This is a genomic window from Halochromatium salexigens (genome assembly GCF_016653295.1).
Taxonomy (GTDB): domain Bacteria; phylum Pseudomonadota; class Gammaproteobacteria; order Chromatiales; family Chromatiaceae; genus Lamprobacter; species Lamprobacter salexigens.
Genome location: NZ_NHSF01000013.1, coordinates 1 through 46,341, shown reverse-complemented (window position 1 = coordinate 46,341; position 46,341 = coordinate 1). Strand labels below are relative to the sequence as shown.

Below are 46,341 nucleotides of genomic sequence, written 5' to 3'. Positions count from 1 at the left end.
TGCCGATGATCTGCAGCTCCGGCGCCAGGCAGCCCTCGCCGGCGAGATGAAACAGCGCCGGGATCAGCTTGCGTCGGGTCAGGTCGCCACTGGCACCGAAGATCACCAGGACGCTGGGCTCGGCCTGGGGCAGCTCGGCGCGTGGGAGCTCGACACGGGTGGTGAGATCGATATCGGCCGGCATCGGGGGTCCTCGGGGTCGGGGTTGGGAATCTGATCCGTTTGTCCCTTTGAGACCCGAGCGGCGCGCGTTTTCTTGCAGTGCTCGCGCCCGCCTCAGCGCCTGGCCCCGGCATCAGCGAGCAGCAGGCGCGCGTTGGTGACCGCCGGATCTTGGTTGTCATCGGGACCGTTCATGTAGAGCACTGATGCGGCCAGGTAGCGCCGACGCCAGTGCTCGGGCATGGCCGCGGCATTGCGGAACGCCGCCTCGGTGAACTTGTAGTCATGAGCGCCCTGATTGCGCTCGACCGTGTAATGCCGCGCACGGCGCATGAACGCCTGCTCGCAGCCGCCGGCCTCGAGATAGCCCAGCGCCTTGGGCACGGCCTCGCGGCGCGATGCGGACAGAGCGGCAAAGACCGCCTCGAGCGCTTCGGCGGAATCGGCGGCGGCGCCGGCCATGGGTGACGCCGGCTCCAGGCGGCTGAGCTGCGGCGCATCGCCGTCACCACCGATCAGATCACGGAATAGCGGCAGGAAGCTGGCCGCCTGCAGGAGCAGCAGCGTGCGGGTGTCGCTGTCAGCTGCCCGTCTGGCGCCCAAGAAGAGCGCATCACTGGTGGTGTTGGCATGCACCGCGAGGATTCCCGGATCGCGCAGCATCAGCTCGCCGGCGGCTGCGAACACGACAGTCCAGAGCCTGGTCTCGGGGACTCCCAGAGCGAGTGTCGCCGCGAGCGCGCCGCCGGCGTCATCGGCCGAGCCTTCGCGCAGCACCGCGAGCAGGTCGTGCGATAGCGCCGCGTTGTTGGCGTCGGTCGCCTCGGCGTCAGGCGTCATTGGCCGCTCAAACCGCTTGATCCGCTCTTGGTTGTTGCGCCAGGGCGCATCAGCCGCGAGCGCCGTGGTCGCCGGATTGGGCTCGCCCCGGTGATTCTGCAGCGCCAGTACCAGCGAGCGCAGCATTGGCTCGGCCCGCGCGCGCGACACCATTGGCAGCAGCCGCGCGCAGTTCGCCACCGTGATCGCCTTGTGACCAATCGCGCGAAAATCGCGCGCCCCGTAGCGCCAAAGCCCCTCCAGGACCTGCTCCGGCGCGCGCTGCTGTAGCAAGATTAGGAGCGCGTCGTCAGCGGCCTCAGCGTCCCATTGGTCAAGTGCCTGGTGCAGCGCCCGTTCCGGATGCTGTCGTACCGAGCGGCCGATCCGGCTGGACTCGCGCGCTGCAGAGGCGCCGGGCAACACCCAGCCGCCTCGGGACTGTTCCTGGGCTTGAGCGCCCTTGAAGGCGTCAGCCGCCCAGAGGATCGGTAGCCAGGCCTCCTCGGAGGGGCTGTGTCTGGTCGTTCTGTCGACCGCATGCAGGACCATGAAAGCGTGATATTTGAAGCCAACGTGCGGATAGGGTCGGACCTGGCGCGCTGCGGCGTCAGCAAGGGCACCCAGCAGCTCGGGATAGGTCAGCCCAGCCACGATCCGTGTCACCAGCGCTTCGAGTAAGGTCTCGCGCTCAGTCTCGATCAGCAGGTCGAGCAGTTCAGGCGCCGTCCCCTCCTCGGGGCGCGCGACCGTGAGCGCCGGCGGCCACCCAGGCATCGCCGCGGCCGCTGCAAGCAAAAAGCGGCGGCGCGTGATGGGTAGCGATTGCCCCGTATCGCCAGCCGCCCTGCGGGTCTCATCCAACGCGGCTCTCGGCTGCATCATCACGTCGCCGCTAGCCATCCTGGCGCACGCCTTCGATCGACAGGATGATCTCGACCACCTGCGAAGCGGGACCCAGGTCATAGTCGATGCCGAACTCCTTCAACGCAAAGCGGGTCGAGCCCTGAAAGCCGCGACGGAAGCCGCCCCAGGGGTCGGGTCCGGCACCGATCTGCTCCACCTCGAGAGTGATCGGCTGAGTGACACCATGGAAGCTGAAGTCGCCCGTCACGGTGCCAGTGCCATCCTCGTCGAGATCGACGGCGGTGCTCTTGAAGGTTGCCTGCGGATAGCGCTCGACATCCAGGAAGTCGTCTCCGCGCAGGTGCTTGTCACGCTCGGCATGATTGGAGTCCAGGCTTGCGGTCTCGATCTCAACCTCGATGCTGGCGTTGTCGGGGTCCTCGGGGTCATAGCTGAAGGCGCCGCCGAAGTCGTTGAAGCGCCCGTAGAGCCAGCTGTAGCCAAGATGCTGGATGCGGAACTGGACGAACGCATGCCCGCCCTCGGTATCGATCACGTACGCCTCGACCTCGGCGGCGGCGATCGCGGGCAGCCACAGCGCCGCGGTCAGGCTCAGGGCGGTCAGGGTCTTTGGCATGGGCATGGGCATGGTCAGTCTCCGGTGGGTCATGGGTTAGGCGAATCATTGGTTGGCGAGGACAGGCGTGGTCGCAACCGATCGGTTTGGCGGTGCATCAGCGCGCCTTGGACGCTGATCCTCGTCCCAGCATGCGCAGCAGGGTGCGATCCCGATCGATCAGGTGATGCTTGAGCGCGGCCAGGGCGTGGATACCAGCTAGGGACACCAGCGAGATGGCCAGGATCAGGTGGACCTCGCCGGCGACGTCGGCCTGATCCGGCAGGTCGGTGATCAGGGCCGGCACGCTGAACAGACCAAAGACATCGATCGGACGCCCATCGGCGGTCGAGATCAGATAGCCGCTCAGCATCACCGCGAACAGCAACGCGTAGAGCAGCGCATGGGTGACACGGGCAATCCGCCGTTCCCACAGCGAGTGCGTTGCCAAGGGCGCCGGCCGCGGGCCGAGCAAACGCCAGCCCAGACGCAGCGTCACGGTGAGGAACAGCAGTACGCCGACACCTTTGTGGATCGCCGGGGCGCGGCGGTACCAGTCGTCGTAATAGGTCAGCTCGACCATCCACAGCCCGAGACCGAAGAGACCGACCACGACAAGCGCGACCAGCCAATGCAAGATCACGGCAACGAGGCCGTAGGTGTCGTGGCGATTGCGCAGCATGGCTTAGGTCAGTGTGCACTCTCGGTCAGCAGGCGACGTTGATGGCGAAAGAAGGCCGCCACGGGGACGGTCCTAACGGGTGATCTGCAGCGAACCTTCGCAGCCATCCACCTCATCCCTCATGACGCCACCCCAAAACGACGTGATCACCATGCAAGAGACCCACGACAGTGCCGTTTCATTTCTCAGCCGTTTCCGCGGAAGCTTTACCTCCACACTGCGCTGGCACCAGCTCGATCAGTTGTGGACCAGCCTGCGCCGTGATGCCGCGGCCGGCTGGTATCTCTATGACCTCGATGAGGCGCCACCGGCTGAGCCAGCCGAGGCGGCTGCGGTCGAATCATTCATCACTAACCTCGATGCGCTACTGCATCGTGAGCACCGGGAGGACTATTGCGGCATCGTCTATGCTGACGATCTCGAGACCCCGACCTTCATCAAGGTCTACCACCCGCGACGGCTCGGTGTCGTCTGTGGCTTCAGCGATCAGCCACCCGTGCCAGGCTGGATCATCAGCTTGATGCCGCCGCTCGATCTCCACGCGGCGCTCGACGCTCCGTCCCCACGGCCGACCTGGCTGGGGCGATTACTGGGCTCAAGCCTCACCGGGTGAGATCAATGCGAACCTTAAAACGATGGCAACTCGCCACAGGGTTGTTGCTCGTAGCCAGCCTGGGCGCGGGGAGCAGCATCGCTGCCAGCACCTGCGAGGCACCGGTTGCGGTACAGGTGCTCGGCTCCGGCGGTCCGGAGGCCCAGCAGGAGCGCGCCAGCGCGGGCTATCTGCTGTGGCTGGAGGGCAAGGCGCGGGTGCTGGTCGACCTCGGTGGCGGCAGTTTCGCGCGCTATGGGGCCAGCAGTGCGCGCTTCGCGGACCTCGATCTGATCGCACTCACGCATCTGCACGCCGACCATGCGACCGACCTGCCGGCGCTGCTGAAGAGCGGCTATTTCAGCCCGCGCAGCCGGGCGTTGCCGATTGCCGGCCCAACCGGCGGCGGGGACTACCCGGATCTCGAGAGCTATCTGCAGGGGTTACTTGCTGCGCAGACCGGGGCGTTCGGCTACCTCGCCGGTTATCTCGATGGCAGCGATGGGCTGGTCAGGCTGGAGCGCCACACGCTGGAGGCGGACAGCCAGGAGCCGATCCCCGTGTTGGAGACGGATGACTATCGGGTCAGTGCCATCGGCGTCACCCATGGCCCGGTCCCGGCGCTGGCCTATCGCATCGACGTGGGTGATCAGCGCATCGTCTTCAGCGGGGATCTGAATGGCGATGATCCCTGGTTTGTCGACTTTGCGCGCGATGCCGATCTATTGATCATGGACCATGCCGTGCCCGAGCAGGCGGGAGCGATCGCCGCACGGCTGCATGCCCTGCCCTCGGAGATCGCTGAGATCGCCAAGACGGCCGGGGTCAAGCATCTGGTGCTGAGCCATCTGATGCGCCGCTCGGAGCGGGCCTTGGATGACAGTCTGGCGCGGATTCGCGCTGTCTATCCGGGCGCGCTGAGCGTCGCCTCGGATCTGGACTGCTTCGGGCTCGAGCCGCGGGGCCGGTGATGCGAGGACAGGGCTCAGTCCCGTGTCCAGAATGGCGTCTAGGTTGCCGAAAGCAGTCTCGACGAACAGCCTTGTTAAACCTCCAAGCGCGGTCCCTGATCGGCGACAAAGGCGCAGCCGCCCTGCCCAATGCGGATCTCGCCGGCCGTTTCGGTCAATCCCTCGGCGTCGACCCAGGCGTCCATCTGCTCGAGCAGGCGCTGCAGGCGCAGTCCAAGCTCGGTGCGGCGGGCGTACGCAAAGCCGGTGACGCGCCAACTCAGCAGGGCGTGCGGTCGACCGGCATGCCCGAGCCCGGCCATGCGCTGGACCAGCTGCTCGACCAGTGCCTCGTCACCGAGTCGCTCGCGCAGCGCATTCACCACCGAGCGATCATCCCAGTCGGCCGCCGTCGTCGGCAGCTGATGACGGAGCTCTGCGCCGATGAATCGGTACAGTGGCTCGCCAACCACCTGGCCGGTGAGCAGATCCTCGCGGGCCATCTGCCGATAGTCCGGGGTTGGGTCGGAGCCGGTGCGTCGCGCCAGCTGCTCGAGGGCCATCGCTTCGGCGCGATGGCCACTGGGCGCGAACCCGCAGAGCAGATGATCCAGGGCATCATGGACCAAGACCGAGGTCGGAATGGTGCCGCTGGCATCGCTGGTCGCGGCGATGATCTCGGGGTCATCCAGGTTGGCATCGAGCTTCCAGCCACGAGCCCCAAAGCCATCGGGCCAAGTCGCGCGATAGCTCGCCGGGATGCTGACGCAGCGGCCTCGTAACCGCAGGGAGGAGCCCGGCAGAAGCCTCAATTCGCGGAATGGGTAAGAGTCGGTGGTCGCCATCATGGCCAGTGGGACCGTTCACTCCCGTGTGATATTTCAGTGCAACCGATGCAACGCCGTCATCATGGCCCCTTTAACCTCGCGAAACCGGGGGGATTGCACTCAAGGGCGCCCGCTCGTCGAATCCGATGGCGACATCCATGAGTCGGGCTGAAAGAGCCAGTCGCCTCAGCGGGTCTTAGCCAATGACGGGATGATGGGAGGCAAGCGCACTGCTCGCCCTGCCACCCCGTCCTGATCAAGCCTGATCAAGCCGTTTCACTCAGCAAGACCTTTCAGCAGGAGATCACTCATGAACAACGCAATGACCCGTGCGCTTCGCACCGCTGTGCCGCCGCTGATCGGCCTCCTCGGCGTCCTCGCTGGGGGCGTCGCCCAGGCGGAGACCATCACCGGCAAGATCAACGGCCATGGCTGCGCCCACGGCGGCCATACCTGCCCGGCCAACAAGCTCGACCCGCATCTTGCTTTTGAGCCGACGTTCGTGTTGCAGCAGCCCGATGGTGAGTACTTCTTCCTTTCTAATCTGCCGCGTGATGTCAAGGTCCGCCATGTGCTTGAAGAGGCGCGTGCGACCGGAACCGTCGACGACAAGTACAACACCATGGTCGTCGACGCCTTCATGGTGAAAACGGCTGATGGCTTCGAGACCGTTTGGACCCAGCAGGCGCATGAAGACATGCACGAATACGTCTACGAGGATGGCTGGTTCCAGTTCAGCGGCGAGGTGCAATAGCCGCTTGCACGCCGAGACCCGGTCAGCGGAAATGGCCGGGCATCGGAGTCCAGCCACGCGCTGCGGGAGTGCCTGCAGCGCCCGATTGGTACCCGCAGCAGCGCCTCGCTGCAAGGATTCCTAGATGCTGTCTCCAACCGACGCGTTCGATTCTGCCCCACCTATGGCACTGAGCCGCCGCCGGCTGCTTGCGTGCCTCGCAGCGCTGCCTCTCTTGGCTGTGACAGTACCCTCTGCCGCCGTCGGCCGCGGACTGCAGCGGTTGCATCCGAGGCCGAGCGCCCCGGCGCTGCGGCTCACCGCGCTCGATGGGGAGACCTACGATCTCAGCGCCCAGCGGGGGCGCGTCGTCGTGGTCAACTTCTGGTCCGTCTACTGCCGCGCCTGCAAGGCCGAGATGCCGGCCTTGGATGCCCTCGCGCGCCAGCATCCCGAGGTCGCTGTCTGGGGGGTGGCCGCAGGCGACAGCCCGGAAACGGTGGCCACCTTCGCCGAAACGGTCGCTGTCGGCTTTCCCTTGCTGCCCGACCCGCGGATGCACGCGGCATCGGCCTGGTCGGTACCGGTGCTGCCGGTGACCGATGTGATCGATCCGCAGGGCCGGATCGCGCTACGGATGATCGGCGAGGCGCACTGGGATCAGCCGCCACTGCGCGATCAGGTGCTGGCGTTGGTGGCGGGTTAACGAATCGAGAAGTCTTCCCGCTGCCATTCCAGCCGTTCACCACAGCGGCGGCGTAACCGCACCCACGGCGACGTTGCGTTGAGGCCAATCAACCTCGAGCCACTGACGCGACGACTCGCTTCGTGACCACCACCCGATCACCAGAGGCTAAGATGCAAAAGCGATCGCTTCCCCTCATCACACTGCTCTCCTCCTCGCTGCTCTTGGCGTCAGCTGCGCAAGCCGAGACCGCGACCGACGCGCCCCTGCCGAGCTATCAACAGGCACTGGACGCCTTTCAGGCGGAACGCGCCAAGACCGGCGGACCCAAGCTCGATGCGGCCGATCGGGCCATCATGCAACGCGCCGCGGAGGATCTGGCGACTGCAATGCCAGAGCCAGGACTGGCGGTCGGCGCTCAGGCGCCCGACTTCAGCCTGCCGAACGCCTTCGGTGAGCACGTGCGGCTCGCCGATCTGCTCGCCGAAGGGCCGGTGGTGCTGACCTTCTACCGCGGTGCCTGGTGTCCCTACTGCAATCTGCAGCTGCGTGCCTTGCAGCAATCCCTGCCCGAGATCGAGGCCCGCGGCGCGCAGCTCGTCGCGGTCACGCCGCAATTGCCGGACAAATCCCGTGAGCAGGTCGAGGACGACGGCTATGCGTTCGAGGTGTTGAGCGACCTGGATGATCGGGTGATGCAAGCCTATGACCTCTACTTCGAGGTCCCTGCCGATCTGGATGCCGTCTACCGTGAGCGTCTCGGCTTGGATCTGACCGAGTACAACGGCCCCGATCGGCGGGTGTTGCCGGTGCCGGCAACCTTCGTGATCGATGGTGACGGCGTGATTCGCGCTGCGTTTGCCGACGTCGATTATCGCCAGCGTATGGAGCCGGCCGCGATCATTGCGGCGTTGGATCAGGTCGGCGATTAGCGGCGGAGGCGAGCGCTCCATCCCGTCGCAGATGGGAGTAATGGGAGCCAGATCGCGCGGCATTGAGGTGCAACTCCGGACGACTTACGGGCAGACACACCAGACCGGCAACGACCTTGTTGTCTGTCAGCCCAGTGGGGTTGAATGCAGCAGCGCATTCAGCCACTGCTCGGCCTCGCGCCAGGAGCATCGATCAGCCGTAGTCATCGCTGCGAAGACCCTCTACAAGGAGGGACGTCTAGGCGTGAACACGCGTTGGTGGTCGTCGGCGGCTGCGATTCCTGCGGTCGGGCTATCGGCTGCCGGAGCGAACCGCCCTCGCTGGCCGTCGGCTCAGCCGTCCTTGGCCGCGCTCGATTAGGATACGTCATCGGTCCAATGGCAATCCGACCTCAGCCGCGAAGGCCAGACCAACAATGCAGGCCAGGCCTTCATGCTCGAATCAGCACCTGCCGCGGCCCGCTGCAACGCCTGCGGCAGAGCAGCCTCGATCTCACCCGGCGGGACTCCCAACCCCTCTATCAGCAACTCCCTCAGCTCCTGCGGCAGTGCGGCGCGCCCTTCGGTATCCCAAACGACCAGTAGATCGCTGCCCCCGCAGGTGAGCGCAGCGCCGTTGACTCTGCTCGCCCAACCGGTACTGTCGGGAAATCGCAGGCGCAAATTGCCGGCGTCCAACAACCGCTCGGAGATGATCAGGCCCTGCTCGAAGCCGATCTCGCGGGCCTTCTCTGCTACCGTGTCGAAGTGCTCGGCGAGGGCTTGACGCCCGGCAGGTACCGGCCAGTCGTGTAGCCGCCATCCCATCACCGAAAGCACCAGCGCAGCGGCGATGAGCGCCGTGGCGATATAGGCGCGCACCCGCACGCGCGTCAGGGCGGAGGTCGCCATGGTGCCGAAGACATAGATTGGTGCCACCAGCACCAGAGGCAACATCCAGCGTGCCTTGAAGTGGGAGGCTCCGAGCAGCAGCAAAACCGCCAGCAACAGCAGCAGCGCGCCTAGATAGCGGCGCAGGGGAAAACCCAGGTCCGAGTCCTGCGGCATGGCAATGGCGCGCAGGAAGTCGAGCCGGAACACCAGCAGCATGATCACCCACCAGGGGGCCAGAAAGTCCACCATGGCCACCAACGTACTGCCGAGCCCCGACACCAGCCAAGTGCGCTGGCCAAAATCGAGCTTATGCGGAAGAGCGGCAATCAGCCCCGGGTCGCCCATCAGCCAAACCAGATGTGGTGCCACCAGCGCCGACGCAACCAGCAGTGTCAGCAGCAGCCGCGGATCGAACAACAGCGCGCGCCCGCGCCGCACCGTGAGCAGCGTCAACAGCACGGCGCCGGCGAACAGCACATAGTTGTACTTCGACAGAAGCCCCAGCCCCAGCAGCACGCCGAGCAGCAGGTAGCCGGCCGTGCTCGGGCGCGCGTACCAGCGCAGCAGCGCATAAAAGCTGGCGGCGGCCACGGTCGTCACCATCACCGAATGGCTGAGGTCGCGCTGCGCCTCCCAAGCCAACTGCGCGATCAGCAGCAGCGACAGCGTCGCTAGGATCGCGCGCATCGGTTCATGCAGCAGCCGACGGGCGGCTAAGAACGTAAAGAGATAGGTGGTGAAGAGCAGCGCGTTCTTCAGCACGCTGAGCGCGGCGAGATCCAGGCCCAGCACGCGGAATGCGACCGCCTGCAGCCAAACGTAGAGCGGCGGCTGGTTGTTATAGCCGATAAGCCACCACTGGCCGACGACGGCAAGCTCGCTTTCATCGAGCTCCAGCGCCGCCGCTCCGGTGGCGCGAATCAGCGCCTGCAGCGAAAAGTATAAGAACAGTCCGAAGATCAGCCAACGCTCGGCGGACGCCAGCGGCTGCTCGTGCAACGCAACGCGGACCGCAGGGGCGCTTGCCGTCGGCGCTCCGGACTCGCCGTTGGCGCAAATCGGATCACCCTCGCGGCGACGATGCGCGCGCTCCGGAGGGGGTATTTCTCGGGAATCCACAACCACTTGATCGACCTGAGAGGAATTGAACAATATCGCAGCGCCGGCGTCGGCCTGCAGTTATGACGAGCGACGAAAGCCCGGCTTGGATAGATAGCGAATAACGGCAAGGGAGGAGTCTTGCCCCGGCATCGACGCGACTCGGCCGAGGGCCCCGTTGCCCGCGTGCTCCAAGGCCACATCGTTGCGGAACGCGCGATGTTACAACGCAAGTGTGCCGGGTTCTAGGCAGACCTCGCGAAGGATAGGAAATCCAACCGCCCATGCGCGCCCGGCCAACGAGCCTTGGTAACTTTCACCCTATTAAGAGCAGCGAACCACCATGAACCCAAAGGATCTCGAGCGCGCCCGCAACGCCTGGACCTGGAGATCTTCGCCCAGCTGACGGGATCGAGGCCGATCATGCGGTACGCATCTCTTCGCCTGCCGAATCCGGCAGCCGCGGCTGGGGCTTCGCCTCGCCGGATAGCGACTACGATGTGCGCTTCCTCTGAGGGCTCGTCTTCAGTCAGCGCCGACCAAGCAGAAGTGTTCGGCCCGCAGCTGTTCAGCGCCGGGGCTCAGACTGCAGTCGAATCTGAACGCTGTAGCCATCGCTTGGGAGGCGGAGGCTGAGGTGTTGATCGAGACGCTCGCCGAGGACCCGGCTGTGTACTGGCAAACGCGCGCTGAGCTGGTCTGGAACTGAATCTCGTCGAGTCGTGCGCCATCCCGACGCACCCTTGAAGATCAAGCGACCCGATGCGGTCCGCAGCGGCGCTCGATGAACAGACTGTTGCCCGCTTGCTGCTTGGCCATGTGCTTTGCATCGGCGGCCATGGTCGCGACATCGTGGAAGGAGTCACAGCAGTCTGGATCGGGTCGCACCGCGCCCAGCGAGAGACTGAGAAAGGGAAAGAACACCCGAGTGCCCTGGCGATCCTCACCCCAGAGGCCGCCGTTCTCACGGTCGGTTGCGTTGTAGAAGCTCGGCGCCTGCGCCTCAAAGGTCGCGAGGATGCGCCGGCACCGCATCTCCCAGTCGTCATCCTCGAACAGGATCACGAAATCATCGCCACCGACATGGCCGACGAAATCGCCCAGCGTGCCACATTCGCTCAGTAAGAGCGTCGCCACCGCGACGATCACCTCGTCCCCCTTGCTGTAGCCATAGGCGTCGTTGAACGGCTTGAAGTGGTCCAGATCCACGTAGACGACCACGAACGCACGCCCCTTGCGCAACATCTCGTTGATTCGCTGATTGATCGGGACGTTGCCCGGCAGGCCGCTCAACGGATTGGCATGGCGCGCCGTTTGCAGTTGCAAGGCGGTGATCTCGCGCAGCAGATCGACCATATAGCCGACCCCTAGGTAGCGACCGTTGCGCGTGATCAGGAAGTCGGTCTGGGCATGGCTCTGGTTGTCGTCAGTGAGCTTCTGACTGACCTCATTGATGGGGGTGTCGTGCTCGACCATCACCGGCCTGGCATCCATGAATAACCGGATCGGTTTGCGGCCGTGTAGATCGCGTCCGTAGCGGCTGAGGAAAAGATTCATAAAGTCCATTCGCCGCACAAGGCCAAGGGGTTTGCCCTTTTCCACCACCGGCAGGGTCTGCAGTTGGCGCGCAGCATGAAAGACCTCGCCGACCTCCTCGACGCTATAGTCCGCGCACACGGGTGGGATCTCGGTTGCGAGTCCGGCGACCGTCGCCGTCTGCGCGTCACCCAGGCCGCCATCGGAGTCTGCAGCGCCGCAAAACAGCTTTTTGCGCAGCCGTTTCCTCGGCGCTGGATCAAGCGCGCCGATCGAGTGGCCCTGCAGAAGCGGGATACCGAGCGCCTCGGCGGCGCGCAGATCCTGCTCGGTGTCAATCCCGGTGGCGACGACCAGCGCATTGAAACGCCGGGCCACATCCAGGGTAGCGCGCACGAAATCAAGGTTGGGCACCGGTGATCGCAGGATCTCGATCTGGCCGCGGCCCAATTCGATGTAGTCTGGGCGCAGTGCCTGCACGGCGAGGAGCCCGCCATGAGTATCGCCGAAGCCGCACAGCATCATCTGGATGCCGAGCGCCCGGAGATCGGCAAACAATCGACTCAATGCTTTCAGACTGGACTGGTGGGCGCGATGCTCGGAAAGCCCCAGCACGAGCCTGTCCGGCTCCAACCCCGCCTGTGTCAAGATGTCCTGCAGCCGATCAGCGCAAAAGCCGGGGTCGTAGAGCGCCGCGCGTCTGACCCGATAGAACAGTTTGCCGCCGAGTCCTTGCGCCTGGAATTGTGTGGCAAGGCTGTTGAGGGCCGCCAGCGTCAGTTCTGCCGAGCGCCCACAGTGCTCGGCCACGCCAAACAGCGTCAAGGGTAGGCGCAGTGGGCTGTCAGCGGGTCCGCTGACCTGGCCGCGGTAGCCATGCGGGTCACGCAGTCGCAGCTCGGCAATCGGCGCGAAGGCGGGCGCCAGGGATTGCCGCGCTAAGATTCGATCCAGATCCTGCACGGAGGCGTCATCGATCGAATCGCCCGTGCTCGGATCATCGCAGCGCGCAGGGCCAAGCGAAGTTTGAATCATGCTCTGTTCTGCCTCAGCTGATGGGCTGGCTCGCTGGTCGGGTCTTGGGATCGCTGTCGGGCCGCTCGCTCGATGAGCGCCTCGAGGTCATCGAAAGGCATGGGACGTGCGAGCAAGTAGCCCTGCAGGAGATCACAGCCTTCGCTGGTAAGGAAGGCGCGCTGTTCGTTTGTTTCGACGCCCTCGGCGATCACGGTTAATGAGAGGGTTTTAGCCATCGTGATCGCTGCGCGCAGGATCGCCAGATCCCTGGCATCGCTGACGACATCGGCAATCAGCGAGCCATCCAGCTTCAAGGCGTCGAGCGGAAGCCGTTTGAGATAACTCAGCGAGGAGTAGCCGGTGCCAAAATCATCAAGCTCGATACCGATGCCCTGTTCGCGCAACTGCCCGAGAATCTCGATGGCATGATCCATGTCGTGAAAGAGGCTGCTTTCGGTGAGCTCGAGCTTGAGACCTTGTGCCGGTGCTGCATGGGATGTCAGTGCCTGCTCGACCTTGCTCAGAAAGGCTGGATCCGCAAACTGACGCGGACTGATGTTGACCGAGAGCGAGCACTGATCATCGTGCAAGCCAGACCGCTGGATCTGGCGCAGATGCCGACAGGCGGTGTTCAACACCCAGTCGCCAATGGATAGGATCAGCCCGGTTTCCTCGGCGAGGGAGATAAAGTCACCCGGAGCGACCAGCCCCCGGGAGGGGCTTCGCCAGCGCAGCAGGGCCTCGGCACCGTGCAGCGACCCATCCGGTCGGAACTGGGGCTGGTAATACAGCATCAGCTCGCCTTGCTGGATCGCATTCGCCAGCTCCTGGACGAGCGAGGTTCGTGAGTGCATCTGCGCTTCGCGCTGTTCACTGAACAGGCAGACGCGGTTGCGTCCGCCTTCCTTGGCCTCGAACATGCCAATATCGGCGCGGCGCAGGAGTTCATCAGCGCCGAGCGATAGGTCATGGAACAGGCTCACGCCGATACTGACGCTGGTCTGATACGGGCATCCTCGATCCATCAATCGATACGGCTGATGCAGGGCCTGTTGAATCGCCGTGGCCAGTTGGATCGCCTTCTGTTGCGCCTGACCCGGGTCTCGGCCCAAGGCTTCCAAAATGACCACGAATTCGTCGCCGCCGAGCCGGGCGACGGTATCCGAGGCGCGGACCTCTTTGCTCACACGGCGCCCGACCTCAACGAGGAGCGCATCGCCCACATCATGGCCTTGGGTGTCGTTCAAGGTCTTGAAGTTGTCCAGATCCATCATGAGCAGGGCGCCATGGCGCTGGCTGCGTTGCGAGGTGGCCAGGGCATGTTCCAGACGATCACGGAGTAGGCGGCGATTGGCGAGCCCAGTCAGCGGGTCATAGAGCGCGAGCTCCCTGATCTGTTCCTCCGAGCGTTTACGATCGGTAATTTCCCACAGATAGCCGTGCCAAAGGGTGGCGCCATCGGCCAGGCGCTCGGGGGTCGCGTTGCCCTCGAGCCAGATCTCGCCGCGATCGGGATGCTGGACTCGGTATTGATCGTTCCAGACGTGCAACGCCCGCGCCGAGGCATAGATGCCGTTGGTATGGCGCTCGATATCCTCATGGTGGATGCGGGTCAGCGCGGGTGCCGCGTCTTCATGCACCTGCTCCGGCCAGAGCCCATAGAGGTCGACGAAGCCCTGACTGACGTAGGGAAAACGCATACGGCCCTCCGGGCGCAGCTCGAATTGAAAGATGAAGCCGGGGATGTGCTCGGAGAGCTTTTGCAGCCGGGTCGACAGTTCAAACCGCTCGGTACGATCTTGCAGCGTGCCGGACAGGCTGATCAGCGCCCCCTTGGGATCATGGCGGGCAACTACGAACTGATCAATGACGCGTTCCTGCCCATCGGGACGTTGGATGCGGTATTGGAGCTCAAGCCGGCCCGCATTGGCCTGGACGCTTGCCTGAGCCAAGTGGGCTTTCCAACGCGCGCGATCGTCGGGCCGCACCCGGCGCTCGAGTGTCTCGAGACTGGGCTCAACGCTATCGGCGGTGATGCCGAGGATCTCGCGGGTCTGCTCGGAGCAGCTCAGCTGCTGGGTCCGGACATCCCACTGCCAATCCCCAACCGCGGCCAGTTCCTGTGCCGAGACCAGGCGAGCGCGCGTTTCCTCGTACTCTGTAATGGCCCCTTGGAGCGAGCCAATCGATTCGGTGACGCGTTTTTCCAGCGGACGAAAGATCAGGATGAGCTCGAGCAGGAGTGTCAGCAGCGCCGCCAGCCAGATACCCAGCTCGAACCGTTCGATGCGCAGGATCGACTCCCGTCCGATGCGTTGGTATTCGTCAACCGCCGCATCCAACATCGGCTCGAGGGCATAAGGTCCGTACACATTGAGGAAGATGTAGGCGGCGCTGTTTGCGGTTAAGTCTTCCATCTCGGTCGCGTAGACCCGGCGAGCGCGCTCGAGGAAGCTGTCCAAGGCCTTATCGACGCCAACCATCGGATCGTCGTAGATCGTGGTCAGCGTCGGGCTGGTGATCTTGGGAATCCCCGCGTCCGGGGAGCCTTCGCGCAGCAAGCGATGGTTATCTTCAATGCGATTGATCGTCCGCCCGACCTGCGCCCGCGCCTGGTCGAAGTCCGCTTGATGCTCGGTCGTCGCCATCTGGCTGGCGAAGTAAGCAAGACGGTTGACGAGGCCTCGTTGTTCGCCGGCGAGATTGACGATCTGTGCGAAGTTTCGCTGCTTGGACACCACATGCTGCATGGTCACGAACGAGGTCGTGACCAGGAGCGCAATCGCACTGAGCCCGATCAGGTATCGCACCCGCAGGCTGCGCGCTGTTGTCAGCTTGATCACCAAATCAACCTTCTTCAAGAGATTCTCAGGCCGCTTGCGGGGTCTGTACCGGTGGTCGGGAAAGTAGACGATTCAACGTGTCGGTCAAGTGAACAATGTATGACGAGGCGCCATGGAGGACGCCTGCGCTTGCTGCCCAGGGGTCACTGCCGTTGCGCTGTCACACCGCTGTGAATGGCGCGCACTCTACCCTAGGCAGTCTCTTAGGCCCCAACGCTAGCGTGAGGAGATCAAACGAATGTCAGAAAATTTTACAGCTATGCCCCGCAGCCTGAAAAATGGAATAAGGCGTCAATAGGCACGTCGCGGCAACAAGTGTTGTGTAAAAGCGAACGTATGCCTGTGATCGATGACAGAACAATGGCGAATAAGAAAAGATAAAGTAACAATAATGACTTTTATTGGTAACAACGTCAGCTTTATTTACTTCACTGAAGTGGCATCCATAAAGCCGCCCTATAACCGGTTGTTTTTTAAATAAAAATAAAAGTGGCGCGAAAGCTGCTAGTTCGCAGCAACTCTCTTCTCGACTGTTAAGACGATAGCCGCTAGCAAGATTCCCATATCGACCCTGACGGTCATCATGACTGTGGTCCATCACTCGACGCAGTAAAACGATTTCCGCTGTGATGCCAAACGATGAAGACGCGCGAGCGTATTTACCCGTTCGCTAGCGCGCGTCTTTCATCGATTTTCAGCCGCCCTGTGAAGCCTCTGTCTATCTCGTTATCAACTGTTGGAGCTGACGATGTCGATTGTCCTGAATCCTCTCGGAACCTACCAAACCGGTGTCTTCGACGAGGGCGCGCAAGAGATCAACGCCTACGACCCGGAGACCCAGCGCCTGTTTGTCGTCAACGCCGATGCCACGACGATCGACGTGCTGGATCTCGGTGACCCCGCCAATCCCATCAAGCTCGGCAGTCTCGATGCCTCGGCCTTTGGCTCCAGTGCCAACAGTGTGGCGGTGAAGGAGGGGCTGATTGCGGTGGCGATCGAAGCCCCGGTGTCGACCGATCCCGGCAAGGTCGTGTTCTTCAACGCCGATGAGACCGATTTTGCCAACCCCACCTTGGTCGCCGAGGTCGGCGTGGGCGCGCTGCCCGACATGGTCGCCTTTACCCCCGACGGAAGCACCCTGGTCGTCGCCAACGAAGGCGAGCCCGACGGCGGCGTCGATCCGGACGGCTCGGTCAGCCTCATCGACATCGACACCTTTACCGAGCAAAAGGCGACCTTCGATGCCTTTAACGCGCAACAGGCCGAGCTGCAGGCTGCCGGCCTGCGGCTCTTTCCTGGCAAGACCCTCTCTGCGGATGTCGAGCCCGAATACGTAGCGATCACGTCGGACGGCGCCCAGGCCTATGTCAGCTTGCAGGAGGCCAATGCGGTGGCGGTGGTCGATATCAACACGGCCACCGTCACCGACATCCAGCCGCTACAACCGATCGACCACAGCCAACCCGGCAATGGCCTCGATCCCAGTGACCGCGACTCCGGCATCAACATCCAGACCTGGCCCGTCCTTGGCCTGCAGATGCCGGACGCGCTCGCCGTCCACGAGGTCGGTGGTGAGACCTATTATGTCACCGCCAATGAAGGCGACGATCGCGGCGATGCCGATGCAGACGCGACCGGTGATGCCGTCCGTCTCAAGGATCTCGATGAGGTCACCTCCTTCGGGCGGACTGGCCTTGGGCTGGATGCCAGCATCACCGATGTGTACCCCAACATTGCCGATGATGACCAGCTCGGCCGCCTCACGATCTCCACGGTCGATGGCGACACCGACGGCGATGGCGACATCGACCAGATCCATGCCTACGGCAGCCGCTCGTTCAGCATCTTCGACAGCCAAGGCAACCTGGTCTTCAACAGCGGCGATGACTTCGAGCGGATCACGGCACAAGCCTTCCCCGACGATTTCAACGCCAACAACGACGAGAACGACAGCTTCGAGAGCCGCAGCGACAACAAAGGCCCAGAGCCGGAAGGCGTCACCCTCGGCGAGATCGACGGTCAAACCTATGCCTTCGTCGGCCTCGAGCGCGTCGGCGGCATCATGGTCTATGACATCACCGGTCCGGCCAACGCCTCCTTCGTCTCCTACATCAACAACCGCGATTTCAGCGTCGATGCCGAGCTCGCCGATGGCTCGACCAACACCGCAGTCGGCAATCTTGGCCCCGAAGGGCTGACGTTCATCGCCGCCGAGGAAAGCCCGAACGGGCAGCCGCTGCTGGCGGTCTCCAACGAGGTGAGCGGTACCACGACGGTGTATGAGATCGAGTCGCCAGCGGCTGCAGCGAGCGATCTGGTGATCTCCGGCGTCATCGATGGTCCGCTCTCGGGCGGGGTGCCCAAGGCGATTGAGCTGTATGCGGTCAACGACATCGCCGATCTCAGCAGCTACGGCCTTGGCGGGGCCAATAACGGCGGCGGCAGCGATGGTGAAGAACTGAACCTGAGTGGCTCAGTGAATGCCGGCGAGTACCTCTACATCGCCTCCGAAAGCACGGGCTTTGAAGACTTCTTCGGCTTTGCGCCTGACTTCACGAGCAATGCGGCCTCGATCAACGGCGACGATGCCATCGAGCTGTTCAAGGACGGCGAGGTCGTTGACCTCTTTGGCGACATCGATGTCGATGGTACCGGACAGCCTTGGGAATACCTGGATGGCTGGGCCTACCGGAAAGCGGGCACTGGCCCGGATGGCAACACGTTTGAGCTGAGCAACTGGACCTTCAGTGGTCCGAACGCCCTGGACGGTGAGTCGAGCAACGACGCCGCTGCAAACCCGTTCCCCGTGGGCAGTTTTGCCGCTGACAGTGGTGAGGAAGGAGCCTATACCCTGGAACTGCTCCATGCCGCTGACCAGGAAGCCGGGTCGGCGGCCATTCAGGATGCCCCGCGTTTCTCAGCTGTGCTCAATGCCTTGCGGGCTCAGGATCTGGGCGGCGACGGCCTCCCCGAAAACACGCTGACCTTGTCAGCCGGTGACGCCTTCATTCCCGGCCTGTTCTTCGATGCCTCCGAGGCAGCGTTCGGGTCGGCGGGCATCGCGGATATCCAGATCCAGAACGAGCTCGGCTTCCAGGCGATCTCCTTTGGAAATCACGAGTTCGATTTCGGCACCGCAACCCTGGCTGGGCTGATCGACGGTTCTGCGGCCGGTGATTTCTCGGCATTGACCGGCACGGATTTGGACGGCCAGGACTTCACTGGAGCCGCTTTTCCCTACCTGTCCACCAACCTCGACTTTGCCACCGACGCCAACTTGGACCCGCTGCAGGTTGCCGGCGGCCAAGCGCCCCAAGCAGGTGTCGTAACCTCTTCCACCGTCATTGATGTCAACGGCGAGAACATCGGGGTGGTTGGTGCGACGACGCCGACCCTGGACAGCATCTCCAGCCCCGGTGATCTGGGCATCGCGCCGGCTGACTTCGATGGCAATCCAACCCCTGCTCAGCTCGATGCATTGGCAGCTGAGATCCAAACAGAGGTCGATGCGCTACTCGCGGCCAACCCTGACATGAACAAGGTCGTGCTGCTGGCCCATATGCAGAAGCTCGACATCGAGCTGGCATTAGCCGAGCGGTTAAGCCACGTCGATATCATCGTTGCCGGCGGTTCCAATACGCGCTTGTTCGACGACAATGATCGCATCCGTGCGGGCGACAGCGACCAAGGCCAATATCCCCAGTTCGTCACCGATGCCGATGGCGTGACGACCGCGGTGGTCAACACCGATGGCAGCTACAAATACGTTGGCCGTCTGGTGATCGACTTCGACAGCGACGGCCATATCATCGCCAACAGCTACGATCCCGAGGTCTCCGGTGCCTATGCGACCGATGCCCAGGGCGTCGCCGACCTGAATGCCGAAGGGCTGATCGACCCCGAGATCCAAGCCATTGCCGATGCAATCGAGGCGCAGGTCGTCGCGACCGAGAGCAACGTCTTCGGCGTCTCCGAGGTGTTCCTCAACGGCAACCGCTCTGGTGTCGAGACGCCTGAGGAGACCGATGGTGTCCGGACTCAGGAAACCAACCTGGGCAATCTGACCGCCGATGCGAACCTGTCGATCGCGCGGGAGTTCGACGACAGCGTGGTCGTGTCGATCAAGAACGGCGGCGGGATTCGGGCTTCGATCGGTGAGACGATCGTTCCTCCTGGTGGGACCGAGCCAGTTCGCTCCCCGAACGAGGCGGTCATCGACAGCGACGGCAATATCGTCAAGCCGGAAGGGGGTATCAGCCAAAACGATATCCAGACCACACTGGCCTTCAACAATGGCTTGACCTTGTTGACCTTGACCAAGGCGGAATTGGTCGCTGTCCTGGAGCATGGTATCAGCGCGATTCCTGGTGTCGATGGTCGCTTCCCGCAGGTCTCCGGTGTCAAGTTCTCCTACGATTCCGACCTGCCGGCCGGCGATCGCATCAACAGTGCCGGTATCTTCGATGAGAACGACGACCTCATCGCTGAACTGGTGCGCGACGGCGAGCTCGTTGGCGATGCCAGCCAGACCTTCCGCGTCGTGACCCTGAATTTCCTGGCCGGCGGCGGGGATGACTATCCCTTCCCGTCCGGACCCGAAGCCAATCGCGTCGACCTCACCGATCTTGATGGCGATGGTAATGCGGATGGGGACCAAACCGGTGATGCGACGTTCGCCGATGATGGCACCGAGCAGGACGCCCTCGCCGAATACCTGGACGACAACTTCAACCCGGACAACGGCGGCGAGGCGTTTGGTGCGACCGACACTGGCCGCAATCTCGATGAACGTATCCAAAACCTGAATTTCCGCACGGATACTGTCCTCGAGCCCGAGGCTGCCGCGCCCGAGCTGATCATCTCCGAGATCTGGCCCGGACAAGCAGGCAGCGATCTGACCGAAGACTGGTTCGAGATCACCAATGTTGGCGATGTCGTCTGGGACGACGCTGCATTCGGCGATCTCTTCTACGACGACGAAAGCCAAGACCCAACCGACGCGACCAAGATCGAGAACATCGTTTCGATTGCGCCGGGCGAGAGCGCGATCGTCGTGGTCGGCGACTCGGCGGATGCCGCCGGATGGGAAACAGTCTGGGGCGATGACATCGACCTGACCAACCTGCAGGTCGGCTGGACCGACGGCTCTGGCCTGAGCAACGGCGGCGATGCGGTCACTCTGTTCCTGCGCGATGAGCCAGTAATCGGTCAGGCCCCAAACGATGGCCTCGATGCTGACGACATCATCGATGTCGCGACCTACCCGGATGCCGATGGCAATAGCGGACGCGCCTGGGAAGTCGCCGCGGGCCAGTTCGCCACGCTCGAGGACTTCGAGGACACGGTGGCGACAATGCTGACTGCTGGTGACAGCGGCGAGGAGCCGGCGATCGCCTCGCCGGGGTTCATCCCGACCGAAGGCGAACGAGTCGAACACACCCTGATCAGCGCGATCCAGGGCGCAGGTTTCGTCTCACCCCTGATCGATCAGACGGTGTCGGTCAATGCGGTCGTGACCCTTGTCAGCGATCAGCTCAACGGCTTCTTCCTGCAGGAAGAGGACGCCGATGCCGACGGCGACGACGCGACTTCGGAGGGGATCTTCGTCTACACCGGCTCCGATCCGAGCGTCGAAGTCGGCAATCGGGTCTCGTTCTCGGCGACCGTTGACGAGTTCTTTGATGCCACCCAGCTCAGCGGGCTCCAGGACCTCGTCGTCGAGGCCGAGAGCGTCGCGCTCCCGACCCCGGCCAGCGTCAGTCTGCCGCTGGCGGATGTCACTGATCCCGCGGCCTTCTTCGAGAGCATCGAGGGCATGCAGGTGACGGTCACCGCCGGCGAGGGCGAGGCGCTGACTGTCACCGACACCTATACCCGCTTTGGCGAGGTCGGGGTGACCTCGGGCGATCCGCTGATGCAGCCGACCCAGGTCCACGCGAGCTTCTCGCCAGCGGCCGAGGCGTTGGCCGAGGCCAATGCCCGCGACTACCTGCTGTTCGAGAATGCCGAAGACGATAGCCTGTCCAGCGCGCCACGCGTGGGCGATGGCATCGTCGACAACGAGATCAACGGCGTCATGCACTACACCTTCGGTGATTACAAGGTGGAGACGCAGGGCGCGGTTGACTTCGATCCATCCGTCAACCCCTATCCGCGTCAGGACGCGCCGGAAGCGATCGAGGGTCGGCTCAAGGTGGCGTCGTTCAACGTGCTGAACTACTTCACGACCCTCACCTCAGAGGACAGCGACGCCCGCGGGGCAAGCACTGCGCAGGAGCTTGCCGATCAGACCGCCAAGATCGTCGCCGCGATCAGCGCGATCGACGCCGACATCCTCGGCCTGATGGAGATCGAAAACGATCTCGGCGATGTGGACGACGAAGCCGTTGCCGCGCTGGTCAATGCGCTGAATGCTGAACTGGGTGCGGGCACCTACGACTATATCGCGACCGGCAAGGTCGGCGGCGATGCGATCAAACAGGCGGTGATCTACAAGCCGGAGGCCGTCACGCCGATCGGTGACAGCGCGGTGCTCGACAGCGAGGCGTTCATCGATCCGCTGGGCGCCGGCCGCGACCTCAACCGTCCGGCGCTCGCCCAGTCCTTCGAGGAGAACGGCACCGGCGAGGTCTTCACCGTCTCGGTCAATCATCTCAAGTCGAAGGGCAGTCCGACCGGCGTCGTCGTCGATGGCGAGCCGGACGACACTGACGTCGAGGGCTCAGCGGCGCTGACGCGGATTGCGGCGGCGGAGGAACTGGCCGACTGGCTGGCAACCGACCCGACCGGCTCGGGTGATCCCGACCAACTGACGATCGGCGACTTCAACGCCTACGCGATGGAACGCGCGATTCAAGCACTCGACGCGGATGGCTTCAGCAACCTCGCTGACGCGGATTCGATCTCTTACCAGTTCGACGGCCGTCTCGGCACGCTGGATTATGCATTTGCCAACGAGAGCCTGCTGGACCAGATCCAGGATTACACGATCTGGAACGTCAACAGCCTTGAGGCCCACGCCCAGCAGTACTCGGCCTTCCAATTCGACGCGCTTGGCGACTCGACCTCGCCGTTCGGCTCCTCCGATCACGACCCGGTGATCGTCGGGCTGAACCTGCAAGCACCAGCGCCCGAGCGGTTGCTCGTCGAGGGCACCTCGGGTCGCGACTACCTGGTCGGCTCTGATGAGGCCGAGATCATCGCGGGCCGAGGCGGCTTCGGCGATCTGTTAGTCGGGGGTGGCGATGAGGACATCTTCTCCTTCGACACCATCGGCGACGGTGCGCGCGACTATGCCCGTGTGATGGACTTCGAGGCCGGCATCGACAGCATTCAGCTTGCGAGCGATGACTACGACGTCCTGCTCACCTCGCGCTATGCCCGCATCACCGCTGGAGAGGAGAACGACCTGATCCTCATCGGTGGCAGCTTCGAGAGTATTGACGCCTTGGGGATCAATGTCGGCTCCATCGATGGTCTGATCGCCTAATCACAGCTTCTCCGTCGTTCTCACGCGTGCCGTTGCTCATTGGGCAATGGGGCAACGGTACGCGTCTCAATGCGTATCAATGAGGAATTGCAATCATGAAAAAGACACTGACCGCGTTTGCCTTGACCTTTGGCCTGACGACGACCGCGTTCGCGGCGCCGCTTGATTTGACTGGTTTTCAACGTGTTGGCGATGTATCGAATGGAGCTGGCGGCATCTTCTACGCTTTTGATCCATTATTAGGTCTAAGCTTATTGACTGATGATTTCAATAAATCACTCGAGTTTAATTTAGATGCCTCGGGCGGAGATTTTCAGGGTATCACCAGTAACGGGCTTTTCTACGACTTCTTCTTTTTGGGAGGCTCGATTTCAATTGACCAAGGCGGTTCAAAAGACTCGTTTTTCGATATTGTCGAGCTGGGCTTTGCGGGAAACAGTATCGATTTCCTCCTGAACCGGAACGATGCGAACTCATTGGGCAGCGACCCTTATCCCGGCTCGGCCGGAGCAATCTTTTCGCTGACGAGCCAGGATTTCTCGCCCGCCCAAGGAACCACGCTCGATACTGCGTCCACCCTCGAGCAGTTCTTCATCGATAACAGCGACCTTAACGGTGAATACGCTGCGGATGTGACCTTCTCAATCCAAGCGCTCGATGCGGTCTCGGCTGTTCCGGCACCGGCCACACTCGCCTTGTTCGCCATCGGGCTCGTCGGGCTCGTCGGACTCGGCATCTCGCGTCGGCGCGCGCGGTTCGACCGAAAGTTCCACAGCGCTGCTTAACGATTCCACGCCGAGGGTTTAGCCAAAAACCGCGCTATCGATGAGGCCGACGATCTGCAGACGGATGCACTCGGCCTTATCGGTCAAGCGTCATCGGTGACAAGAAGATGAAGATTAATGGACAGTTCACGCAACTGTCACGGATCACTGTCAAACTCGCCAGTCAATCTCATCGCAGCCGAGGGTACCGGGAGATGGAACGCTTCGCAGACGAGCTAGACCTTGCCCAATATCAGACAGATCTGATGACGATGTCGGCGATTACTGCCATTCGGCGACAGTTCGAGGCCGATGCTGGTCGCAAAGACTGCCGCGACTGCGGCGCACCGATTCCGCAAGCGCGTCTCCAGCACGTCCCTAGGGCGCATCGATGCACGCTCTGCCAGGAGCGCCATGAACGCCGGTCGAGTCCGCACTGATTCCGCGAGGAGCCTGCGGTGCTCCCAACTGGGTATCAGGCAAACACGGGTTGTTTGATGGTTGATGACGGCGCCACCCATGGCAATCACCGACGTCAATAGCGATCTATCAGCCGATCTCGGCTTGCGGTTTCTCGGCGTCGGTAATTCTCAAGCGTACAGGCTGGGCTCTTCCGCTGCCGTGCTTGAGGCCGGTCATCGGCCTTGGCTCCTGATTGACTGTGGGCCGACCACGCTCGAGGCGCATCTCGAGACCTATTCTGCGCCGCCGTCGGCGCTGTTTATCACCCACGCACACTTCGATCACATCGGCGGTCTTGAAGGGCTCTATTATCGTCTGGCGACAGCGACGCCTCGGCTGCCCCCGGTCAAGCTGTTTGTCCCCGTCGCCCTCATCACCGTGATGCAGCGTCGCCTCGCCGACTATCCGTGCTTGCTCGCCGAAGGCGGATCGAACTTCTGGGATGTGTTCCAACTGATCCCGGTGTCGGATGGTTTTTGGCACCGGGGCTTGCACTTCACGGTGTTTTCGGTGCGCCACCATGAGCACCTATCGGCCTTCGGATTGGCCCTCGAAGGACGCTTCCTGTTTACCGGCGATACCCGCCCGATCCCAGAGGTGCTGAACCGCTACGCGCGCCGTGGCGAGTGGATCTTCCACGACTGCGGTGTCGAGCCAAACCCATCTCACTGCGGTCTCGACGAGATCCGTACCGAATACAGCCCCGATCAGTGCCAGCGCATGGTGATTTATCACTACGAGTCGGAGCAAGCGGCAGAGCAGATCAGGCGTACCGGGCTGCGTATCGCCCGACGCGGTGAGTGCTTCGCTCTGCAGCCGCTCTCCGTTGCCTCAGCGGCGCCATCCCTTGAAACTGTCGCTCCAGTACCTGCTACAGCGTCCTAAACTGGGCAAGCGTCTCCAACGTCAGGCTCATCAGGCATCAGGCCTGCGGATGGCGCTCCTGGCATCATCACATGGCGCTGGTGATACGCGGGGCAGGGCAAGACCAAGATGATCGCTCTTTTTTCGCTGCCCTTAGAGATCCTGCATCCCCGTTGCGGCTCGATAGATCGCGAACAGCTGGCGAAAGGTCGACTCCCAACCATAGCCGGACTCCAGCACATGCCGGCGTGCAGCCGCCCCAAGCCTCTGGCGCTCGGCAGCGACCTCGAGGATGTTCGATGCCATGGCGCCGGCATCATCGACCGGCCCGAGCCGTCCGCGATCCGGCGCCACGCGCTCGCGTAAGGCGCCAGCATCCACGCCGACGACCGGCAGCCCAGAGGCCTGCGCCTCGACCACGGCCAGGCCGAAGGTCTCGTAGGCGCCGGCGGTGACATAGACATCGGCCGAGGCCATGACCCGCGCATAGGTAGCGCGGTCGCGCTCATAGTGCAGCACCCGGAGGCGCGGCCGTTGCGCGGCGCGCTCCTCGAGCGCTTCGCGCAGCGACCCCTCGCCCATCAGGAACAGGTGGAAGCGCGGCTGCTCCGCAAGCTGCTCGAAGGCATCGACGAGCCGGATGACGGCTTTCTCGCTGTCGAGCCGCCCGCAATAGAGCAGCAGCACCTCATCGTCACCGATCCCCTGCTGTCGTCGCCAAGCGGTGCTGCGCTGCTCGGGCGAGAATTGATCGAGATCCACGCCGAGCGGGACGACCTCGGTGCCGCTGACCCCATACTCGGCGATGCGTGCGGCCTGCGCCGCGGTTGCCGCAAACGTCAGATCGCAGCGGCTGAAGATCTGCCCAAAGGTCGCCTCGGCGCCATTCTCGATGACCTCGCTGACCCGGTGTCCCCAGGCCGCGAGCGTCTCGCTGATCTCCTCGACGCCATCGACCAGGAGGTGCCGCAAGGGCGCGCCGACGTAAGCATGCGCGATATCGGTGTGGAAATACGCCGAGACCAGGCAGCGCCTGTGGTGCTGACGGCATTCGTCGCGGTAGCGAAAGGCGGCCCAGGGCTCGACGAAGAAGCTGCCGAGCTCAACGATATCCGGCGCGCTCTGCGCGAGCGCGTGCCGGACCTTGTCCGGTCGCCAAAAGAACCGATAGGGATGGGCGCCAGGGATCAGCGGACTCTGCAGCTCGATGGTGAGGAGCTGGCCGGTCTGCGACGCGCGGTCGTGCTCGCCGGGGATGATGAGAACATGCTCGTCGTCGCTGTTCTCAGCGATCCAGCGGCGCTTTTGGTCGATATAGGTGCGGATGCCGCCGCTGGTCTCGGTGTAAGCGAGGGTCAGGTCGCAGTAGCGCATGGCTGAGCCTTCTGCAGTAGCGGATCGATGGGGACGCGTTCGGCAAAACCGGCCTGGAAATGTGCGACCGCTCCTCGATGACTGACTGATCCCTCGAAGCGGTCATTGTCCAACATCCGCAGCCGAATTTGGAGTCGGCTCGGGGGCTGAGGGTCCGACGAAGAGCCGTCTCTCTCCAATCCGTCTGGCGAAATGGCTGACGCAAGGGCCGGCGAGAGGTCTGGGCAGCGATCTGGCGAGAGACCAAGCACAGGCAGGTCGACCTCCAGCTGCATGCCCTGGCAGGCCGGCGGCAGGCGCGGGCAGAGACTGCGTTGATTCGGCCCCAGCTCGAGTCCGAGCAGCACCTCGAGCACCAGATTATTGACCAACCCGGTCCAGCCAACAAAGTCGCGCTGCGGCCCCCGGCCCAGGGTCAAAGCCTTCCACCAATTGCCGTCTTTGCGGCGCAGGGCCTGCGTCTGCGGGGCATCCGGATCATAGAACTCATAGAGGCGCCGCTCACGCTCGAACACGCCGTAGACCCCCTGGCACAGCCGAAACGCGAGCTCACCGGCTTCCTGCTGCCGGTCGTAGCGCAACAGCCCCTGGACGACGGCATAGGCGGTGTTGATCCAGACCGGGCCGCGCCACATGTCCTTCTCGAAGCTCAGCTCGTTGCGGGCGACCGACGGCAGCGGCATGCGGGTGCCGAAGCGCTCTGGATCCGTCAGCTGTCGAACCAGGCGGTCTGCCCGGGTCTGATCCGGGACGCCGGCCCAGAGCGGCATCAGCGAGGCGATGGTGGCGATTCGGATCGGCTTGCCGGCGCCATCGCGGTCGAGGTACAGCCCGGTCACCTCATCCCAGAGCTGCTCATCGATGCGAGTGCGCAATGCGGCCGCCTTGGCCGCGAAGGCAGCCGCATCGGCTGCGTGGTCCAGACGCCGCGCCATCTGCGCGAGGGCGTCCAGCTGCAGCAGGACATAGCTGCTGAAATCGGGGGCGGCGATCGTGCGGGTGTCGCGCAGGGCGCTCTCGTCGGTATTGCTGAAGCGCGGTGCGTTCTCGACCCCGGACTCGTAGGGATGGGCCCAGAAGTAGAGGCCATCGGCGAGCTGGCGGTTGGCGTCGAGCCAAGCTTGATAGCGTCGCAGGGGCTCGTAGGTGGTCTCGAGCAGCGAACGGGCCTGGTCCTTGGGCAGCGCGTCGATCACCTCAAGCAGGGCCCAGCCGATCAGGGGCGGCTGGGTGTAGCGCGACTGATGGAACTCGGTGACGACATGTTGGAGACGGTCACCGTCGCGCAGATCGATGACCGCTTTGAGGACCTCGGCGGCGACACCAGCGTCCCACCAGCGCCAGACCTGCGCGATAAACGCGGAATCCCAGAGATAGACGCCGCGAAAGGCGGGGCCAGGAATGGCGTGGCGCGTCGGCGACAGCAGATCGGCCTGTTGCAGGTTGGCGAACAGCAGGGCATAGACCTCGGCGAAGCCGCGCTCGAAGACGGCGGCTTGGGCATGGCCCGCGACCCGCAGGTGCGGCGGCGGTGTCTCGATCCCTTTGCGGCGCAGGACCTCGGGCGGCAGCTCAATCGGCAGCAGCCCGGAGCGTCCCGCCGAGATCCGCGACCAGACCAACAGGTGCCAGAGATACTGCAGGCCCCGTGTGCCGCGGCCAGCGAACGCCGCAACACGGTCTGTGCTCGAGCGGCCTTGTCTCAGGAGACGGCGTAGTTGCCTGATGAGATCAACCACTAGTATCGGCATCGAACTGTCGTCGAATGGCAGCGATCGCCGACATCGTCATCAGATCAGTCTGATATTGGGCAAGGTCTAGCTCGTCTGCGAAACGTTCCATCTCCCGGTACCCTCGGCTGCGATGAGATCGTATGGCGAGTTTGACAGTGATCAGTGACAGTCGCGTGAACTGGCCATTGATGTTCACCCTCATGGTTCCGATTGCTGATCCTGCTCATCCCGGAGCAGGCCACGGCCCATGCATCGATCGGAGTCGCAAGTCGCAGTTTGGCAGGCGTCGTTACTGCGCCGCCTGCTCAGGCCCCATATTCGCCGCGTCACGGAAGTAGCGCTCCAATTCGAGACCGTAGTCGACCGCGCGATTGAGCTCAGCGGTGTACTTCTCGACCGCGCCGGCCGAGGTCGCTAACGCCATCTGGGCGGCGGTGGTGTCAACTGAGCCGGCGGCCTTCTCGGTCAGCGTTCGGGCCTGGCCGGTCGAGTCGAGCTGGAAGGGGCCGGTCAGCTGTCGCGGATCGACCTTGTTTAGGATCGCGTACTGGGTGTTGAGCTCGGCGATCGCGGTAATCAGCTCCTGCTTGACCGCGAGGTAGCGCGACAGGTACTCGGTGAAGGTGGCATAGGCATTGAGGTTGCCGATGTTGGCGGGATCGGCCAAGTAGTCGGGCGTCCACTGAATCTGCAGCACGTTGATGTAGTTCTGAAAATCGAACAGGCTCACATCCTGGTCGGCACGTGCCAGCGCCTGATAGGCCTGTTCGAGCGACTCCTTGACCCAACGCTCGCGGTCAGCCCACTCCTTCTGGTTGCCCGACATCTCGCTGGTATCGAACTCGGTGCCACCGAAATCAAAGGCGCCGAACTGCTTCAACAGATCCCCAAAACTGCCGGCCTGAGCGCTACTGGCGACGACCGCAAACAACAGTGCGCCCGTCAATGCACCTTTCTTGATCACGTCATTTTCCTCCGCCGTTTCCGACCTTGAATGAAGCGCCGCGGTGATCGACGCGCGTCTAGAGATTGTTACCCTGAGGGTCGCCGAGCTCGGTATAGGTGTTGATCAGGGCATCAATGACCGCGCCATTTTGTTGCGGCACGAGCACCTGGCTCGCCTTGATCAGATCCGGGACAAGACCGTTGTTGTCGACGAACTCGCCGAAGACCTGATTCATCTCCTCGTTGCTGATCTCGGTGCTGACCGGGCGAAAGCCCTCGCGCTGGAGCGCCATCAGCTGCATGTCGCGCGTGAGCAGATAGTCCTTGAAGCGCTTCGCGGCCTCGACCTGCTCGCGCGAGTTTCCGTGTCGCAGGACGTAATAGGGATGATCCGAGACCAGGTTGTAACGCGGGTAGCGGATCACCGGCTTGGGGCCGTCGGGGTCATTGGCATCGCGAATGAAGGCCAGCTTGACGGCCAGGTTTTCGTAGACATAGACCGTTGAGAGCGGCTGGCCGCCATAGCCGGCCTGCATCAGCGGCTCAGCGAGCTTTCCGGTGCTGGTCTTGCTCTGGTCCGACATGTATTTCATGAAGGCCAGGTAGGCCTGGAAGGCCGGGTCTTCGAGATCCTCCATGCGCATCTTGTAGCGGCCGCGCTGCGGCGCAAAGAACTCGTAGGCCATGGTGATCAGCGCCACGGCGCCCGAGTTGGAGCTGTCCGGACGGGTGAAGCCAAACTGGTAGGTTCGCCCGTTCGGGTCGATCAGCTCGCCATTGAGCTCGCGCGTGAACAGCTCGGTGATGGTGTCGAAGCTCATCGACTTCTGCAGCTGCGCATCGATCTGTTGCTGCACGGGGCCCCAGGTGACAAAGACCATCGGGCTGCGGGCAATCGAGTCGTCCGTCTCGAACAGTTTTCCGCCGCTGAAGGCCTCTTCGACCACACCGCGGAAGATGCTCGAGGCAGGCGCCCAGACCTGGTACTCATTGCGCCCGTTCTGCATCGACTTGCCGTCTCGAATCAGCGCCCCGGACTTGATCGAGCCGATCTTATCGATGATCAGCCGGATCGGCTTGCCATCGAGGGTCTTCAGGCTTGGATCGGCCATGAAGCGTTCGGCGGCGGCTTCGAGCCAGCCGCGTTTCTCCGAACCGGCGGCGATCTTGACCTCGATCAGATCCCGGTCCTCGGGCACCGGGTAGAGCACCGCTTGCTTGCCGCCGGTGCTGGGTTTGACGGAGACCGGCGCGACCTTGAGCTGCGCTTGTTTGACGGTCTTGTCGATGTCGGCCTCAGCGTCCTTCGGCAGCACCTGGGGTGCTGGGCTCTCCGGGGTGCTCTCGAGCTGCTGCTCGGGTGACGCTTTAATCTGAACCGGCGCGGAGTCTGGCTTGGCCTGAACCTTGGACAGATCGACGTTCAGCGAGCCAAAGTCGAACAGTTTCTCGGCCGCTGGGGCGGCACAGGCCACCGCGAGCAAGAGTGCCGCAACCAACGCGCGGGGCCTCGTCTTGCGCAGGACGGTGCCGCGATGACCGCTGCGTGTCTCCCTGATCACCGCTCGTTCGGGATGGGCCTGGGCGTCTGCATCATCGTTCATCACAACCCCCTAAAGCAGATCGCTGAAGCGTTTGAAGATGGCGCGGATCTCGCCGGAATCCCCACGCCGCGTCTCGCCACCGGCGGCCTCGCTGATCGCCTTGAGCGAGCGATCGTCGGCCTTGTCGCCGAAGGCCACACCAAACACCGGGATCTTGCACTGGGCATCGCCGAGGTAGCCACCGCGACCGTCAGACTGGGCGAAACCGAGCTGCTTGATCAGCTGCTGATCGGTGACCTTGGAGGCATTGTCGATGCCGTCAGTGAGCACGACGATGACCCGAATCGGCCGCTGCTCCGGGCTCGCCTTCATCTCGCGGCAGATGTCGTTCCAGGCGTCGGCGATGGCCTGACGCATGGCGGTGCCCCCCTTTGGCCTCACTTGCTCCAGGGTCTGACGCAGCCTTGCCTTGCCGTCGGCGGTCATCGCCAACGGCTGCCCCTCGGGCGTGAGATCGGAATAGGCGACGTCGTAGTCATAGAGCACCAAGGCCAGGCGATCGTCGTCCTGTAGCCGACTCGCGAGCAGATCGGCACTATCGACCGCCATCTCCATGCGCGTGCGCAGCTGACCCAGCTCGGTATCCATGATCTGCGCGTTCATGCTGCCGCTGCGATCGATCACCAGATAGACCACGGCATCGTTCTTGATGCCGCGGAAGGCGTCGCGGATCGCCTTGACGACCTTCCCAGACGGTGCTGCCAAGAAGCGATGCACGGTGTCGAATGGCTTGGTGCCGTTCTCTGGGTTCCAGACCTTGGCGTAGATCTCGGGATCGATGTCGAGCGCAACGCCAGGCCGGAAACCGTATGGCAGCGCCTGCGCCTGCACGCTGGGGGACATCAGATACTCGAAATAGCGCTTCGCCCCCTCCTCCTCCTCGGCGTCGACCCAGTCCCGATTGACCACGGCGAACGGGTGATTGCTGACAAAGGTCCCTTCAGTCGGATAGACGGCGACCAAGCGCGGGTAGCCGAGATCACGGCTGCGGATCGCATGGTTGGCCTGGATGACATCGCTCTCGTACAGCACCACCGCATCGGCATACTGCGGGCCGCCATTGGTCATCTTGTCGGCATAGAAGCCGGTCGAGGCGCCGTAATGAATCACGTTCTCGTGCACCTTCTCGACGAAGGCCTGTACCTGCGGGTCCTCGACCTTGGCCGTCGACAACCGTGGCACCGGGCGCCCCTCCTCAACCTCAGCACCCGCAAAAAACTGTGCGACCAGGGCCGAGAGCCCGCTGTTGGAGCGTTCCGGATTGGTCTGTCCATAGCGCAGGCCGCCACTGCCGGCCTTCTCGAACAGCGCCTTCCAGCCAACCCCGTCGGCGCCGCCAAGCTGGTCGACAACGGGCTCCCAGGCGGCCACGACGACCGGCGAGCTGACCAGGAAACCATCGACCTTGAGCAGATCCTCGCCGCGCTGCTCGCTGTTCTCGTAGTTGACCAGGTTCACGTAGAGGTCTGACGCTGGACTGGTGGCATGGACCTCGTCGGGCCCAGCCTGACCGTTCATGATCTCGTTGACGCTATCGCCCGAGCCCTTTGGGATGGCGTGAACGCAGATGCGCTGGCCCGATGCAGTCTTGAAGCCCTCGGCGTTGAAGGCCTCAGTCACCTCGTGGATCCAGGCCGCCTTCTCGGAGCCATAGGTAAAGCGGACGACGACTTGATCAGCCGCCGGTTGACAGAGGTTGGGACGCTTCGCGGCCAGCGCGGGAGCGCTGGAGCCGAGCCCGATCAGGATCAGGCTGATCACGCCCAGCGATGAGATGAACGGTGGCCAAACACGAATGCTTCGATCCGGTTGCATGATGCGCCTCGGCTCTCGTCTTGGGTTGTCGGTGGATTCAGATGATCGGCTATTCAGATGAGCGTTTATCCAGATGACCGTCAACAGCGAGATCAATCTCGCCGTGTCGGCGGTATCTTACCCCAGTGCGCTTCATTCCGAACTCAAGAGCGGCACTGAAGTCGCCCGATGAATCGACGCGCCAGGGGTATCCTCTCAAGGGATCATCATTCACTTGAGCTGGCATCGCTTGTGCGATCGGAAGAGACCAATGACGACCTTTGACGGCAAACCGCATAGGCGGAACCCTCGTCAATCAGGTGCGACCTCGGCAGCCCTCATCAGCGCCGCTATAGAAGCGCTGAATCGCGTCCCAAGCCTCTTCGGCCGCCTTCGCCCGCAGCAGAAAGTGCATCTTGCGCACGGCAAAATAGTGGAACTGGAAGCTCAGGTCAGGCGTGACGTAAGGGTTCGGTCGCGCCTCCCGCGGCAGTACGATGCTGAGTCCGATGCTCTTTCCCCCGACATCCTGAGCGCCCCGATTAGCGGCTTCCATGATGCCTGGGCCGCCACCAGTGACGACCACAAACTCACTGTGGCCGTTGGTCTGAGAGACTTCCGTGATGATCTGCCCGAGCCGCCGTGCTTCATCGTAGTAGCGTGATTTGGCTGCCACGCGTTGAGCGACGACGAGTGCGCGGGCAAGTCCCGCGTCCTCTGGCGCTTGGGCTGCGGCCCGCTCAGCCTCAACCAGCGACGCCTGCGCTGCAGCAGGCTCGGGGATGCGGGTGCTGCCGAAGATCACAACCGTTGAGCAGATCCCGAGATCACGCTGAACAAGCTCCGGCTTCATCAGCTCAAGCTGCAGCCGCACACCTCTGAGCTCATCGCGCAACAAGAACTCCGAATCCGCATAGGCGAGTCGATACGAGGGCGATTGGGGCTCTGCGGCGTTTCGCAACCAACACCAGACTCGGCGCTTTGGAGGTCTTCACGGGCATCGTGAAAGGGGCTGTCGCTGCATGAAGCGGTGCTGGTCGTCATCAAAGGAGCCTTCTTCGGGCACCATCACGGGTGCGAGAGCGCGTGATGTTGAACGCATTGAACGCGCCAGCGCCATCGCAGTTGTGTGACAGAGCCACCGCCACCAGCCGGCTATCGGTGCCCCTAGCCATCTCGTTCGCTGATCCACACCGCTCCCACGCTCCCCAGAGCTGGTCGTGACCGCTGTGGACACCTAGACCGATTCGCCTGTCATCGATCACCACGCCTGAGCCATGATAAGCTCCCGCCGTCATCAAACCGTCACAGCAGTATCATGGATCTCGCAGACGCCATTTGAAGCCTGACACCCCTGCAGCTTCAGATCCCCGACCGCCGTCGGCCTCTGCAACTGAAGGCGCATTGCGTCGCCGACGCCTTTCTGGTCGAGACGACGCAAGGGTCAGCGGTGGTCTGGGTCGAGGCCTTTTGGTGCAAGGAGCAGGCGGGGCGTGTCGCCCGCATCTCGTACGCGCGACCACAGCAAAATGGGTCAAAGGATCGATGGGTCGATCATGATCCGCGCTACGGCCCTCGGTGTTTGGCCTACCAACGCCCGTTCATCATCGAGCGCCTGACCCGCGAGTCACCGGCCTGGCCCGACTACAAGGCCTGGCAGCACTGGCGCGCCGCTCAAGGCAGTGCCTGCGGGCGCAGCGCTGCATGGCAGCGTATCGAACAGGAGTGAGGCGACGGGATCGTGCGGCGCCTGACCTGAGAGGCGAATGGCCGCATCGGCTGCGAGCCGGAACTGCCCTCTAGCGCCCAACTTCAGCGAGGATGGCCAGAATTGCCGCTGACCCGAGGAGCATCCGCGCATGGCGCCCAACTGCCCCTGCTGGTAGCGCGCCTTGGTGACGAACTTATAGATGTACTCAAAGCGGGCGTCGTCACCCATGTAGAAGGCGATCGGCTGCCCCGTCTGCGGCGGGGCGAAGATGCAGCCCTCGTGGGCGAAGCGGCCCAGCGCCGTGCGCTTCTTCGGGGTGCTCGTCGGATCACGGGGATCGATCTCGACGATCCAGCCCATGGTGTTGGGCTCGTTGTGGTAGTCCTCGGTGGCGTCACCCTTGATCGAGGCATCGAAGCGCAGGTACTGGTCAGCACCGTTGTCAGCGGTCTCCCAGCCGTAGCGGCTCGAGGTGGTACGCACGCCGTAGCGGCTCTGCTCGCGCGGGACCTCGATGTTGATACTGTTCTCCGCGAGCAGGGTGTCGAGTTCGCCGAGGAAGGTACGACCCACCTCGGTCAGCGTGTTGCCATCCTGCGTGTACAGGTTGCTGGTAATCTTCTGGTCCACCGTCGCGTCGATCACGCCGATGATCTCGTTCTTGCCGGCATCGAAACGGGCGTAGTAGTCGCCCTGCGGCGCCGAGGTGCCCTGGAAGCCGAGGGCGTCGAATAGGGCATCGATCCGGGTCAGCTGGACCTTGTTGACGAAGTAGCCGGCCCAGTTCTCCTCGCAGGTCAGGTACGTGCCCCAGGGCGTGTAGCCGTGCGCGCAGTTGTTGATGGTGCCGCGGGTTCGCGTGCCGTTCGGGCTGAACTGGGTCTTGACCAGGTCGCTGCCGCGCACTGGGCCGCTGATCTCCATCTGCGTGCCGGCGGTGATGCGGCGGTTGAGCGGGCTGTTGTTGACCACGCCCCAGATACCATCTTCCTGCTTCTGGATCTCGACCACGCTGACGCCGTGCGCCGCGATCTCCTTGCGCACCTCGTCCTCAGGCCGGGGACCGTTCGGCGAATTCGTCGGGCCCTTGACATGTAGCACCTGCTGGTCGACGTACTCATGGTTCACGCACAGGATGCCGTGGCCGTTGGGGTCGTCAGCCATCGGGAAGTAATGCATGCCGTCGTGGTGCGAGCCGACCTGCTGTTCCTGCTCGGCGCCGCTGTTACCGTTAACGCCATCATAGGCTGGGAAGCGGCCGGTGATTGGCGTGCCCCAGGGGATCAGCACCTGGACCTTGTAGCCAGATGGCACCGTCGCCGTATCGGATCGGACCACCGGGATGGCATCAAATCCCAACGTCGGATTCAGGCCGAAGGGCGGGCCGTCCTGGGCGGCCGGCGGCAGGAATGTCGGACCCTTGGCGGGGGCGACGCCAGTCGCGCTGAATAGCCCCGCAACAGCGGCGCCGATGCTGCCGGCCAGCACCTGACGCCGAGAGAAGCGCTTCTCCATGATGCTGGAGAAGTGTGGGTTGTCGGACGGGTTGCTCATCGGCTCGTCGCCGTTGTCTTCGATCATCAGGTTGGCTGGAAGCCTCTCGCGCATGGCTGTTTCCGGGCCTTGGTTGAATGTAGAACTGGGATATTAGGCACCCATCGTGAACACATGATGGCAATGCAGTGACGGCTCGATGACCGGACCGCACGCCAGACCATGCAATCGGCATCGGCTTTCTGCGCGGCGGCTATCTTGGGGCGCTGCTGGCCTCGCTCGGCTTTACGCTGCCCTCGATGCTGCTGATGATCGCCTTCGGGTACGGGCTGATCCGTCTCGGTGACCTGCCGGGCGTGACGGCTTCGGTGCATGCCTTGAAGCTGGTCGCGGTGGCGGTGGTCGCGCAGGCGATCTGGTCGATGGCCCAATCGCTCTGTCCGGATCGTCTGCGCGGGAGCCTCGCGCTGGGGGCCGCGGCCTGTTTGCTGATCTGGCCAAGCGCGATGGGGCAGTTGGCAGTGATCCTGTTGGCGGGTGTGATGGGTTGGCGCCTGTGTTCACCCGCACGGCCACAGAGCGCCGATCCTCTGTCGCTGCCGATGGCACGCGGCCCGGCGATCGCCCTACTTGCCACCTTTGGAGGGCTGTTGCTGCTGGCCTTGCTCCCGAGCGGCGTCTGGCCTGTGCATGGGCTGGAGTTAGCCGCGGCCATGTTCCGCTCCGGCGCCCTGGTGTTTGGCGGTGGCCACGTTGTTGGACGCGGAGACAGTGCGCACGGGCTGGGTCAGCCAGGAGGCCTTTCTGGCTGGCTATGGCGCAGCGCAGGCCCTGCCTGGCCCATTGCTCACCTTTGCGGCCTTTCTCGGCACGGTCGAGGCGCCGACACCGAACGGTGCGCTTGGGGGGATACCTTCTACGATCCGGTGCTGACGACCGCGGTCAGCGATGGACGCGATGCCGCTGTCCCCCTTGGGGCCTTTGCACTGCTGGTGCTCTAGCGGATACCGGCGTGGCTGCTGGTCCTCGGTGCTGGGCTTGGGGCGGTGTTGATGACTCGCTGAGTTGAAACGGTCCTCCGCCAGCAGCTTGCGCCAGCTGGGCCGTGCCCGCATGAGACCCTGTCTACAGTGCCAGATCCACTATCTGGTCACCGAGCAGGGGCGCTTTGATCAGGGCTGCCCGCTGTGCGCGCGCTATCGCAGTCTGGGCTTGTCGAGCTTGAAGGTCGGACAGGCGGGGCGACTCATTTGGTGAGGATGCGCTGACGATGCTCGCCAACGGGGCCTGATCCTGTGCGCGCAAAGGGGTTGCCTGAGTGACAGGCAGAGCGCATTCCTGTTCAGAACCCTCGGCGCGGCCTGCCTTCCTTCATCACCCGTTTGACCATCTTGCCGAAGGCGCGGTCTTTGGGCCGGCGCTCGGAAAGACTCGCTGAGTTGAAACGGTCCTCGGCCAGCAGCTTGCGCCAGCGCTGCAGCCGCGCGGGCTCGAGCTGGCCCTGCTCGATCGCCTCGCGGACCGCACAGTCGGGCTCGCGCTCATGCTGGCAGTTCCCGAAGCGGCAGTGCGCCGATAGGGCCTCAATGTCCTCGAAGGTCTCGGCGATGCCGGAGGCGGCGTCTGCCAACTGCAATTCGCGCATGCCCGGGGTGTCCAGCACCAGGCAGCCGCCGGGAATCAGATGCAGCTCGCGACGGGTCGTGGTATGGCGCCCCTTGGCGTCGTCCTCGCGGATGACCTGGGTGGCGATTGCATCGGTGCCGGCCAGGGCGTTGGTGAGGGTGGATTTGCCGACACCGGATGAGCCGAGGAAGGCGACGGTCTGGCCTGGCTGACACCAGGGCGACAGCGTGGCCTGCGGGTCGTCTCTGCGAGCATTGAGCGCGACGACCGGGACCCGGTCGGAGATGTGGCCGGCGGCGTCGATCCAGGTCGGCGGATCGGTCACCAGGTCGGCCTTGGTCAGCACCATGACCGGCGTGATCCCGGCCTCGAAGGCCAACGCGACATAGCGTTCCAGCCGGGCCAGGTTGAAGTCCTGATTGCAGGAGGTGACGACGAAGACCGTGTCGATATTGGCGGCGATCCGTTGCACCTGTCGGTCGGTGCCGGGCGCGCGGCGTTTGATCAGGCTCTTCCGCGACAGGAGGCGGCTCGCCCGGGGCTGTGCGCGATCGAGCAGCAGCCAGTCGCCGACGGTGGCGTCAGCGCGTGGTGGGAGGATCTCATCGATGCCGACGCCCAGGATCTGCAGGCCGCTGCGATGCACGGCGACGACGCGGGCTGGGGGCGTTGCTGAGAGGGCCTCCGCGCTGGTCTGTTGCGCGAAGCAGGGTTGCCAGCCGAGTGCGGCGAGCGACGCCGGATCATGGCTGACGGTGTCGGCGTGCTTGCTCTCGTGAACATGACCGACGTCGTCGGAGTTCATGCGGATCGTCCCTACCAAAATACTGGATCGTTGAGTGCCTGGACACAGCGCGACGGCCCTTTGAGCGCGGTCATCGCCCGGTCCGTCAACGACTGCGCCAGCCAGCCTTCGGGCTGTTGCAGCGTGAAGGGGGCTGGTGCATCCGCCTCGCTGATCGGCTTGAAGCCGACCTTGGCATAGTAGCCGGGATCGCCGTAGGTCATGGCGATGTCGACGCCGGCACTGCGCAGTGTGGCCAGGCCATGAGTCAGCAGGCGTTGCCCGATGCCCTTGCCTTGCTGATCGGTGGCCACGGCAACCGGGGCGAGCACGAAGACGGTCCGCTGATCCTGTTCGTAGGTCAGTCTTGAGCAAAGGATGCCGCCGATGATGGCGCCCTCTTCCTCAGCCGTGAAGACGAAGCGATCCGGCTGCGCCGTGCTGGCGAGCAGGTTGCGCACGAGATCGCCGATCAGCGCGCCTTCTCCCGCGCCCTCGGAGGCGGTGAAGGTGGCGCGGAACAGCTCGATGATCGCCTCTTCGCGGCCTTGAGTGTCTGTCGAAAACGGCATGCTGATGTTGCCCTCTCGGACGAAGTCGATGAGCGGCTCGATGTCCGGATCGCCAACGCGGAACGGACGTCGCTCCACGGAATCGCAGCGGTTGGCGTCCAGAATCCGTGCAAGATCAGATGCGTCGATCACTCGTCCATCGTCGATTCCGGGGTTCGACTGCCGCTCGGGAATGGCGCGGAACAAGGCGTCGGTGTTTTCATTGGCGCCGATGACCAGGTTGATGTTAACCGCACTTGATGTGATTCACCACCGGATCGAGCAGGCTGGCGATCTCGGCCACGCTTGCCGCGTTGGCTTCACCTTTCGCGACCGCCAGGAGAGCGCTTCCAACTGACTGACTGCTCTTTCTCGGTCCCATGGAGGAATTCGGTTGGCGCGGCGTGGCGCAACCCTTGCTCCAGCGGCACATGGCGCCTCTCTGGGCCGGAGCGCTCATCGGCGCGACCTGGGGCTTGTGGCACCTGCCGGCCTTCTTTCTCTCGAGCACCGTCTTCGCCGATTGGAACTTCCTTGCGTTTTTCGTTGGCAATGTCGTGCTGGCGGTGCTGGTCACGCCGCTGTTCAACCAGACACAGGGCAGCCTGCTGTGGCCGATGCTGTTCCACTGGCAGCTCATCAATCCATTCTGGCCAGATGCGCAACCCTGGGATACAGCGATGCTCGTCGCTGTCGCCATCATCGTCGTGTGGTGGAACTGTGACACCCTGTTCCGTCGCGAAGGCGCCGTGACCGAGGTCATACCGGCAGGTCAACACTCAGGCGATTGACCACCATCGCCTCAGCGCTTGCGCATTCTGACGAACGTGACCACCCATTCCGGTGATCGTGACCGCCTGGGAAATGTTGGTGTCGTCAGGATCGATCAGGGAACGGCTCATGACAACTGTTCCCGACGATGGTGAATGGTCTTGAGCAGCTTGCGCGCGATGTAGGCGGCATACTCCTCGCTGTTCTCGTAACCGGCGTCCAGCGCCAGACTGGCCAGTTCATCGATGCCCGCCCGCAGTCGAGCGATCTCGCTCAAGGGTCGACCGCAGGTCAGACAGCGTTCGCCATCGTCTCGACAGGCGTCCTTGCCGTGGCAGGGCTCAAAGCGGGGCATGCTTAGTCTCCTTCAGGTTGAGTGGCCATCGCGACGAGGACCTCACGCGCTTCTGCGGGCGAGCCGATCGGGCGCAACAGGGGGATGCGGCGAAGGCGATCGGCCACCCGGACATCGATGCCCTCGGCGTCGATGCCGATCATGGCGACGTCGTCCTCGCCATCGGCGTCAGCGCCGCATGGCGTGACCTTGCCGACGGCGCTCAGGCGGCCACGTTGCTGGACATCGCCCTCGCTCTCTTCGAGCAGCGTCAGCCCGCAGCGGCTGTCGGCCTCGAGATGCTTGGTGTGTTGCGACAGCGGGCTCAGCAAGAGCAGCGGCCGCCCTTCCTGATCCAGGACATAGGGCACGACCGAGCCGAACGGATAGCCGGCCAGTTCCAAGGAATGGGTCGAGAGGACGCCATGGAAGCTGCCGGCCAGCACCTGGCGGGCTGCGGCGGCCTGTTGGTCATGGTCTGTCATTGGGATGCCACATCAGCACGCAGGACGGTGTCGACATCCGCCTCGGTCACGGGCAGCGTCAAGACCGCATGGAGTGGAAACCGCTCGGCGAGCAGCGGGACGTACTGCGCCTGCTCTTTGCTGACCAGGACGATGACCCGTGTTTCCGGCGCCTGCTTGCTCAGGCTGGCAAGGAACACATCAAGGTTGCAGACATTGGCACCGGCATAATTATTACCGAAGCCGTAGAAGAATTCGGCCACCACCCAGTCCGGCGCGCTGCGCTTGAGCGCCTGCAGGGCCTTGCGCTGGGATGGGAGCTTGATCTGGGTGATGCCCAAGTGCTGGTAGAGCGCGTCGAGCCGGGGATGACTGGGAGATTCGATGATCGAGAACAGGGTCGTCATGGAAGTCAAACGCGTACTCTGGACCAACCGCTGGATGGGATGCAGCCTATCAGGCCTGGCCGGCGCGGTCCTGTTCAGCACCAGGGGTTGCCGATGCGCCGCCGCCATGCCTGCGGGCGAACCGCCACGGATGTCGTCTAGGCTCCCGGACGATCAGGGGGGCCCGATCAACACCGCTCTGGGACTGACATCACGCCGCATCGGACAGTGTTTGCGCAAGAGGCCTCACTATGGGACACCTGCTGAACGACAAATCGGCCCTGGTGCCGCTGATCGACCGCATCAACCGCTACCCGGTGGGCCTGGTCGACAGTCCACGCCTGCGTCAGATCCTCGCGCTGCTGTTCGATCCGCGTGAGGCCGAGGTGGCGGCGCGCTTTCCACTGACCGAGGCCACCCGGGCTGAGCTGGTCGAGCGCACCGGCCTGCCGGCGGCCGAGCTGGATGGGATTCTCGAATCCATGGCCAACAAGGGGCTGGTGATGGATCTGCCAGTGGGGCATGAGACCTACTATCTGTTGGTGCCGGGGCTGATCGGTTTCATGGAGTTCAGCTTCATGCGCGATCGCGGCGATCTGCCCCAGGCGGAGCTGGCCCGGCTGATGTCGGAGTACCTGCGCGAACAGGGTAAAGACGGACAGGCCGGTGAGTTCTTCGGCAGCCGCTGGCCGTTGACGCGGGCGCTGGTCTATGAGGATCAGATTTCGGTGCAGTCACGCATCACCCCTTGGGAAGATGCCCGTCAGATCATCCAGAACGCCGAGTTCCACGCAGTGACGCTGTGCTTCTGCCGGCACAAGCGGTCGCACGAGGGCAAGACCTGCCAACAAGGCGCGCCGGTCGAGGAAATCTGCATGGTGCTCGGCGAGGGTGCGCGCTTCCTGGTGCGCCGCGGCATGGCCGAGCCGCGCAGTGCCGAGCAGATGCTGGCGATCCTCGACCGGGCGCGTGCGCTTGGGCTGACGCACATCACCGATAACATTCGTGAGCAGCCGTCATTTCTCTGCAACTGCTGTCGTTGTTGCTGCGAGCTGTTGGCCGGCGTGCAGATGGGTTTTCACGAGGGCATCGCCAAGACGCCCTTTCTCGCCGAGGTCGATCCCGCGCGCTGCGACTACTGCGGCGCCTGTCTGCGTGCCTGCAATGCCAAGTGCATCGGCCTGGCCGACGATGCCCGTGCGCTGCCCAAGGCGCAGCGCTGGGCGCAGGTGGACGCTGAGGTCTGTCTCGGCTGCGGTGCCTGCCTGCAGGCGTGCGAGCAAGGTGCGTTGACCCTGGTGCCGCGTGCGACGCGCCCGCGCCCGCCGCGCGATCGCAATGCCCTGTTCGCGCGCATCCTCTGGGACAAGGGCCGGCTGATGCCGTTCCTCGCCGACGGGCTGCGTCGGGGTGTTGAGCGCCTGCTCCGACGGCGTTGATCGGCTTGGCTTCACAGCGGTCCGGCTCGAGTCGCTTGCCCGCGCCCAAGGTCTGATGCATCAGAGGTTGCCCTGTCTACATCAGCGCTGTCACGCGTTTATCGATGAGGTAGACCTGTCCATCGATCTCCTGGCAGCGCAGGGGCTCGAGTCGCTCGCCGGAGCAGAGCACGCTCAAGGATTCGCCCGAGGCCGGATCGAAGGTAATGCCATGCATGGAGCAGCGCAGGTGCCCTTGCTGTTCATCGAAGACGGCGTCGTGCACGCAGTCCAGGCGCCGCACCATGTGCACGCATTGATTCAGATAGGCGTAGACCTGGTCCTCGTAGCGCAGCACGATCGCGGTCTGCGGGTGCTTCTTGAACAGCAAGGGGATGATGTGATGCTGGCGATCCGCCAGTTCAGCGCTGTCACAGACCAGCAGCTTGCGTCGGTCGCGCGCGGACCTGTTGAGGGTTGATGCTGTGTTCATCGGTCAGTCACCTGGCCCATTCGGCCCTGCTTTGCCCGTGCGACGCCATGATGCCGGAGCCAAACCCTGCCGTTCTGTGTTGCTCTGTTCTGTTCGACAGCCTGCTGCGTAGCGACCTCCTGCTGCGGTTCCGTTTCCCGATCCAGCTCCAGCGCATCGGCAAGCACCTGCGCCAGATGGCGAGGGCGTTGCGCCGTATGGGCGCGCATCTGCTGCCGACAGGAGAAGCCGTTGGCGATGACGGGCGCGCTCGGGTTGGCGCGCAGTTGCGGCAGCAAGGCCAGCTCGGCCATCTGTCGGGACAGGTCGGCGTGCTCCTGTTCCAGGCCGAAGGTGCCGGCCATCTCGCACTCGCGCTTGCAGCCGACGCACAGATCCATGGGGCGGGCGAGGGTTGGGTCGGCGAGGGCCGCATCGAGCAGGCTGGCCTCGCGTTGAACCGCATCGGCCGGGTGAGCGTCGGCCGAGCCGGCATTGAGGGCGGCCTTCAACAGCCGCACTCGCCCACCGGTGGAGAGGGCCGGATCGCCGGTGACGCGAAAGCTCGGACACATGACCCCCTTGCGGGTCTCGGCCTCGCACTGGCGGCTGTTGATGCAGACCGCGACGGCCTTGGCGAAGTCACCACCGTGGCGCGGGATGTCCGCATAGGCGTCGCCCATGCCGACATCCTGGTAGGCGGACCAGTCCAGCGCTGTCTTCATGAGATGACCAACTCCGACCGAATGGATGGGCAGTGCACAGCGATAACTCGAACGGGACTAGGCGGGTACCGGCGCTTCGCAGACCTCGAGCAATAGCGGAAGGATCTCGTCCAGCCAAGCGGCCTCGTCGGTATCGTTGGCCTTGCCGGGGAGCACGCCTTCGCCATCGGTGGGCGTACCGAGGATCAGTGCCTTGAAGGCCAGCAGGTCATCAGCACTGGCGCGATTGACGTTCAGCGGTTTGGCGACCAGGTCCTCTCCGTGGCGCGCCTTGATCGCCTTTGCGATCTTCTTCGCGATCAGTCGGGTGGTGCCGGAATCCGTTCCAAAGAAGATGCCGATCTGACGCATACGGCCCCCGTCGAGTGCGTGTCGCTCCGTTGGGAGCCTTGGTGAGTGTCTTGATCATCAGCCCGTCGATTTGAGCAAATTCATCAGCAAGACCCGCGCCAATCAACGGCGTGCCGGCCGGTATCCCGAAGACAGGAGCGACCAAAGGGTTCAAGTGGCTGAAGCGAAGGCGGATCGTGATCGATGGAGCAGCGGCATCTCGGTTGTTGAGCGACCGGATGTCATCGCCATCGTGAGCCGCATGTCGCCACTCAGCGTGCCTGAGCCTGTGGCGAAGCCGACAACGGTCTCGGTCTTGGCTGGGTCGAGACAGTGAGCACTGAGGCTCGACGCCGCGCAGGGGCGTTGGCTCACTGATCGGGCTCTACGACCTCGACCATGACCTCGTTGCGGCGCAGGAACGGCAGCGAGAACGGCGAGTTGTAGCGGGCGTAGACGGGTTCGCCAACCGGGGTCAGACCAGCGGCACGGACCGCATCGAGCAGCTGCGTCTCATGGTTCCGGTAGTTGGATTCGCCCCAGCCGCCGGCGTAACGCAGCACGGCCATGAGACGACCGGGTTCTTCGCGGAGGGTGACGCGCGGATCGTTGGGACGCGGCACGGTCTCGAGCGTGAAGCGCTCCGGCATCACGAAGCTAATGATGAAGCTGTCGGCGTCGGTCTGTGCGGGGCGTTGCGTCACCGGGGCGGTCATCTCGATCCGGGTTCCGGCTTGGTCATCGTCGCTGGCCGACGGGCGTTGCGTGACGGGTGCGGTCATCGCGATCTTCTCGGCGGCCTGGTTGTTGCCGAAGATGTAGTCGGCGAGGATGCGAAAAGCCTTGTTGCCGACCTTGTCGAAACGGCCCTGGACCTCGGTTTCAGCGAGCAATTGCGGCTGATAGCGGCGGAGCTCAAAACCTGGACCTTCACGGACGACCTCGTAAGCCGGTTCTTCGGTGGCCATTGCTTGCCCTCCCCAAACTGTCAGTAGCATCGTCAGCGTGATACGCGTCAAGCGTTGGGTGTGCCTGTTCATCATCAATGTCCTCGTGCGGCTGGCCTGTTGGCAAGAGTTGTACCTAGAGCAGCAGGATCGCGTCGTGGCTCGTGGCCGGCTGGGACCACCGATTGATATCAATGGGGCTTGGGTGCTGGCCCGGGATCTGACAACCGGATTGGCCATGCGGCGCTTTTGCCGACAGTGCCACATCCATTACCTCGCCGCGGACTTTTCGCGCACCGCGCTGCAGTGTCCGATCTGCAGACTCAAGCAACGGGGTGGTTGGCGGCGCCGGGGTGGCGTGCGGGTGGCAAAGGATGATGAGGCCGTTGAAGCGCAGCCCCAGGGTCACTCAAACCTCTGAGGAGCGATGTCACAGATCACATCCCAGCAGATGAACCCGCCGGGCATGGCTGTGCTCGGCTAGAGATCGCCAAGAAGATGCCCTTCACTCGATTCATCCCCGATTCGCTGCCATCGCTTCGGACACCCCGAGAGATGGCAATCTCGAGACTGGCAGGTGGCAAGCAGGGGCACTGATTTTCCCATCGATTAGGCGCGAGTCCAAGATCGCGATGTCCTCCACGCCGAAGTTCCACAGTTAGGGGCATAACCCCCTGTTTCCCTTGACCCAGGATCTTAAAAAATGTCACAACAGTTGACTTGTTAACTGGGGCAAGTCGCGCTCGGTCTCCACTAGAAGGGCTCTGGTTGGGCCGCCGTGAACAGGATAAGTGGTTGCCTTCACGACAGTCTGCTGCGTGTTGCTGTGGGTACCACCTGAGAGAGAGGCTCCTAGTACAACGATCCTATCAGGTAGCGACGCCTGGTCGTGGCCGTGGAGCACGCCCCCGTTGCGTTGTGTCACTTGGTGGTGGATGCACGGATTGCTTATCTGCTGACGGATCGCCTAAGGTCCTGCCATGTACACGCGCATCACCCAATCGGGCCCGCGGCGCTACCTGCAGCTGGTCGAAGGCTATCGGGATGCAGCCGGCAAGGTGAAGCAGCGCGTCGTGGCCAGCCTCGGGCGAGTCGATCAGCTCGAGGCGGGCGATCTCGAGCCCCTCATTCACGGCCTGCAACGCGCTGTCGGGCGCCCGGAGTCGTTGCCAGGCGCGCCGGTATTCGAGACTGCACGCAGCTACGGGGATGTTTGGACCCTGCATCAGCTCTGGCAGGAGCTGGGCCTGGGCGAGGCCCTGCGTCGGGCACTGCGTTCCTCCCGTCGCCAATTCGACGCCGAGGCGCTGATTCGCGCGATGGTGTTCAACCGCCTGGCCGAGCCGAGCAGCAAGCTCGGGCTGCTGGAGTGGCTGCAGGGGGTGCGGCCTTGCCATGATGTTCCGTTGAAGAGTACGCTGAAACCTTCTGATTTAACAGAGCCTAGTGCAACGCTGCTGAAGTCCCGATACATGCTGACCACTCACACCATTGTCGATATTGGAGCTTGGCACTTTCTGGTGGTATCGAATCTTTGGCAGCGTTGCACTAGGGAGGCGAATGTGACGCAGGTGGTCAGACGTTCGGGGGATGAAGTGACAGTCGAGGTGACGGTGCGCCTAAGTGGCAGCCTGATGGAGATGGAGGAAGCCATTCTGGAGGCGACCAACGCCGTGGGGTGTTGTGCGACCGAGGAGGCCCTTGGGCGCTTTGACACCGACGGCAGCCCGATGCGCCTCGGCGAGACCAAGCTCACCGCCCGTGGCCGCCATCCGAAGGTCTACCAGAGCCCCTATGGCGACGTGCAGCTCGAGCGCTACGTCTACCAGACCTCGCGTGGCGGGCGCATCTACTGCCCGTTAGAGCACCAGGCGCGGATCATCCGCGGTGCCACCCCGCGCTTTGCCAGCCAGCTCAGCCACAAGTATGCCCAGCTCAATGTACGCGCGGTGCAGCGAGACTTAGGTGATTTCCAGAAACAGTTATACCGAGCAGGCAGGCTTGATCAAGATATCCCACTTCGGCAGATCGGGGTTGCGCAGTAGCCGCGCTTCGACCTCTCGCATGGCCTTCTTGGTGAGTTTGACG

The 46,341-nt window shown here is 63.5% G+C and carries 36 protein-coding genes and 2 pseudogenes; 14 read left to right on the top strand and 24 right to left on the bottom strand.

Annotated elements, in window-relative coordinates:
• From CCR82_RS02150 to CCR82_RS02135, 4 genes and pseudogenes are all read right to left on the bottom strand, one after another.
• A pseudogene (locus tag CCR82_RS02150) lies at nt 1-184 on the bottom strand (glucose-6-phosphate dehydrogenase); the annotation flags it as partial.
• Between the two features lie 92 nt (nt 185-276).
• Nucleotides 277-1,866, bottom strand: coding sequence for a hypothetical protein (locus CCR82_RS02145; RefSeq protein WP_201243715.1), 1,590 nt, complete (start codon nt 1,864-1,866; stop codon nt 277-279).
• Nucleotides 1,867-1,876: 10 nt separating this feature from the next.
• The gene (locus CCR82_RS02140; protein ID WP_242513183.1) at nt 1,877-2,476 is read right to left on the bottom strand and encodes a YceI family protein; all 600 of its coding nucleotides are present in this window, start codon (nt 2,474-2,476) and stop codon (nt 1,877-1,879) included.
• Nucleotides 2,477-2,561: 85 nt separating this feature from the next.
• On the bottom strand, nt 2,562-3,125 hold the full coding sequence (locus tag CCR82_RS02135; protein WP_201243714.1) for a cytochrome b: 564 nt from the start codon (nt 3,123-3,125) through the stop codon (nt 2,562-2,564).
• 151 nt (nt 3,126-3,276) lie between these two features.
• Between CCR82_RS02135 and CCR82_RS02130 the strand changes: the two genes are divergently transcribed.
• Nucleotides 3,277-3,738 (top strand): hypothetical protein, encoded by a 462-nt coding sequence (locus tag CCR82_RS02130; RefSeq protein ID WP_242513182.1) that lies wholly within the window; start codon nt 3,277-3,279, stop codon nt 3,736-3,738.
• 5 nt (nt 3,739-3,743) lie between these two features.
• Nucleotides 3,744-4,688 carry an MBL fold metallo-hydrolase gene (locus CCR82_RS02125; protein WP_201243713.1) on the top strand — a complete coding sequence of 315 codons (945 nt, stop codon included), beginning with the start codon at nt 3,744-3,746 and terminating at the stop codon, nt 4,686-4,688.
• A gap of 74 nt (nt 4,689-4,762) precedes the next feature.
• On the opposite strand, the gene CCR82_RS02120 is transcribed toward CCR82_RS02125, so the two are convergent.
• Nucleotides 4,763-5,515 (bottom strand): hypothetical protein, encoded by a 753-nt coding sequence (locus CCR82_RS02120; RefSeq protein ID WP_201243712.1) that lies wholly within the window; start codon nt 5,513-5,515, stop codon nt 4,763-4,765.
• Between the two features lie 289 nt (nt 5,516-5,804).
• On the opposite strand from CCR82_RS02120, the gene CCR82_RS02115 reads away from it, so the two are divergent.
• The 3 genes from CCR82_RS02115 to CCR82_RS02105 all read left to right on the top strand — a co-directional run bounded on the left by CCR82_RS02115 (nt 5,805) and on the right by CCR82_RS02105 (nt 7,844).
• Nucleotides 5,805-6,248: a hypothetical protein gene (locus CCR82_RS02115; RefSeq protein WP_201243711.1), complete on the top strand. Its 444-nt coding sequence runs from the start codon at nt 5,805-5,807 to the stop codon at nt 6,246-6,248.
• Nucleotides 6,249-6,468: 220 nt separating this feature from the next.
• On the top strand, nt 6,469-6,933 hold the full coding sequence (locus CCR82_RS02110) for a redoxin domain-containing protein (RefSeq protein ID WP_201243710.1): 465 nt from the start codon (nt 6,469-6,471) through the stop codon (nt 6,931-6,933).
• A 152-nt stretch (nt 6,934-7,085) separates the two neighbouring features.
• On the top strand, nt 7,086-7,844 hold the full coding sequence (locus CCR82_RS02105; RefSeq protein ID WP_201243709.1) for a peroxiredoxin-like family protein: 759 nt from the start codon (nt 7,086-7,088) through the stop codon (nt 7,842-7,844).
• A 357-nt stretch (nt 7,845-8,201) separates the two neighbouring features.
• Here the strand turns inward: CCR82_RS02105 and CCR82_RS02100 are convergent, their stop codons facing one another.
• Complete coding sequence (locus CCR82_RS02100; RefSeq protein ID WP_201243708.1) at nt 8,202-9,836, bottom strand: glycosyltransferase family 39 protein; 1,635 nt, start codon at nt 9,834-9,836, stop codon at nt 8,202-8,204.
• Nucleotides 9,837-10,171: 335 nt separating this feature from the next.
• Between CCR82_RS02100 and CCR82_RS19040 the strand changes: the two genes are divergently transcribed.
• Nucleotides 10,172-10,330, top strand: a complete 159-nt coding sequence (locus CCR82_RS19040; protein WP_201243719.1) for a DNA polymerase beta superfamily protein — start codon at nt 10,172-10,174, stop codon at nt 10,328-10,330.
• 235 nt (nt 10,331-10,565) lie between these two features.
• Here the strand turns inward: CCR82_RS19040 and CCR82_RS02090 are convergent, their stop codons facing one another.
• Complete coding sequence (locus tag CCR82_RS02090; RefSeq protein ID WP_201243707.1) at nt 10,566-12,386, bottom strand: EAL domain-containing protein; 1,821 nt, start codon at nt 12,384-12,386, stop codon at nt 10,566-10,568.
• On the bottom strand, nt 12,383-15,229 hold the full coding sequence (locus tag CCR82_RS02085; protein WP_201243706.1) for an EAL domain-containing protein: 2,847 nt from the start codon (nt 15,227-15,229) through the stop codon (nt 12,383-12,385). The genes CCR82_RS02090 and CCR82_RS02085 overlap by 4 nt, the downstream gene beginning before the upstream one ends.
• 730 nt (nt 15,230-15,959) lie before the next feature.
• Here CCR82_RS02085 and CCR82_RS02080 point away from each other — a divergent pair.
• The 4 genes from CCR82_RS02080 to CCR82_RS02065 all read left to right on the top strand — a co-directional run bounded on the left by CCR82_RS02080 (nt 15,960) and on the right by CCR82_RS02065 (nt 24,811).
• A complete protein-coding gene (locus CCR82_RS02080) occupies nt 15,960-22,700 on the top strand; it encodes a choice-of-anchor I family protein (RefSeq protein WP_201243705.1) in 6,741 nt (2,246 codons plus the stop codon).
• Between the two features lie 95 nt (nt 22,701-22,795).
• Nucleotides 22,796-23,485, top strand: coding sequence for a PEP-CTERM sorting domain-containing protein (locus CCR82_RS02075; protein ID WP_201243704.1), 690 nt, complete (start codon nt 22,796-22,798; stop codon nt 23,483-23,485).
• Nucleotides 23,486-23,592: 107 nt separating this feature from the next.
• A complete protein-coding gene (locus CCR82_RS19035) occupies nt 23,593-23,904 on the top strand; it encodes a TraR/DksA C4-type zinc finger protein (protein ID WP_201243703.1) in 312 nt (103 codons plus the stop codon).
• A 79-nt stretch (nt 23,905-23,983) separates the two neighbouring features.
• The gene (locus CCR82_RS02065) at nt 23,984-24,811 is read left to right on the top strand and encodes an MBL fold metallo-hydrolase (protein WP_201243702.1); all 828 of its coding nucleotides are present in this window, start codon (nt 23,984-23,986) and stop codon (nt 24,809-24,811) included.
• Nucleotides 24,812-24,943: 132 nt separating this feature from the next.
• Here the strand turns inward: CCR82_RS02065 and CCR82_RS02060 are convergent, their stop codons facing one another.
• The 7 genes from CCR82_RS02060 to CCR82_RS19030 form a co-directional block, all read right to left on the bottom strand.
• On the bottom strand, nt 24,944-26,164 hold the full coding sequence (locus tag CCR82_RS02060) for a glycosyltransferase (RefSeq protein ID WP_201243701.1): 1,221 nt from the start codon (nt 26,162-26,164) through the stop codon (nt 24,944-24,946).
• A complete protein-coding gene (locus tag CCR82_RS02055; protein ID WP_201243700.1) occupies nt 26,146-27,915 on the bottom strand; it encodes an MGH1-like glycoside hydrolase domain-containing protein in 1,770 nt (589 codons plus the stop codon). Before CCR82_RS02055 ends, CCR82_RS02060 begins: the two co-directional genes overlap by 19 nt.
• A 271-nt stretch (nt 27,916-28,186) precedes the next feature.
• Nucleotides 28,187-28,861, bottom strand: coding sequence for a hypothetical protein (locus tag CCR82_RS02050; RefSeq protein WP_338073079.1), 675 nt, complete (start codon nt 28,859-28,861; stop codon nt 28,187-28,189).
• Between the two features lie 58 nt (nt 28,862-28,919).
• Complete coding sequence (locus CCR82_RS02045; RefSeq protein WP_201243699.1) at nt 28,920-30,446, bottom strand: substrate-binding domain-containing protein; 1,527 nt, start codon at nt 30,444-30,446, stop codon at nt 28,920-28,922.
• A gap of 9 nt (nt 30,447-30,455) precedes the next feature.
• Nucleotides 30,456-32,261 (bottom strand): vWA domain-containing protein, encoded by a 1,806-nt coding sequence (locus CCR82_RS02040; protein WP_201243698.1) that lies wholly within the window; start codon nt 32,259-32,261, stop codon nt 30,456-30,458.
• Nucleotides 32,262-32,556: 295 nt separating this feature from the next.
• Nucleotides 32,557-33,201 (bottom strand): LOG family protein, encoded by a 645-nt coding sequence (locus CCR82_RS02035; protein ID WP_242513180.1) that lies wholly within the window; start codon nt 33,199-33,201, stop codon nt 32,557-32,559.
• A 666-nt stretch (nt 33,202-33,867) separates the two neighbouring features.
• Nucleotides 33,868-35,559, bottom strand: a complete 1,692-nt coding sequence (locus CCR82_RS19030; RefSeq protein WP_338073078.1) for a PhoX family protein — start codon at nt 35,557-35,559, stop codon at nt 33,868-33,870.
• Nucleotides 35,560-35,672: 113 nt separating this feature from the next.
• Between CCR82_RS19030 and CCR82_RS19455 the strand changes: the two genes are divergently transcribed.
• Nucleotides 35,673-36,446: a chromate transporter gene (locus tag CCR82_RS19455; RefSeq protein ID WP_338073080.1), complete on the top strand. Its 774-nt coding sequence runs from the start codon at nt 35,673-35,675 to the stop codon at nt 36,444-36,446.
• 341 nt (nt 36,447-36,787) lie between these two features.
• On the opposite strand, the gene rsgA is transcribed toward CCR82_RS19455, so the two are convergent.
• On the bottom strand, nt 36,788-37,876 hold the full coding sequence (gene rsgA / locus CCR82_RS02015; protein WP_201243696.1) for a ribosome small subunit-dependent GTPase A: 1,089 nt from the start codon (nt 37,874-37,876) through the stop codon (nt 36,788-36,790).
• 11 nt (nt 37,877-37,887) lie between these two features.
• Entirely contained in the window at nt 37,888-38,559 is a 672-nt protein-coding gene (locus CCR82_RS02010; RefSeq protein ID WP_338073077.1) for a GNAT family N-acetyltransferase, read from the bottom strand.
• Between the two features lie 209 nt (nt 38,560-38,768).
• Here CCR82_RS02010 and CCR82_RS02005 point away from each other — a divergent pair, with 209 nt between their 5' ends.
• Nucleotides 38,769-39,197, top strand: a complete 429-nt coding sequence (locus CCR82_RS02005) for a CPBP family intramembrane glutamic endopeptidase (protein ID WP_276570519.1) — start codon at nt 38,769-38,771, stop codon at nt 39,195-39,197.
• Nucleotides 39,198-39,304: 107 nt separating this feature from the next.
• Here the strand turns inward: CCR82_RS02005 and CCR82_RS02000 are convergent, their stop codons facing one another.
• From CCR82_RS02000 to CCR82_RS01990, 3 genes are read right to left on the bottom strand one after another with little or no spacing between them, the layout of a single operon-like run.
• The gene (locus CCR82_RS02000) at nt 39,305-39,532 is read right to left on the bottom strand and encodes a hypothetical protein (protein WP_201243695.1); all 228 of its coding nucleotides are present in this window, start codon (nt 39,530-39,532) and stop codon (nt 39,305-39,307) included.
• A 2-nt stretch (nt 39,533-39,534) separates the two neighbouring features.
• Nucleotides 39,535-39,996, bottom strand: coding sequence for a pyridoxamine 5'-phosphate oxidase family protein (locus CCR82_RS01995; RefSeq protein WP_201243694.1), 462 nt, complete (start codon nt 39,994-39,996; stop codon nt 39,535-39,537).
• The gene (locus CCR82_RS01990) at nt 39,993-40,382 is read right to left on the bottom strand and encodes a hypothetical protein (RefSeq protein ID WP_201243693.1); all 390 of its coding nucleotides are present in this window, start codon (nt 40,380-40,382) and stop codon (nt 39,993-39,995) included. The genes CCR82_RS01995 and CCR82_RS01990 overlap by 4 nt, the downstream gene beginning before the upstream one ends.
• Nucleotides 40,383-40,612: 230 nt before the next feature.
• On the opposite strand from CCR82_RS01990, the gene CCR82_RS01985 reads away from it, so the two are divergent.
• The gene (locus CCR82_RS01985) at nt 40,613-41,800 is read left to right on the top strand and encodes a 4Fe-4S binding protein (RefSeq protein WP_201243692.1); all 1,188 of its coding nucleotides are present in this window, start codon (nt 40,613-40,615) and stop codon (nt 41,798-41,800) included.
• Between the two features lie 76 nt (nt 41,801-41,876).
• Here the strand turns inward: CCR82_RS01985 and CCR82_RS01980 are convergent, their stop codons facing one another.
• From CCR82_RS01980 to CCR82_RS01965, 4 genes are all read right to left on the bottom strand, one after another.
• A complete protein-coding gene (locus CCR82_RS01980; RefSeq protein ID WP_201243691.1) occupies nt 41,877-42,272 on the bottom strand; it encodes a Rieske (2Fe-2S) protein in 396 nt (131 codons plus the stop codon).
• Nucleotides 42,269-42,976 (bottom strand): hypothetical protein, encoded by a 708-nt coding sequence (locus tag CCR82_RS18370; protein ID WP_242513178.1) that lies wholly within the window; start codon nt 42,974-42,976, stop codon nt 42,269-42,271. Before CCR82_RS18370 ends, CCR82_RS01980 begins: the two co-directional genes overlap by 4 nt.
• A gap of 57 nt (nt 42,977-43,033) precedes the next feature.
• Nucleotides 43,034-43,327 (bottom strand): flavodoxin domain-containing protein, encoded by a 294-nt coding sequence (locus CCR82_RS01970; RefSeq protein WP_201243690.1) that lies wholly within the window; start codon nt 43,325-43,327, stop codon nt 43,034-43,036.
• Between the two features lie 350 nt (nt 43,328-43,677).
• A complete protein-coding gene (locus CCR82_RS01965) occupies nt 43,678-44,274 on the bottom strand; it encodes an SOUL family heme-binding protein (RefSeq protein WP_201243689.1) in 597 nt (198 codons plus the stop codon).
• A gap of 959 nt (nt 44,275-45,233) precedes the next feature.
• Between CCR82_RS01965 and CCR82_RS19225 the strand changes: the two are divergent.
• Nucleotides 45,234-45,632: pseudogene (locus tag CCR82_RS19225) on the top strand (IS1634 family transposase N-terminal domain-related protein); the annotation flags it as partial.
• Nucleotides 45,633-46,341 lie beyond the last annotated feature (709 nt).

What these genes read in the sequence shown, in the direction of transcription:
- CCR82_RS02075 (WP_201243704.1), top strand. Translation starts at nt 22,796, where the DNA reads ATGAAAAAGACACTGACCGCGTTTGCCTTGACCTTTGGCCTGACGACG.
- CCR82_RS01995 (WP_201243694.1), bottom strand. Translation starts at nt 39,996, where the DNA reads ATGACAGACCATGACCAACAGGCCGCCGCAGCCCGCCAGGTGCTGGCC.
- CCR82_RS02080 (WP_201243705.1), top strand. Translation starts at nt 15,960, where the DNA reads ATGTCGATTGTCCTGAATCCTCTCGGAACCTACCAAACCGGTGTCTTC.
- CCR82_RS01965 (WP_201243689.1), bottom strand. Translation starts at nt 44,274, where the DNA reads ATGGCCACCGAAGAACCGGCTTACGAGGTCGTCCGTGAAGGTCCAGGT.
- CCR82_RS02120 (WP_201243712.1), bottom strand. Translation starts at nt 5,515, where the DNA reads ATGATGGCGACCACCGACTCTTACCCATTCCGCGAATTGAGGCTTCTG.
- CCR82_RS02000 (WP_201243695.1), bottom strand. Translation starts at nt 39,532, where the DNA reads ATGCCCCGCTTTGAGCCCTGCCACGGCAAGGACGCCTGTCGAGACGAT.
- CCR82_RS02130 (WP_242513182.1), top strand. Translation starts at nt 3,277, where the DNA reads ATGCAAGAGACCCACGACAGTGCCGTTTCATTTCTCAGCCGTTTCCGC.
- CCR82_RS02125 (WP_201243713.1), top strand. Translation starts at nt 3,744, where the DNA reads ATGCGAACCTTAAAACGATGGCAACTCGCCACAGGGTTGTTGCTCGTA.
- CCR82_RS02105 (WP_201243709.1), top strand. Translation starts at nt 7,086, where the DNA reads ATGCAAAAGCGATCGCTTCCCCTCATCACACTGCTCTCCTCCTCGCTG.
- CCR82_RS02065 (WP_201243702.1), top strand. Translation starts at nt 23,984, where the DNA reads ATGGCAATCACCGACGTCAATAGCGATCTATCAGCCGATCTCGGCTTG.
- CCR82_RS02115 (WP_201243711.1), top strand. Translation starts at nt 5,805, where the DNA reads ATGAACAACGCAATGACCCGTGCGCTTCGCACCGCTGTGCCGCCGCTG.
- CCR82_RS01990 (WP_201243693.1), bottom strand. Translation starts at nt 40,382, where the DNA reads ATGACGACCCTGTTCTCGATCATCGAATCTCCCAGTCATCCCCGGCTC.
- CCR82_RS02145 (WP_201243715.1), bottom strand. Translation starts at nt 1,866, where the DNA reads ATGATGCAGCCGAGAGCCGCGTTGGATGAGACCCGCAGGGCGGCTGGC.
- CCR82_RS02140 (WP_242513183.1), bottom strand. Translation starts at nt 2,476, where the DNA reads ATGCCCATGCCCATGCCAAAGACCCTGACCGCCCTGAGCCTGACCGCG.
- CCR82_RS02045 (WP_201243699.1), bottom strand. Translation starts at nt 30,446, where the DNA reads ATGAACGATGATGCAGACGCCCAGGCCCATCCCGAACGAGCGGTGATC.
- CCR82_RS01980 (WP_201243691.1), bottom strand. Translation starts at nt 42,272, where the DNA reads ATGAACACAGCATCAACCCTCAACAGGTCCGCGCGCGACCGACGCAAG.
- CCR82_RS01970 (WP_201243690.1), bottom strand. Translation starts at nt 43,327, where the DNA reads ATGCGTCAGATCGGCATCTTCTTTGGAACGGATTCCGGCACCACCCGA.
- CCR82_RS19030 (WP_338073078.1), bottom strand. Translation starts at nt 35,559, where the DNA reads ATGCGCGAGAGGCTTCCAGCCAACCTGATGATCGAAGACAACGGCGAC.
- CCR82_RS18370 (WP_242513178.1), bottom strand. Translation starts at nt 42,976, where the DNA reads ATGAAGACAGCGCTGGACTGGTCCGCCTACCAGGATGTCGGCATGGGC.
- rsgA (WP_201243696.1), bottom strand. Translation starts at nt 37,876, where the DNA reads ATGAACTCCGACGACGTCGGTCATGTTCACGAGAGCAAGCACGCCGAC.
- CCR82_RS02055 (WP_201243700.1), bottom strand. Translation starts at nt 27,915, where the DNA reads ATGCCGATACTAGTGGTTGATCTCATCAGGCAACTACGCCGTCTCCTG.
- CCR82_RS02090 (WP_201243707.1), bottom strand. Translation starts at nt 12,386, where the DNA reads ATGATTCAAACTTCGCTTGGCCCTGCGCGCTGCGATGATCCGAGCACG.
- CCR82_RS01985 (WP_201243692.1), top strand. Translation starts at nt 40,613, where the DNA reads ATGGGACACCTGCTGAACGACAAATCGGCCCTGGTGCCGCTGATCGAC.
- CCR82_RS02040 (WP_201243698.1), bottom strand. Translation starts at nt 32,261, where the DNA reads ATGCAACCGGATCGAAGCATTCGTGTTTGGCCACCGTTCATCTCATCG.
- CCR82_RS02060 (WP_201243701.1), bottom strand. Translation starts at nt 26,164, where the DNA reads ATGCGCTACTGCGACCTGACCCTCGCTTACACCGAGACCAGCGGCGGC.
- CCR82_RS02135 (WP_201243714.1), bottom strand. Translation starts at nt 3,125, where the DNA reads ATGCTGCGCAATCGCCACGACACCTACGGCCTCGTTGCCGTGATCTTG.
- CCR82_RS19035 (WP_201243703.1), top strand. Translation starts at nt 23,593, where the DNA reads ATGAAGATTAATGGACAGTTCACGCAACTGTCACGGATCACTGTCAAA.